The organism is Empedobacter sp. UBA7252 (assembly GCF_002472765.1).
GTDB lineage: Bacteria > Bacteroidota > Bacteroidia > Flavobacteriales > Weeksellaceae > Empedobacter > Empedobacter falsenii_B.
Genome location: NZ_DKSQ01000044.1, coordinates 119,692 through 176,518, shown reverse-complemented (window position 1 = coordinate 176,518; position 56,827 = coordinate 119,692). Strand labels below are relative to the sequence as shown.

Annotated in this window: 60 protein-coding genes, 4 tRNA genes, 1 pseudogene and 1 riboswitch; of the genes and pseudogenes, 36 read left to right on the top strand and 29 right to left on the bottom strand. The window is 31.6% G+C overall.

Going from position 1 to position 56,827, the window contains the following annotated elements; all coding sequences use genetic code 11:
- The first annotated feature begins 7 nt into the window (after positions 1–7).
- Entirely contained in the window at positions 8–379 is a 372-nt protein-coding gene (locus B2X73_RS06345; RefSeq protein ID WP_019976879.1) for a DUF3127 domain-containing protein, read from the top strand.
- A gap of 82 nt (positions 380–461) precedes the next feature.
- Positions 462–1,094 carry a leucyl/phenylalanyl-tRNA--protein transferase gene (gene aat / locus B2X73_RS06340; protein ID WP_286495163.1) on the top strand — a complete coding sequence of 211 codons (633 nt, stop codon included), beginning with the start codon at positions 462–464 and terminating at the stop codon, positions 1,092–1,094.
- A gap of 53 nt (positions 1,095–1,147) precedes the next feature.
- Here the strand turns inward: aat and B2X73_RS06335 are convergent, their stop codons facing one another.
- The 3 genes from B2X73_RS06335 to B2X73_RS06325 all read right to left on the bottom strand — a co-directional run bounded on the left by B2X73_RS06335 (position 1,148) and on the right by B2X73_RS06325 (position 3,434).
- Positions 1,148–1,918: a DUF3108 domain-containing protein gene (locus B2X73_RS06335; RefSeq protein ID WP_286495162.1), complete on the bottom strand. Its 771-nt coding sequence runs from the start codon at positions 1,916–1,918 to the stop codon at positions 1,148–1,150.
- 109 nt (positions 1,919–2,027) lie between these two features.
- Positions 2,028–2,318 carry a NifU family protein gene (locus B2X73_RS06330; protein ID WP_114998704.1) on the bottom strand — a complete coding sequence of 97 codons (291 nt, stop codon included), beginning with the start codon at positions 2,316–2,318 and terminating at the stop codon, positions 2,028–2,030.
- Positions 2,319–2,333: 15 nt separating this feature from the next.
- Positions 2,334–3,434, bottom strand: coding sequence for an Mrp/NBP35 family ATP-binding protein (locus B2X73_RS06325; protein ID WP_114998705.1), 1,101 nt, complete (start codon positions 3,432–3,434; stop codon positions 2,334–2,336).
- A gap of 134 nt (positions 3,435–3,568) precedes the next feature.
- On the opposite strand from B2X73_RS06325, the gene B2X73_RS06320 reads away from it, so the two are divergent.
- Together B2X73_RS06320 and B2X73_RS06315 are read left to right on the top strand one after the other, a co-directional pair.
- Positions 3,569–4,030, top strand: a complete 462-nt coding sequence (locus B2X73_RS06320; protein ID WP_038336414.1) for a DinB family protein — start codon at positions 3,569–3,571, stop codon at positions 4,028–4,030.
- Positions 4,031–4,062: 32 nt separating this feature from the next.
- Positions 4,063–4,560, top strand: coding sequence for a GNAT family N-acetyltransferase (locus B2X73_RS06315; RefSeq protein ID WP_171622578.1), 498 nt, complete (start codon positions 4,063–4,065; stop codon positions 4,558–4,560).
- Positions 4,561–4,610: 50 nt separating this feature from the next.
- Here B2X73_RS06315 and B2X73_RS06310 read toward each other — a convergent pair whose 3' ends face one another.
- Entirely contained in the window at positions 4,611–5,444 is an 834-nt protein-coding gene (locus tag B2X73_RS06310) for an alpha/beta hydrolase (RefSeq protein ID WP_286495160.1), read from the bottom strand.
- Between the two features lie 111 nt (positions 5,445–5,555).
- Positions 5,556–6,128, bottom strand: coding sequence for a nitroreductase family protein (locus tag B2X73_RS06305; protein ID WP_286495159.1), 573 nt, complete (start codon positions 6,126–6,128; stop codon positions 5,556–5,558).
- Positions 6,129–6,200: 72 nt separating this feature from the next.
- Between B2X73_RS06305 and B2X73_RS06300 the strand changes: the two genes are divergently transcribed.
- From B2X73_RS06300 to B2X73_RS06280, 5 genes are all read left to right on the top strand, one after another.
- Complete coding sequence (locus B2X73_RS06300; protein WP_286495158.1) at positions 6,201–6,962, top strand: hypothetical protein; 762 nt, start codon at positions 6,201–6,203, stop codon at positions 6,960–6,962.
- A 15-nt stretch (positions 6,963–6,977) separates the two neighbouring features.
- Positions 6,978–7,937: an aminodeoxychorismate synthase component I gene (locus B2X73_RS06295; protein WP_291096027.1), complete on the top strand. Its 960-nt coding sequence runs from the start codon at positions 6,978–6,980 to the stop codon at positions 7,935–7,937.
- Positions 7,921–8,520, top strand: coding sequence for an aminotransferase class IV (locus tag B2X73_RS06290; protein WP_291096025.1), 600 nt, complete (start codon positions 7,921–7,923; stop codon positions 8,518–8,520). Before B2X73_RS06295 ends, B2X73_RS06290 begins: the two co-directional genes overlap by 17 nt.
- A 58-nt stretch (positions 8,521–8,578) precedes the next feature.
- A riboswitch (SAM riboswitch) is annotated at positions 8,579–8,682 on the top strand.
- A gap of 53 nt (positions 8,683–8,735) precedes the next feature.
- A complete protein-coding gene (locus B2X73_RS06285; protein ID WP_291096023.1) occupies positions 8,736–11,123 on the top strand; it encodes a TonB-dependent receptor plug domain-containing protein in 2,388 nt (795 codons plus the stop codon).
- 69 nt (positions 11,124–11,192) lie between these two features.
- Positions 11,193–12,479: an APC family permease gene (locus B2X73_RS06280; RefSeq protein ID WP_291096021.1), complete on the top strand. Its 1,287-nt coding sequence runs from the start codon at positions 11,193–11,195 to the stop codon at positions 12,477–12,479.
- A gap of 37 nt (positions 12,480–12,516) precedes the next feature.
- Here the strand turns inward: B2X73_RS06280 and B2X73_RS06275 are convergent, their stop codons facing one another.
- From B2X73_RS06275 to B2X73_RS06265, 3 genes are all read right to left on the bottom strand, one after another.
- On the bottom strand, positions 12,517–14,523 hold the full coding sequence (locus B2X73_RS06275; protein ID WP_291096019.1) for a flavohemoglobin expression-modulating QEGLA motif protein: 2,007 nt from the start codon (positions 14,521–14,523) through the stop codon (positions 12,517–12,519).
- Positions 14,520–15,500 carry a glutathione synthase gene (gene gshB / locus B2X73_RS06270; protein WP_291063595.1) on the bottom strand — a complete coding sequence of 327 codons (981 nt, stop codon included), beginning with the start codon at positions 15,498–15,500 and terminating at the stop codon, positions 14,520–14,522. Before gshB ends, B2X73_RS06275 begins: the two co-directional genes overlap by 4 nt.
- A gap of 184 nt (positions 15,501–15,684) precedes the next feature.
- Positions 15,685–16,200 (bottom strand): TlpA family protein disulfide reductase, encoded by a 516-nt coding sequence (locus tag B2X73_RS06265; RefSeq protein ID WP_221855624.1) that lies wholly within the window; start codon positions 16,198–16,200, stop codon positions 15,685–15,687.
- Between the two features lie 112 nt (positions 16,201–16,312).
- Here B2X73_RS06265 and pth point away from each other — a divergent pair, with 112 nt between their 5' ends.
- From pth to B2X73_RS06250, 3 genes are read left to right on the top strand one after another with little or no spacing between them, the layout of a single operon-like run.
- On the top strand, positions 16,313–16,879 hold the full coding sequence (gene pth, locus B2X73_RS06260) for an aminoacyl-tRNA hydrolase (protein WP_038336392.1): 567 nt from the start codon (positions 16,313–16,315) through the stop codon (positions 16,877–16,879).
- The gene (locus B2X73_RS06255; protein ID WP_291053088.1) at positions 16,869–17,282 is read left to right on the top strand and encodes a rhodanese-like domain-containing protein; all 414 of its coding nucleotides are present in this window, start codon (positions 16,869–16,871) and stop codon (positions 17,280–17,282) included. Before pth ends, B2X73_RS06255 begins: the two co-directional genes overlap by 11 nt.
- Positions 17,282–17,512: a DUF3820 family protein gene (locus tag B2X73_RS06250; RefSeq protein ID WP_291096017.1), complete on the top strand. Its 231-nt coding sequence runs from the start codon at positions 17,282–17,284 to the stop codon at positions 17,510–17,512. Before B2X73_RS06255 ends, B2X73_RS06250 begins: the two co-directional genes overlap by 1 nt.
- On the opposite strand, the gene B2X73_RS06245 is transcribed toward B2X73_RS06250, so the two are convergent.
- From B2X73_RS06245 to B2X73_RS06225, 5 genes are all read right to left on the bottom strand, one after another.
- Complete coding sequence (locus B2X73_RS06245) at positions 17,509–17,949, bottom strand: GNAT family N-acetyltransferase (protein WP_286495147.1); 441 nt, start codon at positions 17,947–17,949, stop codon at positions 17,509–17,511. The two genes, B2X73_RS06250 and B2X73_RS06245, sit on opposite strands and share 4 nt — an antisense overlap.
- 541 nt (positions 17,950–18,490) lie before the next feature.
- On the bottom strand, positions 18,491–19,057 hold the full coding sequence (nadD, locus tag B2X73_RS06240; RefSeq protein WP_286495146.1) for a nicotinate (nicotinamide) nucleotide adenylyltransferase: 567 nt from the start codon (positions 19,055–19,057) through the stop codon (positions 18,491–18,493).
- A gap of 75 nt (positions 19,058–19,132) precedes the next feature.
- Positions 19,133–19,717, bottom strand: coding sequence for a Maf family nucleotide pyrophosphatase (locus tag B2X73_RS06235; protein ID WP_038336384.1), 585 nt, complete (start codon positions 19,715–19,717; stop codon positions 19,133–19,135).
- Positions 19,718–19,728: 11 nt separating this feature from the next.
- A complete protein-coding gene (locus B2X73_RS06230) occupies positions 19,729–20,253 on the bottom strand; it encodes a KdsC family phosphatase (RefSeq protein ID WP_114998734.1) in 525 nt (174 codons plus the stop codon).
- Complete coding sequence (locus B2X73_RS06225) at positions 20,250–21,014, bottom strand: Rossmann-like and DUF2520 domain-containing protein (protein WP_291096015.1); 765 nt, start codon at positions 21,012–21,014, stop codon at positions 20,250–20,252. The genes B2X73_RS06230 and B2X73_RS06225 overlap by 4 nt, the downstream gene beginning before the upstream one ends.
- 285 nt (positions 21,015–21,299) lie before the next feature.
- Here B2X73_RS06225 and B2X73_RS06220 point away from each other — a divergent pair, with 285 nt between their 5' ends.
- Positions 21,300–23,699 carry a TonB-dependent receptor gene (locus B2X73_RS06220; RefSeq protein WP_291096013.1) on the top strand — a complete coding sequence of 800 codons (2,400 nt, stop codon included), beginning with the start codon at positions 21,300–21,302 and terminating at the stop codon, positions 23,697–23,699.
- Positions 23,700–23,793: 94 nt separating this feature from the next.
- Here B2X73_RS06220 and B2X73_RS06215 read toward each other — a convergent pair whose 3' ends face one another.
- The 4 genes from B2X73_RS06215 to B2X73_RS06200 form a co-directional block, all read right to left on the bottom strand.
- A complete protein-coding gene (locus B2X73_RS06215) occupies positions 23,794–24,963 on the bottom strand; it encodes a dicarboxylate/amino acid:cation symporter (RefSeq protein ID WP_291096011.1) in 1,170 nt (389 codons plus the stop codon).
- A 115-nt stretch (positions 24,964–25,078) separates the two neighbouring features.
- The gene (locus B2X73_RS06210) at positions 25,079–26,926 is read right to left on the bottom strand and encodes a LysM peptidoglycan-binding domain-containing protein (protein ID WP_291096009.1); all 1,848 of its coding nucleotides are present in this window, start codon (positions 26,924–26,926) and stop codon (positions 25,079–25,081) included.
- Positions 26,927–26,968: 42 nt separating this feature from the next.
- Positions 26,969–28,567: a bacillithiol biosynthesis cysteine-adding enzyme BshC gene (bshC, locus tag B2X73_RS06205; protein ID WP_114998742.1), complete on the bottom strand. Its 1,599-nt coding sequence runs from the start codon at positions 28,565–28,567 to the stop codon at positions 26,969–26,971.
- Positions 28,568–29,422 (bottom strand): glycerophosphodiester phosphodiesterase family protein, encoded by an 855-nt coding sequence (locus tag B2X73_RS06200; RefSeq protein WP_260509597.1) that lies wholly within the window; start codon positions 29,420–29,422, stop codon positions 28,568–28,570. It abuts the gene before it with no gap.
- Between the two features lie 132 nt (positions 29,423–29,554).
- On the opposite strand from B2X73_RS06200, the gene B2X73_RS06195 reads away from it, so the two are divergent.
- Entirely contained in the window at positions 29,555–29,989 is a 435-nt protein-coding gene (locus tag B2X73_RS06195) for a hypothetical protein (RefSeq protein WP_038336372.1), read from the top strand.
- Positions 29,990–30,108: 119 nt separating this feature from the next.
- Positions 30,109–31,083 carry a hypothetical protein gene (locus B2X73_RS06190; protein WP_280035376.1) on the top strand — a complete coding sequence of 325 codons (975 nt, stop codon included), beginning with the start codon at positions 30,109–30,111 and terminating at the stop codon, positions 31,081–31,083.
- Positions 31,084–31,142: 59 nt separating this feature from the next.
- Here B2X73_RS06190 and B2X73_RS06185 read toward each other — a convergent pair whose 3' ends face one another.
- Both B2X73_RS06185 and B2X73_RS06180 read right to left on the bottom strand, forming a co-directional pair.
- Entirely contained in the window at positions 31,143–32,237 is a 1,095-nt protein-coding gene (locus B2X73_RS06185; RefSeq protein WP_286495130.1) for a mannose-1-phosphate guanylyltransferase, read from the bottom strand.
- Between the two features lie 9 nt (positions 32,238–32,246).
- Positions 32,247–32,837 carry a SprT-like domain-containing protein gene (locus B2X73_RS06180; RefSeq protein WP_180905771.1) on the bottom strand — a complete coding sequence of 197 codons (591 nt, stop codon included), beginning with the start codon at positions 32,835–32,837 and terminating at the stop codon, positions 32,247–32,249.
- A gap of 53 nt (positions 32,838–32,890) precedes the next feature.
- Between B2X73_RS06180 and B2X73_RS06175 the strand changes: the two genes are divergently transcribed.
- The 6 genes from B2X73_RS06175 to B2X73_RS06150 all read left to right on the top strand — a co-directional run bounded on the left by B2X73_RS06175 (position 32,891) and on the right by B2X73_RS06150 (position 37,208).
- Positions 32,891–33,637, top strand: a complete 747-nt coding sequence (locus B2X73_RS06175) for an MlaE family ABC transporter permease (protein ID WP_171622564.1) — start codon at positions 32,891–32,893, stop codon at positions 33,635–33,637.
- Positions 33,637–34,404: an ABC transporter ATP-binding protein gene (locus B2X73_RS06170; RefSeq protein ID WP_114998788.1), complete on the top strand. Its 768-nt coding sequence runs from the start codon at positions 33,637–33,639 to the stop codon at positions 34,402–34,404. The genes B2X73_RS06175 and B2X73_RS06170 overlap by 1 nt, the downstream gene beginning before the upstream one ends.
- 24 nt (positions 34,405–34,428) lie before the next feature.
- A complete protein-coding gene (locus B2X73_RS06165; protein ID WP_291063672.1) occupies positions 34,429–35,043 on the top strand; it encodes a porin family protein in 615 nt (204 codons plus the stop codon).
- 74 nt (positions 35,044–35,117) lie between these two features.
- Positions 35,118–35,825 (top strand): tetratricopeptide repeat protein, encoded by a 708-nt coding sequence (locus B2X73_RS06160; protein ID WP_291096006.1) that lies wholly within the window; start codon positions 35,118–35,120, stop codon positions 35,823–35,825.
- A 114-nt stretch (positions 35,826–35,939) separates the two neighbouring features.
- Positions 35,940–36,437: a 6,7-dimethyl-8-ribityllumazine synthase gene (ribH, locus tag B2X73_RS06155; RefSeq protein ID WP_125349547.1), complete on the top strand. Its 498-nt coding sequence runs from the start codon at positions 35,940–35,942 to the stop codon at positions 36,435–36,437.
- Between the two features lie 30 nt (positions 36,438–36,467).
- On the top strand, positions 36,468–37,208 hold the full coding sequence (locus B2X73_RS06150; protein WP_291096004.1) for an acyl-[acyl-carrier-protein] thioesterase: 741 nt from the start codon (positions 36,468–36,470) through the stop codon (positions 37,206–37,208).
- Positions 37,209–37,307: 99 nt separating this feature from the next.
- Here B2X73_RS06150 and B2X73_RS06145 read toward each other — a convergent pair whose 3' ends face one another.
- Positions 37,308–37,772, bottom strand: a complete 465-nt coding sequence (locus B2X73_RS06145; protein ID WP_171622569.1) for a copper resistance protein NlpE — start codon at positions 37,770–37,772, stop codon at positions 37,308–37,310.
- A 100-nt stretch (positions 37,773–37,872) separates the two neighbouring features.
- Positions 37,873–38,289: a nucleoside-diphosphate kinase gene (locus B2X73_RS06140; protein ID WP_038330990.1), complete on the bottom strand. Its 417-nt coding sequence runs from the start codon at positions 38,287–38,289 to the stop codon at positions 37,873–37,875.
- A gap of 174 nt (positions 38,290–38,463) precedes the next feature.
- On the opposite strand from B2X73_RS06140, the gene B2X73_RS06135 reads away from it, so the two are divergent.
- Positions 38,464–38,991, top strand: a complete 528-nt coding sequence (locus B2X73_RS06135; protein ID WP_219033790.1) for a hypothetical protein — start codon at positions 38,464–38,466, stop codon at positions 38,989–38,991.
- Between the two features lie 15 nt (positions 38,992–39,006).
- Here the strand turns inward: B2X73_RS06135 and B2X73_RS06130 are convergent, their stop codons facing one another.
- From B2X73_RS06130 to alaS, 3 genes and pseudogenes are all read right to left on the bottom strand, one after another.
- A complete protein-coding gene (locus tag B2X73_RS06130) occupies positions 39,007–39,402 on the bottom strand; it encodes a DUF805 domain-containing protein (RefSeq protein WP_244958051.1) in 396 nt (131 codons plus the stop codon).
- Positions 39,403–39,482: 80 nt separating this feature from the next.
- Positions 39,483–40,394 (bottom strand): annotated as a pseudogene (locus B2X73_RS06125) (DMT family transporter).
- Positions 40,395–40,497: 103 nt separating this feature from the next.
- A complete protein-coding gene (alaS, locus tag B2X73_RS06120) occupies positions 40,498–43,107 on the bottom strand; it encodes an alanine--tRNA ligase (RefSeq protein ID WP_291047676.1) in 2,610 nt (869 codons plus the stop codon).
- Positions 43,108–43,206: 99 nt separating this feature from the next.
- On the opposite strand from alaS, the gene B2X73_RS06115 reads away from it, so the two are divergent.
- Together B2X73_RS06115 and B2X73_RS06110 are read left to right on the top strand one after the other, a co-directional pair.
- Complete coding sequence (locus tag B2X73_RS06115) at positions 43,207–44,157, top strand: M23 family metallopeptidase (protein ID WP_038330999.1); 951 nt, start codon at positions 43,207–43,209, stop codon at positions 44,155–44,157.
- A gap of 9 nt (positions 44,158–44,166) precedes the next feature.
- Positions 44,167–44,535, top strand: a complete 369-nt coding sequence (locus tag B2X73_RS06110; RefSeq protein ID WP_038331000.1) for a MerR family transcriptional regulator — start codon at positions 44,167–44,169, stop codon at positions 44,533–44,535.
- Between the two features lie 15 nt (positions 44,536–44,550).
- On the opposite strand, the gene B2X73_RS06105 is transcribed toward B2X73_RS06110, so the two are convergent.
- Together B2X73_RS06105 and B2X73_RS06100 are read right to left on the bottom strand one after the other, a co-directional pair.
- Positions 44,551–45,054, bottom strand: coding sequence for a hypothetical protein (locus B2X73_RS06105; RefSeq protein ID WP_038331001.1), 504 nt, complete (start codon positions 45,052–45,054; stop codon positions 44,551–44,553).
- Positions 45,055–45,324: 270 nt separating this feature from the next.
- Positions 45,325–45,849: an NADPH-dependent FMN reductase gene (locus tag B2X73_RS06100; RefSeq protein WP_115001941.1), complete on the bottom strand. Its 525-nt coding sequence runs from the start codon at positions 45,847–45,849 to the stop codon at positions 45,325–45,327.
- A 102-nt stretch (positions 45,850–45,951) separates the two neighbouring features.
- Here B2X73_RS06100 and dnaE point away from each other — a divergent pair, with 102 nt between their 5' ends.
- From dnaE to B2X73_RS06045, 11 genes are all read left to right on the top strand, one after another.
- Positions 45,952–50,352, top strand: coding sequence for a DNA polymerase III subunit alpha (gene dnaE / locus B2X73_RS06095; protein ID WP_291047679.1), 4,401 nt, complete (start codon positions 45,952–45,954; stop codon positions 50,350–50,352).
- 111 nt (positions 50,353–50,463) lie between these two features.
- Positions 50,464–50,781, top strand: coding sequence for a thioredoxin (gene trxA, locus B2X73_RS06090; protein ID WP_038331009.1), 318 nt, complete (start codon positions 50,464–50,466; stop codon positions 50,779–50,781).
- A gap of 127 nt (positions 50,782–50,908) precedes the next feature.
- Positions 50,909–50,982 (top strand) — tRNA-Asp (locus B2X73_RS06085).
- 43 nt (positions 50,983–51,025) lie between these two features.
- A tRNA-Asp gene (locus tag B2X73_RS06080) sits at positions 51,026–51,099 on the top strand.
- A 48-nt stretch (positions 51,100–51,147) separates the two neighbouring features.
- Positions 51,148–51,221 (top strand) — tRNA-Asp (locus tag B2X73_RS06075).
- 57 nt (positions 51,222–51,278) lie between these two features.
- A tRNA-Asp gene (locus B2X73_RS06070) sits at positions 51,279–51,355 on the top strand.
- A gap of 149 nt (positions 51,356–51,504) precedes the next feature.
- On the top strand, positions 51,505–51,912 hold the full coding sequence (locus B2X73_RS06065; protein ID WP_291047681.1) for an NUDIX hydrolase: 408 nt from the start codon (positions 51,505–51,507) through the stop codon (positions 51,910–51,912).
- Positions 51,913–51,990: 78 nt separating this feature from the next.
- The gene (locus tag B2X73_RS06060) at positions 51,991–52,470 is read left to right on the top strand and encodes a DUF2938 domain-containing protein (protein WP_291047682.1); all 480 of its coding nucleotides are present in this window, start codon (positions 51,991–51,993) and stop codon (positions 52,468–52,470) included.
- 72 nt (positions 52,471–52,542) lie between these two features.
- Entirely contained in the window at positions 52,543–52,806 is a 264-nt protein-coding gene (locus B2X73_RS06055) for a hypothetical protein (protein WP_291047683.1), read from the top strand.
- A gap of 77 nt (positions 52,807–52,883) precedes the next feature.
- Complete coding sequence (locus tag B2X73_RS06050) at positions 52,884–53,315, top strand: RNA polymerase sigma factor (RefSeq protein ID WP_409410629.1); 432 nt, start codon at positions 52,884–52,886, stop codon at positions 53,313–53,315.
- The gene (locus B2X73_RS06045; RefSeq protein WP_291047685.1) at positions 53,305–53,895 is read left to right on the top strand and encodes a hypothetical protein; all 591 of its coding nucleotides are present in this window, start codon (positions 53,305–53,307) and stop codon (positions 53,893–53,895) included. The genes B2X73_RS06050 and B2X73_RS06045 overlap by 11 nt, the downstream gene beginning before the upstream one ends.
- An 18-nt stretch (positions 53,896–53,913) precedes the next feature.
- Here the strand turns inward: B2X73_RS06045 and B2X73_RS06040 are convergent, their stop codons facing one another.
- Complete coding sequence (locus B2X73_RS06040; protein WP_291047687.1) at positions 53,914–54,216, bottom strand: PDZ domain-containing protein; 303 nt, start codon at positions 54,214–54,216, stop codon at positions 53,914–53,916.
- A gap of 18 nt (positions 54,217–54,234) precedes the next feature.
- Positions 54,235–55,239 carry an aspartyl protease family protein gene (locus B2X73_RS06035; protein ID WP_291047689.1) on the bottom strand — a complete coding sequence of 335 codons (1,005 nt, stop codon included), beginning with the start codon at positions 55,237–55,239 and terminating at the stop codon, positions 54,235–54,237.
- 158 nt (positions 55,240–55,397) lie between these two features.
- Between B2X73_RS06035 and B2X73_RS06030 the strand changes: the two genes are divergently transcribed.
- The gene (locus B2X73_RS06030; RefSeq protein WP_291047691.1) at positions 55,398–56,024 is read left to right on the top strand and encodes a hypothetical protein; all 627 of its coding nucleotides are present in this window, start codon (positions 55,398–55,400) and stop codon (positions 56,022–56,024) included.
- A 21-nt stretch (positions 56,025–56,045) separates the two neighbouring features.
- Here B2X73_RS06030 and B2X73_RS06025 read toward each other — a convergent pair whose 3' ends face one another.
- Positions 56,046–56,621 (bottom strand): hypothetical protein, encoded by a 576-nt coding sequence (locus tag B2X73_RS06025; protein ID WP_291047693.1) that lies wholly within the window; start codon positions 56,619–56,621, stop codon positions 56,046–56,048.
- Between the last annotated feature and the right edge of the window lie 206 nt (positions 56,622–56,827).

Sequence of the window (56,827 nt, the reverse complement as noted above, 5' to 3'; positions counted from 1 at the left end):
TACAAAAATGGAAATTACAGGAAGAATTAAGAAAGTATTTGAAACTCAAAATATTACTGCAAGTTTCAAGAAAAGAGAATTTGTTGTTACAACGCAAGAACAATATCCACAAGATATTTTAATTGAGCTTACACAAGATAAGACTGATGTGTTGAATGCTTACAAACCTGGTGATGAAGTGAAAGTTTCTATCAATATTCGTGGTCGTGAGTGGATTAATCCAGAAGGAGTAGCAAGATATTTTAATACAATCCAAGCGTGGAGAATTGAGAATATGGCGAATGCAGCTGCACAAGCACCTCAAGGTTACGATAATTTTGCACCAGCGCCTCCAGTAGATACTTTTTCTAATGGAGATGATGATGATTTACCATTCTAAGGAAAAAAACATCAATTAATACTAAACGTGTTCTTTATTGGACACGTTTTTTTAATTTTATATAAATTATACACAAAACGATATGTATTGGTTAAGTTCTGATTTAATCTTTCCTGATTACGATGAAGTGAATAGCGAGGGAATTATAGCTGTTGGAGGAGATCTTTCGCCAGAACGCCTAATTTTGGCTTATCAGAAAGGAATTTTTCCTTGGTTTAATGAAGAAGATCCAATTATTTGGTGGTTTCCACAAGATCGATTTGTTTTATTTCCAGAAAATTTACATGTTTCGAAATCGATGAAGAAAGTTTTTCGAGATCAAATATTTACGTATTCAGAAAATAAAGCGTTTCGAGAAGTGATTACAAATTGTTCGCAAGCGTATAGAAAAGATCAGGACGGAACATGGATTACAAATGATATGATTGAAGCATATTGTACGTTACATGAAATGGGAATTGCTAAAAGTATCGAAGTTTGGCAAAACGACGAATTGGTTGGTGGTTTTTATGGAGTTGATATGGGCGATGTTTTTTGTGGAGAAAGTATGTTTGCGAAAGTGAGCAATGCTTCCAAAGCTGGTTTTATACAATTTGTAGCAAAATATCATAAGAAATATAAGTTGATCGATTGTCAAGTTTATACCGAACATTTAGCGAGTCTGGGTGCAATGGAAATTCCGAGTGATGTTTTTTTGGAATATTTAGAGAAATAAAAAAATCCGACAATATTAATTTTGTCGGATTTTTTAATGATTTACTAATCACTTTACTTTGTAAAATTGATTGGATATTTTAAATTTTTATATTCATTTAGATCTGCATTTAACGATCCAACTAATAAACCCGCTTTTATTTTTAGCGGAACTAAGTTATCATCGTCAGAAATCCACATCGTAACCGATTCTGATTCTTTGAAAACGCGACCAGATTGTACGTAAGGACGAATTTTTATTGCTGCAATTTTTCCGAATTTTGTTTTTAAGGTTTCACGTCCCAAAACTTTTAATCGAAACTTTAATGTTTCGTCACCAAGAAAAATATTTTCGTTCAAATAATTTCCTGTTTTAAGAGTGGAATGATTGGCATTACGTAAGCTGTAAAAAGCAGAAAGTAAATCTTGTGCATCGTACGGAATTGTTTCTGTTGTTACTTTTCCATCTCGTTTATTTTCAACTTTTGCTTTTCTATTGGCGTGATCAAAATAATAGATTTGATGACGTTTGTAACTTCCTTCTACAATATTTCGAACAAATTTTGTCGGTTTCAAATCTGTTTTATCAATATACGATTCGTAATTATCATCTACCTTAAAAAAAGCACGTACCGCACCAGTAGAAGTTCCTTTTCCTACGATGTGATAATGGCTTTTTCCGTTCAATGTAGCTTCTCTTACATCAATTGAAGCAAAACCTGCATTCAATCCAGAATAATGAACTCTAAATTTTAGATTTTCGCCAACTTTGTAGTTGTTTTGAGCATTTAAAGGCAATGCAAATGAAAGGACAATAAAAGTAAAAAATAAAATATATTTTTTCATTTTGAATTTTTGGTTTTGAGGTTAAGATTCAAATTGTTTGCCAAAAATAATAAAACGCCTTTATAAATTGATATAAAGGCGTTTTAATTTATGAGAATCTAATGATATTCTAATTTTCTTCTTTTAAGGAAGATATTTGATCTGCTTCAGTTGAAGTTTCAAAATCTGAAACATTGATAACCGAAACTATTTCTGGAACATATTTTTTGATGGTCATTTCAACACCAGACTTTAAGGTCATTTGGTTGACAGAACATGCTATACATGCACCTGTAAGGCGAACTTTTACAATATTATCTTCTACAGATACTAATTCGATATCGCCTCCATCTGAATTTAAGAATGGTCTAATTTCAGTTAAGGCCTTTTCAACTTCTGAATATTTTTCTTCTGGAGTCATGATCTTTTACTTTTTTTAATTTTTTGCCGAACAACCTGCCATCGTTGTAATACGAACGGCTTCTGTTGGAGGCAAAGTATTGTTACGTTCTACTAAACTTTGTACTGCGTTACGTGCAATTTCTTTGTAAACATTAGCTACAACAGTATCTTCTTGCATTGCAGCTGGACGACCAACGTCAGCAGCTTCGCGAATAGATTGTACAATTGGAATTTCGCCTAAGAAAGGAACACCAATTTGTTCTGCTAAGTTCTTTGCACCATTTTGTCCAAAGATATAATATTTGTTGTTAGGTAATTCTTCTGGTGTAAAATACGCCATATTTTCTACAATTCCTAAAACTGGAACATTAATCGCTTCCATTTGGAACATTCCAACTCCTTTTTTTGCATCTGCTAATGCAATATTTTGAGGCGTAGAAACTACAACAGCTCCTGTAATTGGAACTTGTTGAACGATAGATAAATGAATGTCACCTGTTCCTGGAGGTAAGTCGATTAATAAGAAATCTAATTCTCCCCAATGTGCATCACGAATCATTTGATTCAATGCTTTTGCAGCCATCGGTCCTCTCCAAACAATTGCTTGATCTGTATCAGCAAAGAATCCAATTGATAATAATTTAATTCCGTAAGCTTCTACTGGTTTTATTTTCGTTTTTCCATTAACTTCTACAGAATATGGACGAGCATCTTGACAATCGAACATAATTGGCATAGAAGGTCCGTAGATATCAGCATCTAATAAACCTACCTTGAATCCCATGTTTGCTAAACTTATTGCTAAGTTTGATGAAACAGTAGATTTACCAACACCACCTTTACCTGATGCTACAGCGATAATATTTTTAACACCTGGCAATTCAGAACCTTTGATTTCGTTCGGATTTTTTTCTTCAACTTCAACAGAAATGTTAAGTTTAAGATTTGACTCAGGTAAATTTTCTTTAAATGCATTTTTCAACGCAATTTCCAAACGCTTGCGTTCGTGCATTGCAGGCGAAGGAGAAACAATATCCAATATAATATCATTTCCCATCACTTGAGCGTTACGCATCCAATTGCGAATACCTAATTCTTCTAATACTTGATATATTTGATCTCTTGTGTAAGCCATCTTTTAATTTTAATGAGACAAAATTACGAAGAATCAAAGACTTTAAATAATCTAAAAACGTGATTTTAATTGTTTTGCTTTATAATTTGATAAATAGACTTAATTTGATGTATATTTAAACTTTAAATCTGACTATGGAAGAGCATATTATTTATCTGACGAATATAAGAAAACAGATTATTGATGAGCTTGAACAACACTCTCTAAAGCAACTACTTTATATACCTGTTGGCTATAAAAACAATTTGTTTTGGAATGCGGCTCATGTTTTGGCAACTCAGCAATTGATCCATTATTATTTAACCGATAATAGGATGTTGGTCGATATTCAGTTTATTCAGAAGTATAAAAAAGGAACAATCGGAAATACGGAAGTAACGGAAGAAGATGTGACAGAATTGAAGGAAATGTTGGAAAGTACACCAATGCAGATGTTCAAGGATTATCGTTCGGAAAAACTATCGTATTATCGCTCATATAAAACAAGTTTTGGTATGACGTTAGAATCGATTGAAGATGCAATTTTGTACAACAATATTCACGAAGCAATGCATTTGGGCTATATGATGGCGATGAAAAAGAATATTCCTTTTTAAAATCAAACAGAGAATAAAATTTAAAAATTTAGATGTTAACATACAGAGATGCTAAACGAAGCGATTTAGAAAAAATAACAGAAATTTATAATTCTACAATAGCTTCGCGATTAGTAACTGCCGATACCGAACCAGTTTCAGTTGAAAGTAAAGTAAAATGGTTCGAAGAACATTCACCTGAAAAAAGACCACTTTGGGTTGTAGAAAATGAATCGAAAGACATTGTAGGTTGGGTAAGTTTTCAATCTTTTTATGGAAGACCAGCTTATGATGCAACTGTAGAAATTAGCATTTATTTAGATGCTATGCAACGTGGAAAAGGTTTAGGAAAACAAGTGTTGGAATATAGCATTACGAAAGCACCAGAATTTGGAATCAAAACGATTTTAGGTTTTATTTTTTCGCATAATGAACCGAGCTTGAAATTATTCAAGCATTTTGGTTTCGAAGATTGGGGAAATTATCCCAATATTGCAATTTTAGACGGAATAGAAAGAAGTTTAACTATTTTAGGAAAACGAATCGCATAAAAAACCCTCACTTCATTTGAAGTGAGGGTTTTTTATTTATCAGATAAATTTTATTTACCAATACTCCAAATCAATGCTTTTTCTTTAGTTGCTCTGTAAATTGTAGCATGTTCTTCTTTCGGTTCTGGAGAATAATTCCATTGTAGATTTGGAAGTTTTTCTTGCGTCAAAATATTCTTCAAATCATCTGTATAAGGTAAAATATCACTTGCTCCAGATCCTGCAAACCATAACTTTTTTGGAGTTGAAGGAAATTTAGCTAAATCATTTTTTGAATTCAATAACATTTTGTGATCGTTCCACCAAAGTGAAGGATCAATTGCAATATAATAATCAAACATTTCTGGTTGTTTCAGAAAAGTTTCCATGATAAATAATCCAGCCAACGATTCGCCAATAATTCCTTTATTATTTTTAGTGCGATACTTTTTCGTGATTTCAGGAAATAACTCATCCTTGACAAAGCTTCTAAATTGATTAGAACCTCCCACAACATCGGCTATTTTTTTATCTTCTTCATTTTCAGTTGGTGGACTCAAATCTTTGCGACGTTGTATATTTTCTATTCCAACCAAAATAACTGGTTTTATTTTTTTCGAAGTAATCAAACTATCTAATGTGTTTGCAATATGTGGAAAATCTTCTTTTGTTCCGCCATCAGGCATATACAAAACGGATAACGAATCCTGAGAAGTCGAATATTCTTTTGGAACCCAAACATTAATAACTCGTTTTTCATTTAGAATTTTAGAATCAATTGTAAATGTTTCGTGTTTCGGGATTGGATCGTTGTAAACAGGCAGATTAGAGTTTTTGCAAGATGTAAAAAAACTAATAGAGATTACAACTAATAAGTAGTTAAAAATAGATTTCATGTATTTCATATTAAAGTATTTAGTCAAATATACAAAAATCATAAAGAGTTGATTTTCTATTTAATAAAAAAGACCACTAAAAAATTAGTAGTCTTTTTCAAATTATTTTCTAAAGAGTTTTTAATACTCTAAAAATCTCACTTTATTTTCGATTGGTTGACGAACAGCTTCTGGAGAATCTCCTTCAATTTTTCCCATATAGAAAACACCAACACATTTTTCGCCTTCTTCCATAGTTGTAAACTCATCAACATTGGCGATAATGTTTGCTGGAGAAGACCAATATGCACCAATCTTTAGCGCACTTGCCATTAACCACATATTCTGAACAGCCATAGAAGTTGCAGCTAATTCTTCCCATTCAGGATTTTTTTCTGTGTTGATAAAATTGATTAATACAATTTTATTCGACTTATCACATTTCTCAATTAATGCATTTATTTTTCTGTCGCTCAATTGATCTGTTGGCGTTCCTTGCACATAAACACGCTTTACGTATTCGCGGAAACGGTCTTTTGCAGGTCCTTCTAAAACAACAAAACGCCAAGGTTCTGTTTTTTTATGAGATGGCGCCCAATTTGCTGCCTCAAAAATTTGATTCAATTCTTCGCGCGTAATTTCTTCTTGATTGTATTGCGGAGGAAATATAGAGCGTCTATTTTTTATGATTGATAATAAATCGTTTGCATTCATGTTGTAACAATTATTAATTTTATTCTACTAATCAAGCAAATTTACATTAATTTCAATTAAACCAACGTTAAGATGAAAACATTAGATTACAACAAAATTGAGTATTACAAAAACAATAAATTCCAATTTGATATCGGAAAATATTTCAATCAATCATTAGAACTTTTCCAAAATAATTGGCAGCCATTTGTTATTTATGCTCTTGTTGCAGCTATTGTTTATATGTTTACTTCCTTCACTATAATCGGATTGCTTTTTGTGATGTATCCACTTATAATGGGATTTATGATTGGAGCAGAACGTGCCGAAAACAAAATGTCATTAGAACTAGGTGACTTTTTTGGAGGTTTCAAAAATATAGGAAGCTATTTCCTTTTAACACTTATCGTAATGGGAGTTGCAATAGTTGTAATGTTACCATACATTATTTTTTCTTTTTTACCACTTATGTTTAATGATCCCGAAAATGTAAACTCAGCATTAATGATTGGTTCATCGCTTTTTGGTATGTTATACATCTTAGTGGCGACAGTATTTTTATTGTTCTTACAAGCGTGTATTTATCTGGCTCCGTATCTTATTCATTATGGAAATATGAGCGCTATTGACGCAATGAAAACTTCTTATGCAATCGTAAAAAAGAATTTTTGGTGGATGATTCTAATAGCTATTGTTGTTAGTCTGGTTGCTTCAATAGGAGCTATTGCTTGTTATGTGGGTGTGTTAGCAACTTATCCAATTGGCTATATGATGGTTTATTTTATGTTAAAAGATATGATTTTGACAGATGATGAAAAAACAGAAATTGATCTACTTGGTACAAACCAAGAATAATATTAATTTTATCGAATGTTAGCAAAGCATTCGATTTTTACGAAAATGAATGAATTGGGAGCTGCAAAAGTTCCCTTTTTTTTTATGATCGATTTTTTGAAAGAAAATGGAGAAGTAATTCCGTTAAATGAATTACCTGATGAGATAAAATTTGAAGTAGATTCAACAAAAAAAGAATCTTTTCAGAAAGATTTTAAATTCAATAAATTCCCGATTTCCTTTGACGAATATTTGCCAAAATTCAATTATGTTCACGATAATATTTTGTTTGGAAATTCATATTTAACGAATTTAACGCTTCCAACAAAAATTGAAACTGATTTGTCTTTGAATGATATTTTTCAGTTTTCTGAAACAAAATATAAATTGAAATATAAAGACGAATTTGTTTGTTTTTCTCCCGAACGTTTTGTGAAAATTGAAGCTCAAAAAATCTTTTCAAATCCAATGAAAGGAACCATTGATGCCTCGATTCTAAATGCGAAGCAACTTATTTTGAATGATGAAAAAGAAGCTGCCGAACATGCTACAATTGTCGATTTAATTAGAAATGATTTGAGTCTTGTTTCAGAAAATGTTGAGGTAACAAATTATCGCTACATGGATGAGGTGAAGACAAATGATGCAACACTTTTGCAAGTAAGTTCTGAGATAAAAGGTGATTTGAATGATGATTATTACCAAAACTTAGGAACGATTTTCGATAAACTTTTACCTGCTGGTTCTATTTGCGGTGCGCCCAAAATTAAAACTGTCGAAATTATTTTAGAAGCCGAGAAGTATCATCGAAATTTTTATACAGGAGTTTTTGGTGTTTTTGATGGCGAAAATCTTGATAGTGCTGTGATGATTCGTTTCATCGAAAATAATCAAGGTGAATTGTTTTTCAAGAGTGGAGGAGGAATAACAGCAAAAAGTAAGGCAAAAGCAGAGTACGAAGAATTAATACAAAAAGTATATGTTCCAATTTATTGAATCGATTTGTTGTGTAAACAAACAACTTCGAAATTTAGAATTTCATCAAGCGAGATTTGATCGAACAAGAAATGATAATTTTACTGAAATCAATCCGATTTTATTAGACGAAATTATTAAGTTTCCAACAGATTTAACGGTTGAAAAATATAAAGTTAGAATTGTATATGATCGAGAAATTCAATCGGTAGAATTTCAACCGTATCAAATCAAACCAATTGAAAGTATTCAACTTTTTGAGATCGAAAATAAAATTGATTATTCCTACAAATATTTAGATCGTTGGTTTTTTGATGAGTATTTAAAAGAATCGAAAACAGATGATTTGGTCTTGGTAAAATCAAATTATATTACAGATTGTATTTATTCGAATATTGTTTTTTTTGACGGTTCTCAATGGATCACGCCACGAACTTTTCTATTGAAAGGAACAATGCGAGAAGTTTTGTTACAATCAAGCGAGATCATTCAGAAAAATATAAAAGTTTCAGATTTAGTTAATTTTAAATCATTCAAACGAATCAATGCGATGATGAATTTAGACGAAAGCCAAGAATTGGATATTTCGTTGTTAATTCAATAACTCTATAAAATTGATAGAGTATTAATTGCATTTTCATTTTTTAACATTACCTTTGCATAACTTATCAAGAAAGGTGGAGGGATTGGCCCTGTGAAACCTTAGCAACCAGATGACTTATAATCTAAGGTGCTAAATCCAACCTATTAGAGGGAAAGATGAGTAAAAGTATTTCACTTTAATCTGTTGGTTTCTTGAAAGTTTTATGAAAATTAAAAATGAAAAGAAACAAATTTTTACTTGCTTCATTCGCATTTATTTGCGCAGCTACACTTTTCGCTCAAGAAGTTGAAAAGGAGGAAACAAACCTTAACGAAGTTATTTTAATTGGTGGTCGTACATCAGAAAGAACGGTGGTTAATTCGTCTGTTCCTGTCGATATTATTGATGTTGAGAAATTAAAAACGTCTTCTCCTCAATTGAGTGTGAATGATATTTTGAATGTGGTTATTCCTTCTTTTAATTCTGTTCGTCAATCATCTGCAGATGGAACGGAGCATATCGATCCTGTAACATTGCGTGGAATGGGACCAGATCAGGTTTTGGTTTTGATTAATGGAAAACGTCGTCACACAACTTCCTTAGTGAATTATCAAAATACAGTAGGAAATGGTTCTGTTGGAACAGATTTAGGCGCAATTCCGATTTCTGCAATTGATAAAATTGAAGTTTTACGTGATGGTGCGGCTGCGCAATATGGTTCTGATGCGATTTCGGGAGTTGTAAATATTGTTTTGAAATCTAAACCAGGTGGAGACGCTTCTTTGACGTATGGTCAGACCTCTCGAAATGATGGAGAAACGTATAATTTTAACGGAAGTTATGCAACGAAATTAGGACAATCAGGCTCAATTGTTTTTTCGGCAGTTGTAAGTGAGCGTAAGAAAACAAATCGTTCAAAAGATCATAATTTAGATATTTTTGGAGATAATTTTGCATACGATTTTGCAGATGATCCAGATGCAGCAAGAGCTGCAGATGACGCTAAAATTGCTTCTTTAGGACTTACGAGAAAAGATTTTAGATTTCAAATTGGAGATGCGGCAATCAAAAATCAACAATTTTTTATAAATGCTGAAACGGCGATTAATGATCGATTAGATTTTTATTCATTTGGAGGCGTTTCGTTGCGCCAAGGTAATGGATTTGGTTTTAGAAGATTACCAAGCGAATTGTCGGAAGATGCGTTAAAAATTTATCCAAATGGTTTTCAAGCAACGTTAAAATCTAATATAAATGATTATTCAAATTCGACAGGATTGCGTTATTCATATGATGGATGGAAAGTTGACTTGAGCAATACTTTTGGTTTAAATTCATTCAAATATGATTTAGAAAATTCAATTAATCAATCTTTGGGCTTAAATTCTCCAACCGATTTTTACGCAGGGAAACATCAATTTTTGCAAAATACAGTCAATTTAGATTTTTCAAAACGAATCAACCAAAATGTTAGTTTAGCGTTTGGTGGAGAATATCGTTTTGAACAATATAAAATAGAAGCTGGAGATGAAGCTTCTTACGCAGGTTCTGGATCTGAATCTTTTGTAGGATTTTCTCAATTAAATGCTGTAAAAGGTGATCGTCACTCAGTTGCGGTTTATGTAGATGGAGAATTGAAATTTGGAGATTTTATGGCTGATTTAGCTGGACGATTTGAAAATTACTCAGATTTTGGAAGTACAGTCAACGGAAAATTAGCGATGCGATATGAATACGCAAAAGGATATTCGGTTCGTGGAGCGATTTCGACAGGATTTAGAGCACCTTCTTTACAACAAAAATATTTCAGTAATTCGTATACCGATTTATTCTTGAATGATAATGGAGATCAAGTTTTGGTTACAAAAGGAATTATCCAAAATGAGTCTGAATTGTCGAGAGAAATTGGTTTGGATAAATTGAAAGAAGAAAAATCAATCAATGCAAGTTTAGGTTTAACATTTCGTCCGACTTCAAAATTATTCATCACATTGGATGGATATTTTATAAAAGTTGATGACCGAATTGTCTTAACTTCTGATATCACAGATCCTGCTTTAGAAAAATATAATGTAGCGACAGCGCGTATTTTTACGAATGCAATTGATACAGAAACCAAAGGTTTGGATTTAGTGATTTCCTATGATACACGTTTAGGTCGAGGAAAATTGAATGCAAGTTTATCAGGAAATATCAATGAAACAAAGATTGTCGGTTATCATTTTCCAACAGCTTTAACAATTCCAACGGAAGAATTTTTTGGCTCTGATCAAGTCAATATTATCGAATCATTAAGTCCAAAAACAAAAGTAACTTTAGGATTGAATTATGCAATTTCTGGATTCAATTTTATGGTGCGTAACACGTATTTCGGAAAAGTGACAAAAGATGGATATCCTTGGGGAAGTATCCAAGAACACACGGGAAAAGTGGTGACGGATGCTTCGATTGGTTATGATATTACAAAGAATTTCAACTTTACAATTGGTGCAAATAATTTGTTTGATGTTTTCCCAGACAAGCAAGTTTACGAGAATTCTTATTATGGAGTTTTTCCGTATGCGCCAGTGCAAATGGGGATGACAGGAGCGTATTATTTTGCGCGTGCAAGTTTTAAATTTTAATCAATAATAAAATATTCTAAGTGTCAATTTTAATGTAAATTCAAACATTCAATTGGCACTTTTTTGTGTATGGCACATTCAAAAATTGGTTGGAAAACCGCAGCAGCATTAGTGATTTCGAATATGATCGGAACAGGTGTTTTTACCAGTTTGGGTTATCAAATTTCTGATCTAAAAAATACAACTTCTATCTTATTATTGTGGGCAATAGGAGGATTGTTAGCGTTGATTGGCGCATTTATTTATTCGGAGTTAGCTTCAAAATTTAAACAATCAGGAGGAGATTATATTTACTTATCTCGCACATTTCATCCTGTTTTTGGTTATTTATCAAGTTGGATTTCTTTATTCGTTGGTTTCTCAGCGCCGATTTCTTTAGCGGCTTTGGCAATGGGAAAATACTTGAATGTTTTCGGGTTTGATTTAGGAAAAGAATTTGCAATAGCCATGATTTTGATTGTTGCCGTTTTTCAATCATTCAGTCTAAATTTGAGTAGTAAATTTCAGAATATTTTTACTATTCTAAAAGTTGTATTTATTGTTGTTTTAATTGTTTTAGGTTTTTATTTTGCTCCAGCAGTTGAGCCAAATGCGGTAGTTTTTGATTCGACTTGGAAAAATGAATTGTTACTTCCTGCATTTGCGACGTCTTTGGTTTATGTTACTTTTGCTTATACAGGTTGGAATTCGGCTTCATACATCGTAGAAGAAATTGAGCAACCAAAACAAAACTTACCAAAAGCACTATTTATAGGCGTTATTTTTGTCACGATTTCTTATGTTTTGCTAAATTATGTTTTCTTGAAACATGCATCAGCAGGAACTTTGGCTGGACAAGAAAATGTTGCAAATATTTCGTTCGGTAATCTGCTTGGAAATAATGGAAAATGGGTGAGTTGCTTTATTGCTTTACAATTAATTGCGACGATTAGCGGTTATTTGTGGATTGGTTCTCGTTTGACGCAAGCCACAGCGCGCGAAAATAAATTGTGGAATTTTATGGCGAAAGAGAACAAAAATAGAATTCCAGTTCGTGCAATTTGGGTGCATACAGCAATTAGTATTTTGCTAATTTTTTCAGGAGATTTTGAAGTGATTTTTACCTATACATCGTTTGTTTTACAAATATTAGCAACATTAGCAGTTTGTACAGCTTTCTTTATCAAACAAGATCAATTAACTATTATCAAAAGTAAATTCTTTTATATCTTGCCTGCTATATTTTTAGCATTTAGTTTATATATCTGTTATTTCGTTTTGATGCAAAAACCAAAAGAAAGTTTATTTGGTTTAGGTATTATTGCATTAGGAATTGTATTATTCTATTTTGATAAAAGAATTGAGAAAGAGAATTAATCACAAAACCACTCAAATTTGAGTGGGTTTTTATTTTTTAATCTTTTATTCCGTTAAAAATATATTGTAAAATAGGGTTGATTTCTGGATTTTCAAGATGTTTTTTGAAAATTTTGGTATGATATTTTGGTTTATTAATCATTTTACGTTCAACTAATTCGTCAATTGTATCAATGTATTCAACTGAAGTTTTTCCAATCAATAAATTATCCAAAGAACGTCCTTGATCGACATAATTCAAAATTGTTTTCAAACCTTTCAAGTAAAGTGCATCTTTTGTAAAACCACCACCACGATAAACGCGAGTTGTCAGATAAAATGCATCTTCTGGTTGCATTTTGTATTCTTCCATCAAGGTCATAAATGTTTCGTTGAATGATTTTCCATTTGTCAACATATGAACTGCCATAACGCGTAAACCAAGTTCTCTTAGTCGGCTATGATTAATAGAATCAGAATAATATTCACTTAAAATCGCTAAACCTTCTTGCGTTAATGTATTTACAGGTAAACCAATACTAAAGATTTTTAATGGTTGATCCAACGCATTCATGGTTGTCACCATGTGAACTCCAATTTCGTGCTCAATTAAACCATTTGTAAAACGTTTGTCAAACTTAACGCCACGTTTAATCACAACTTTTCTCTTGCTATTGATTACAAGTGCTTTTGATGCGATATCATCCGAAACTTCGATGTCAAATTTGAAACCATAATCATTCGTAGCATTTCTAAAAAGATTAACCACTTCTTCCTCTGTATAATTTCCTTGTTTATCCATTCTAAATTCAGGACAATAAAGGATAAAGTTCGCGTTTTCGATATCTTTTTTGGATGGTTCGCCAAAGTAACGCAACGAATTGTATAAAAATTTATCCGTACCAAGATTGGCTAATAAATCGACCTTATCAAAATAAGCGTTAATCGTGTTAACATACATATTTTGAATACTAATATCATTGATTTTTTCGACTTTAATATTCGATAATTTTCGTTTAAATTCGAATGGATCAATGTTAAGCGGATTGTATTTAAATTGTGGTTCGTATGTATATTTTGAAGCTAAAAATTTCTTCTTTTCAAATTCTAAATTGATCGGATTGATAACACTTAACAATTCAAAATTCTGAACCAATTGGCACAATTGTTTATCAATTTTAACCAAGTCAGATTCTAATTCATTGTGCAAAATATTTACTTGCTTAGAACCTACTTTGTACGTTGTTTCCGTTTTTACAAACTCATAAGCGTGGTTAAGAATCGCTGATTTAAAACCTTCTTTAATTTGGTTAATAATTTCTGGAAAAGATTCTCCTGTTAATTCATCACAATAAATTTTTGAAACTTCTGTCGCTAAAACCAACGTATTTTTGAATCGATTTGTAACAAATTCTAACAAATAACCGCGTCCATAAAATACATCGTTAATCGCTGAATAATTGTGAATATTTTCTAACTCAATATTCGCCAATTCATCGCGCCAACTTTCTACATAGTTTCCGTAACGTTCGTTGTCAATTCGCTCCGCACCAATGTTGAAGACAGGAACCGGACGATCCCAACGTTTCCAATTGTACGAATGAATATCATAAACCAAACATGACTTAAATTTAGTTTCAAGCTTGTTGATTAAAGCTTCTAAAACTTCATAAAAAGCGTGATGTTTTGCAATACTTTTTTGTTTTTGAGAAACCGACAAAGGCTCTTTCCAAACCTGTTTTCCCCAAGCTTCTTCGTACACAGCAGTTTCTGGACCACGATTTAGATCGTATTCAAATCGAGAATCACAACCTTGAATTAAGATTGGAAAAGTTTCTACAAACTCAGCAGTATGCGGATCTTCCTCGTACCAACGTTCATAATTGCTTAATAAACATTTTTCGCGAATATCTTCGCGCATTTGTCCACCATCATGAATGGCAGCACAAACGTAAGGAATGTATTCGTCGATTTTTATTTTGAATGATTCGTCTTCTGCATAAGCTTCAAATACAATTTCGTTCTCAATATTCTCTAAAATTTGCTGTATACTTATGGATTTCATGCTTTAAATTCTTTATATTTCTCCAATAACATCGACACGATTTGTTTCTGAATTTCGTTGTTATTGTTTACATTATTGTGAGGAACAATTCCTCCAGGACTTACTACATTTAGCTCAACCATTTTTCCGTTAATCAAATCGATACCACAAAAATAAATTCCATCTTCATTTAATTGTTTTCCTATTTTACGGCACAATTCTAACTCATGTTCACTCATTTCGTGTCTAATCGCAGAACCACCAGCCGAAATATTAGAACGATGATCGCCTTCTGCAGGAACACGCATAATTGCACCAATCGGTTCACCATTAATCACAATGGCGCGAACATCACCTTTTTCTGCACCTTCTATATAATTTTGACAAATAATAGGCTGAGAATATCCGGTATGATTGATATAAAAATCGCAAATCGAGCTTAAGTTACCAATATTTTTTCGTTCGAAAAGTATAACACCTTTACCACCCATTCCGTCTAAAGGTTTGATGATAAATTTCTCGAAATTATTTTCTTCTACAAACGATTTTATCAAATCAATATCTTTTGTAATAAGTGTTTGAGGAACAATTGTTTCTAGACCATCATCAAAAGAAGCGGCGTATATTTTATTATTTGCTTTACGTAATCCCGAAATTTTATTCACGAAGAAAACTTTATCTTCGATTAATTCTAACATATTCAACAAAAGCGGATCAATTGGTGGATCGGCTCTCATAAAAATTATGTCAAATTCGGTCAAATCTTTTATACTACTTTCAAATTTCATGGTGTGATAAAATTCAACACAATCATTTGTTTCTGTAGTTATCATCTTTTTGCAGTTTCCTACAACTTTGCCTTTGGCAATAGAGATATCTTTTTTTGTTAAATAGGATACTTCAAATCCACGATCTACGCATTCTTTAATAATTCGCATAGTGGTGTCTTTTCCTGGTTCAACCTTGTCCCAAGGATACATTACGAAGCATATTTTCATATAAATAAAAAGGGTATTAAAATCAATGCAATAATAACTAAAAGTTTGATACAAAAAATGATCTATAAAAAATTATAGAATATTTATTTTTATTCTATGAAAGATATTGATTTCTAATGATTAATAAAAGAAAATGGTGATTGATTTTTTAATTTCAATCACCATTTGGTTGGTAAACTATAAACTATTTATTTCTTAAACGATCAATTGTTTCTTGAACTTTAGGATCATCAGCTTTTACGCTGTAATAATCTGCAATTTTTCCATTTTGATCAAGAACCAAATATCTTGGTATCCAATTTAAATCAATCCCTGTGCCAAAATTGCCTTTCCAGTTGTTTCCTAAGTAAAAGTGTTGACCTTCAATCTGATATTTTTTAATACCATTTTTCCAAGCTTCCTCATTCTTGTCCATTGAAAGGTAAACAAAGGTTACGTCAGGATTTTTTTCGTGCAAAGATTTCAAAGCTGGCATGTTTTTGATACAATCTCCACACCAAGTTGCCCATAAATCCAACAAGACAATTTTTCCTTTATAGTTCGAAAAAACTTTTTCGATGGTTGCCGAATTTCCTTCTAAATCAACTACGCTATCTTGCAAAGCTGTTGCGGGAAATTCAGTTTTCATCACTGACGGAATTTTTTGCGAAAATGCATTAATTCCGACAAATAATATTAAAACGCTAATTATTTTTCTCATGATAAATTTTTATCGATTTCATGTATTTACAAAATCTATACCAATTCAGTAGACTTTAAAGCAAAGGTAAATATTTATTTCTAATCATTGCAAAAAGATGTAATTTTGTTTCATGCAAAAATATCTGATTATTGGGCTTGGTAATATTGGTGCTCAATACGAAAATACTCGTCATAATATTGGTTTCAAGGTTGTTGAAGAAGTTGCTAAAAAAGTTGATGCTAAATTTTCACCATCAAATTTTGGTGAAGTAGCACAGTTTAAATATAAAGCGCGTCCAGTTACGTTGTTAAAACCAAATACATACATGAATTTGAGTGGAGATGCGGTTCGTTTTTGGATGAAAAAAGAAAATATTTCGTTAGAAAATATTTTTGTCATTACAGATGATTTGAACTTGCCTTTCGGAACAATTCGTATGCGTGGAAAAGGTAGCGATGGTGGACACAATGGTTTGAAGGATATTCAAAATAAAGTTGGCGGACAAAATTATGCGCGATTACGCTTTGGTGTAGGAAATGAGTTTTCGGAAGGTAAACAAGTGGATTATGTGTTAGGCGATTGGTCGGCAGAAGAAAATGAAAAAATGAATGAACGATTGAATTTGGCTGCTGATGCAGTTTTGTCGTTTATTTTTCAAGGATTAGGTAATACAATGAATCAATATAATGGTAAATAAAATTTTAGGAGTTGCAATGATTGCAGGAACACTTTTTTTAGGTTCTTGTGCAAGCAATTCGTCAAGTTTAGAAGGAAAAGAAGCGAAAATAGAAGAAATAACTTCGACATTAGATAATGTAAATGAAATTAATTTCAAGAGTAAAAAGAATGTTTTGTTAGACGTTCGTACACCTAAAGAGTTTGCTGAAGGTCATGTTCCTGGAGCGGTAAATATAGACGTGAAAAATCCAAATTTCGAAGAAGAAATTCAGAAATTAGATACAAAAAAGAATTATTTCATTTATTGCAAATCTGGTGTTAGAGCAAAATTAGCAACAGAAAAAATGCAAGAAAAAGGTTTCAAAAATGCCAAGAATTTCAAAGATGGAATGTCAACGTACAAAGGAACTGTAACAAAATAATGGAAGGATTTCGTCCCGAAATATTAAAAGAAATTGTCACAACTAAAATGCCTTTCGGTAAATACGAAGGGCGATTGTTGTGCGATTTACCTGTTTCTTATTTGGAATGGTTTGTTGATAAAGGTGGTTTTCCGAAAGGGAAATTAGGAATTCTTTTATCCACTGTTTATGAAATAAAATTAAATGGTTTAGAAGATATTATCTACGAATTGAAACGTCAATTTGGTTAAACTTCCCATTCATAAAAATTTGCATCATCACGCAATTGAAATCCAGCACTTGGATATAATGAATTTCCAATATCATTCGTAACACTTGTTTCTAACAACATTGCACAAGCATCTGTTTTGCGACACAGATTTTTTGCTTCTTCTATCAATTCTCTTGAAAAACCTTGTCCGCGAAATTCTGGTGAAACAAATAAATCATTCAAAATCCAGAAACGTTTCATTCGAGTAGATGAAAATGAAGGAAATAATTGTACGAAACCAACTGCTTTTTCGTCTTTGTTATAAGCTAAAAAGATAACCGATTCGTCATTTACAATTCTTGCTTCTAGAAATTTTTCCGCTGCTTTTACATCAGATTCCTTATCATAAAATTGACGATACGCATCAAATAAATGAACTAATTCTTCTAAATTATTTATAGTAGCTTGTTTTGTCATGGTGTTGAATTAAATTATTGTTGGAGTCAAAAATTATTGCATTTATTTTGAAGACTTTTTTATTTCCAAAATCAAAAATATAGAAGTAAGATCCCATCTCAGCACTAATAAAAGAATCTTGTAAAGATTGCAAATATTCAATATTCCCATTTAAATAATTTTCTAATATGAAGTCAAATTCTTTGAAATTTGTTAATTCAATATTAGAAGTTTCAAATTTTTTTCGATTATATTTTTCTGTTTTAATGTATGTTTTTTCTTTTGTTGAATAATTATAGGTAAGACTTTTAAATCCATTTACCTTTTTTTTAACTACATTATTATAAAATGAACGAATATAAATTATATTTTGATATTTACTTGATGCGTTTTTTTCAAATGAATTTGTATTGAGTTTATAAAAATTATAATATAATTTATCTTGAGTTTGACAAGATGATAAAAATATGAGTAATAAAATCGAAATGAATTTAGACATATAGTTTTATACCAAATTACTAAAATTAATCCAAATCATAATCTTCAAATTTCCAAATTAAAATCATCCATACAAATTACTTCCATCCAAATATTCCCAAACTTTTGGAGGTAACATAGGTTTTATATTTTTTTCATCTTTTATTGCATTTCGAATAAATGTAGAAGAAATTTCCATCAAAGGCGCTTCAACCATTTCTACATTATCCAAATTTTCTTTTTGCGAATAACCAGGACGCGGATAAACATACAATTGATAATCGCGCATTAAAATCTCAGCGTTTTTCCATTTCGAAATTCCATCCAAATTATCAGAACCCATAATCAACGCAAAGTCATGCTCAGGAAATTTTTCGTTCAGATGAATTAAGGTATCAATCGTGTAAGAAGGTTTCGGTAACGTAAATTCGATGTTAGAAGCACGAAGATTAGGATAATCTTTAATCGCTAATTCTACCATTTCTAATCGATCATATTCATTTGCTAAAGAACTTTTTTTCTTCAATGGATTTTGAGGCGAAACCACAAACCAAACCTGATCTAAATCGGTGAATTGTTGAAAATGATTGGCAATAATTAAATGTCCGACATGAATAGGATTGAATGATCCAAAATATAAACCGACCTTCATAAAATTGATTTTTTAGAAAAACAAAAATACGATAATTGTAGAATAAAAAAATCCAGCCGGAGCTGGATTATATGTTTAGAATTTTACTAATTCTTTATATAGTTTGTGCGTTGGAAGTCCCATTACATTGAAATAACTTCCATTCATATTCTCCACACCAATGTAACCAATCCATTCCTGAACTCCATAAGCGCCCGCTTTATCGAAAGGTTTGTAATTATCAATGTAGAAATAAATTTCTTCATCTGTTAAATCTGCGAAAGTAACTTGCGTTTCGTCTGAAAAAGTAACTTCTTTTTCTAAAGAACGAATTGTAACTGATGTATAAACAGAATGTGTTTTTCCGCTTAATTTTTTAATCATTTCGTACGCTTCTTCTCTATTCGAAGCTTTTTCTAACGAATCATCATCCACCCAAACAGTTGTATCCGACGTAATAATCAAATCATTTGGTTGAATATCTGTATAAGCTTTTGCTTTTTTAGCGGAAAGATATTCGGTGATTTGTTCTTTCTTGAATTCGTTGCGATCAAATGTTTCGTCAATATCCAATGAAATTGTCGAAAATTGCAATCCTAATCCAGCTAAAAGTTCTTTTCTTCTTGGCGATTGTGATGCCAAAATGATATTGGTATCTTTTAGTTTTTCTGTTAATAACATTTCAAATTCTTTTATACAGAAGCAATTTCTTCTGCATTATACCACTTGTTTTGAACTTTCAAAATTTGTTCTAATAAATCGCGAACGCAACCTTTCCCTCCATTTTCTGGCGAAATATATTCTGAAGCTTTGCGTACATCCATACAAGCATCGTTAGGACAAGCTGATAATCCAACTAAATTCATCACAGCTAAATCTGGATAATCATCGCCCATATAAGCAATTTCATCAGGATCTAATCCATAAGAAAAAAGTAAATCTTCGAAAGCTTCTACTTTATCACGTTTGTTTACATAAATATCAGTTAAGCCTAAATATTTTAAACGATTTACAACAGCTTCATCTCTTCCGCCTGTAATCACCGCAATACGAATTCCTTGTTTGATGGCTAATTGCATCGCATAACCATCACGCGTATTCATTGTTCTCACCATTTCGCCAGTTGGTAATAAAATTAAATTTCCATCTGTCAAAACTCCATCTACATCTAAAATAACGGTTTTAATGTTATTTAGTTTTTCTTTATAACTTATCATTTTTCGTAAACTCGTTTGATTGAATCTGTCAATATTTGGTAAATCTGTAATAATCTCGAATCATCTTGTAAGGCCTCTAAATGACGATCAATAATGACTTGATCTCCGCGTTTTGCTGGTCCAGTTTGTGCATCTTTTGGATTCATTTCAATTACTTTGTTGGCAGTTTCTTGGATTAGCGGCAACAAAACATCGAACGGTACATTATTCTGTTCGCATATATTTCCAGCGATGTAATATAAATGATTCACAAAATTATTTGCCCAAACACCTGTCATATGTACTTGCATTCTGCTCGCAAAATTTAATTCATGAACTTCATTGGAAATACGATTTCCTAAATCGTTCAATGTTTTTAAATCTTCAGGATTTTCGGCTTCGATAAAAAATGGAATATTATCATAACGCATCGTTCTTTCTTTCGAGAAAGTTTGCAACGGATAAAAAACACCTTTACGATAATCTCCTTTCAACACAGACATTGGCGACGAACCTGATGTATGCACGACTAATACATCATCGTATGGGATATAATGCGAAAATTCTTCAATACCAGAATCCGCACTTGCGATAATGTAAACATCTGCTTTCTCAATTTCAGATATTTTATCAGTGTACGAAATTCTATTTGCTTCGCCTATTTCTCTGGCATGCTCTAATGTTCTATTGAATATTTGTCGAACATTGCAAGTGTTTTCGATTAATGCACGAGTTAAATGAAATGCAACATTACCTGCGCCTAATATGACAATTGAACTCAATGTTTTAGCAATTTTTGAATTAATATTAATTGAATGATAAAAGTAAGTTTTTCAGTTGAGGAAATAAAATTTTAAAAAAAATTATAATTGTTGTAACAATTTTTTAATTCTTGCGTCTTATTAGGAAAATGTTATCGTTCAATGTGTTTACGTATTTATCGCTCACGTTATAAATATTTTCCATTTTCTGTAACAGAATAAATTTAAAAACGTCTAATTAGGTAAAAGTTCGGATCATTATAACTTTGTATTATGTAAAACATATTACTATGCAAAATATCAACTATGAAATTAAATAAAATTACTTTAGCTATTCTTTTCTCCGTTTGTTCTATTTACGGATTTGCGCAGGAGCATCATCCTGTGAAGGGAAAGATTGAAAATGCAAAAAATGAAGCTGTAGCTATGGCTGCAATTCAGATTTTTAAAGCTGATTCAAAAGAATTATTTGATGAAGTTTATGCTAATGAAGATGGAACATTTGAAATTCCAGATTTAGAAGACGGAAATTATCGTTTGGTAATTACAGAATTTGGCTACCAACAATCTGTGACAATAGCAGAAGTAAAAGGAGGTGAATTAAATTTAGGAAATATTGTTTTACAAGCTTCATCTACTGAGACAGTAGAATTAAAAGGTGCTTTTGTACGTGCAGAAGTTTCGCAATATCGCAACGAAATTGACAAACGTGTTGTAGAAGTAGGAAATGATTTAGTGTCTGCTGGAGCGAACGCAGCTGCTGTTCTTAATAACATTCCGTCTGTTAATGTGGATCAACAAACAGGTGAGTTATCTCTAAGAGGAAACGAAAATGTAAAAATTTATATCGACGGTAAACCTTCTTCTTTATCAGCTTCGGAAGTATTAAAACAAATTCCTTCTAATCAAATAAAAAGTGTAGAAATTATAACCAATCCTTCTGCAAAATATGAAGCAGACGGGAAATCTGGAATCATTAATATTGTCATGATAAAAGGTCAGAAAAAAGGATATAATGTTACGTTAAATACAGGTTATGAACAAGGTAAAAAAAGTCGTTTCAATAATTCATTAACTGCAAATGTAAATATAGGTTCATTTAACTTTTTTGGAAATTATAGCTACAACAAACGTCCAAGCGAATTTCATGGATACTTAGATAATTATGATTCTAAACGTTGGCAAGCGATCGATATTTTGAATAAAGATGAAAGTCAAGCAGCTAAATTCGGATTTGACTGGTTTATTGATGATAAAACAGCTTTAACAGTTTATACCAATCAATGGTTTGGAAAAGGACATGGTGAAATTGGTTCGGACATTATAAAAACAGATGTCAATACTCTTCACCCAAATAATTCTGATTTTCATGTAGATTGGAAAAGTCAAGACTATAGTTTAAACTTTAAACGTGATTTCGATAAAAAAGACCACAACATTGTTTTAGATGCATTTTTCTCTCAAGCGACAAATACGGATTGGCGAAATATGCACAATACTTATCCTGAAACAGAAAATTATTACGAAGATCGTGATTCTAAAACGGATAATGTTCGTGTTAATTTAGATTATACAAATCAAATAAAAGATGGCGGAAAAATAGAAGCAGGATTGCAATTTCGTCGCGAAAAAAATAACAATACGTTGCTAACTGATAGACGAATTGATATCGAAAACAGCTTAATTGACCCTAGTACAGATTTTGATTTCACGAGAGATTTCCTTTCTGCATATGTAAATTATGGTCAAAAATTCGGGAAATTTGGTATGCAATTAGGATTACGAGCAGAACAATATAAAGACAAAGGAAATTATTTTTACAATCAAGAAACGAAGAATATTGATAAAGATAAATTAGATTTCTTTCCATCTGCATTCTTAACATACGATGTATCAGAAAAAGGACAAGTTTCGTTGAATTATAGCCGTCGAATAGATCGTCCAGGAATCAGACAATTATCTCCAGTAGCAGAATGGTCAACTCCATTAATGTCAAGCATTGGAAATCCAGAATTAAAACCTGAATACACAGATAATTTTGAAGTTGGGTATTTACAACGAATTGGTAAAAATTCTATTTCGGCTAATGTATTTTACAGACATGTACAAGATAATATTTTCCGTAGTGTATTGGTTGATGATACAAATTCAGAAAAATTCATCCAATTATATGAAAACTACGATAAAGTAAATGCATATGGTTTCGAATTAGCGTTTAATCTTGTTCCAAGAAAATGGTGGTCATCAAATATTAGTGGAGATTTTACACACAATACAATGGTTGTTGCCAGAATGGATGAATTTAAAAATCCATACACAGCAGAAATAGACGCTAATCGTTTGACAGCTCGTATGAACAACACATTCAAAGTAACGAAATCAATTAGTTTACAACATTTCTTTATGTACTCAGGTAAATACCGTTTTGTACAAGGAGAAATGCAAGATATGTGGCGTATGGATTTAGGTGCACGTTACACATTTATGGGTGGTAAAGCTGCTTTAAGTGCTCGTGTAAGTGATATTTTCAGAACATTTTACGGACGTTTAGAAATGTACGATCCTGCAAGAGGTTACGGCAATTTCCGTTGGGAAGCTCAAACATTAAATATTGGTTTTACGTATAATTTCGGTGGAAAAGTGCGTTCTCGTGCAGAAGCTCAGAGAAATAAAACAGAAAATCAAGGTGGTGGAGTAGGGTTCTAATCAACAAGTACATTCCTCATTTATATATTTTTATAACTAAAAAAGCGTTCTAAATTAATTTTAGAACGCTTCTTTTATATCATTAATAGTTTATTTATTGAACTTCTTTCTTAAATAACTTATTTAAGGTTACGGCAATTGCACCGTCTCCCGTTACATTACCTGCAGTACCAAAGCTGTCCATTGCAATATAAAGTGCAATCATTAATGCTTGATTTTCTGCATCAAATCCTAACATCGAAGCGATAATTCCTATTGCTGCCATAATTGCTCCACCAGGTACTCCAGGCGCTGCGACCATTGCGACACCAAGCATCATCATAAATCCAAAAAATTGAATAAAATCGATTTCCATTCCTTGAATTAGCATTAATGCTATACAACAACAAACGATTTTTAACATCGAACCAGATAAATGAATTGTCGCACACAACGGCACTGCGAAATTGGCAATTTCGTCGCGAACTCCAATTTTCTTTACTTGCGCAATTGTTACAGGAATTGTAGCCGCAGAAGATTGTGTTCCTAAGGCTGTGAAATACGCTGGTAACATCAATTTCAACATAGTGAAAGGATTCTTTTTTGCGATAATTCCGGCAATTGTAAATTGAAGCACTAACAAGAAAACATGTAGCACGAAAATTACACCAATTATTTTCAAAAATACATTCATAATTGTTACCACTTGCCCTGAATATGACATGTTCAAGAAGATTCCGAAAATGAATATTGGTAATAATGGAATGATTAAATTTTGAATTAAATACGTAATAATTGATTCGAAATCATCTGCAAATTTCCCAAAAGTTGAATCTTTTAATCGTGATAATCCGATTCCGAAAAGAAATGAAAAAACTAAACCTGGCATTACACCAAATAATGGAGGAAATTCTATCGAAAAGTACGGTGCAAATTCTTTTGCTTTTTCGGCTAAATTAATTTGACCAGTTTGATGTTCTAATAAACTTGGAAATACAGACATACTTACAGAATAGCCTAATAATCCTGAAAAAATAGTTGATCCGTAAGCGATTAAAACAGTTGCTAATAATAATTTTCCGGCTGTTTGTCCTAATCTTCCAATCGATGGAATGATTAATCCGACAATAATCAATGGAATTAAAAAGTTAAGTAATTCGCTAAAAAAATCATTGAAAGTCATAAAAATACGACCAACAGCTTCTGGGATAATTCCACCGAGTACAATTCCGAGTACAATGGCTAGAATAACTTTTACGAGTAAATTGTCTTTAAGTTTGTGCATAGTCAAATTTAGAAAAAATCCGTTCAATTCAAGGTTTTAATTCTAAATGTTGATAAAAAGAAAAAAGCGATACTAAAATTTAGCATCGCTTTTTGGTATATAATTTTTGATAAAATTATTTTTTAGGTAAACGTACAATTCGGCTCGCATCGTTCGTATAAGCTTTACTTCCGCTTATTTTTTTGTAAGCAAATTTTGACGCCAAACGTGTGTTTTCTGTCGTAATATTGTTGGTAACATCACCTTTATTATTCATTCTGTCCACAATATCATACGTTACATCGTAACCTAATTGCTCGTAACGCGTCGGAAATTCACAATAAACTTCTTTGAAATCTTTGATCACACTTTGCACTTCCGTATCTCTTGTATTGATTAAACGCGCAGTACTAAACACAAAACCAAATTCGCGGAATGCATCGATATTTTTTGCATTATCTGCGTTATAAACATCATAAACCGAAACCGATTTTATTCCGTAAGCTTTGATATTGTCTTTGTTAAATGTTTTTAATTTATCTAAATATTGTTTTCCTAAATTATCATCATCACCAACTAAAACCGTAATAATTGGCGTATAATAATCTTCGCCGTTCACTTTATCGTGTGGTTGAACAATTTTTGCAGCACTATCTACAATGACAACATTTGCTTTCAATTGTTTTTCCAATTGCTTTTTCGTGTAATTTGCTAACTCTTGATCGTCACGATTTGTCAACAAATAAACTTGTTCTCCACCAAAGTTTTTCCCAATTTCTTCGATAATTTGATCTGCGATTACTTCATCTTTTGGATTAGAAATCAATAAATCATTGAAAGAATTTAACGAATCGTCATTTGCATAAGGCGAAATCACCGCGATACCAGAATTGCTGAAGAAATTCGCTACTTCCGTAACATCAGACGTGTTTAAAGGTCCTATAACAGCATCCGTTTTACTAAAATCTGTTGTTGATAAAATATCTTGTAAGTTTCCGCTTTTCGTATCGATCACTTTTACATTTACATTTTTACCTTTTTTTGCTAAACGAGTCAACGCCAATTTAGCTCCAGTAAAAAATTGCATCGCTTGTGAATTTTTCAATTGCGGATTATTTGCAACATCAAAAGGTAGCATAATCGCAACATTAATTTCGTTGTCGTTCGCACGTTTCAGCTTTCCTGCAGTTCCGTATTTGATGATTTTAGCATTTTTTTGCAATGGAATTTTAAGTGTCATTCCAGCTTTTAAACCATTGATTAAATCAGGATTTAAACGTAATAATTCATCTAAATTTGTGTTGTATTTTTCTAAAATTCCGTAAGCCGAATCTCCATTCTGGACAACATAATTAATCGTATTTTCTTCAATCACAACAGAACCAGATTTTTTAGGAATTGTAATCACCATTCCTTCTTTTACACCTGTTTGTAAAGCTGGATTTTCTGCATATAAATCGTCAACACTTACATTATATTGTTTTGCTAAAGTGTATAAAGTTTCTCCTTTTTTGATTAAATGTGTTCCTTTTGGAACAGAAAAAACTTTGTTTGTTACATCTTTTGGAAGCTTGATAACATCACCAACTTCTAAACCTCTTTCTTTGATTTGAGGGTTTAATGAGTTCAATGTTTCCTCCGAAATTTTATATTTTTTTGTCAAATTGTAAACCGTTTCTTTCGGCTCAATTGTAATATATTGATAATTATCGTCTGAAGTATTTACGTTTGACGGAGGCGTTTGTGTATTGGTTTCAGTTGGTTTGGTTGTCGTAGTTCCTTTACCTGGAATCACAATCAAATCACCTGGATGAATCCCATTTTTTTCAATTTTAGGATTGGCTTTATACAATTCTTCTTGCGAAATACCATATTGTTTTGAAATTCCGTAAACGGTTTCTTTTGCTTGAACTGTATGCGTTTTTTGTTGAGCATAAAGTGCTGATGCACCAACAAATAACAATAAAGCTAATATTTTTTTCATTTAGATGAATTTTCGTGGTTAAATATACAAATTATGTTTTGTTTAGAGTTCCTCTTTCAATGTATTTATGATGAACTCAAATTCAAAAGGTCGAAGACTATCTTCAATAAAATCAATGAAATACTGAATATTAATGTAATCAAAATCAGCAAAATTTTTCACACGTTCTTGCAAACCATTTTGTTGAGAAAGATCATTTAATAATTGCTCGATTCTCTTCAATAAATCTTCATTTTTTTTCACTTCTGCATGCACCAAACGTTGTTTTATTTTCTCAAAACCTTTCAATTGTTTTGTACGCTGCGCTTGTATCATATCGGCAAAAGAAGATTCTGTTAACGAACTCAAATGTTCCAAACGTTCAAAAATGCTTTTTAATTCTTCTTCCAATTCAGGAAGTTTTGGAGCAATTTCTGATGAATTTATCGAACGTTTTTTTGTGATTGCTAAACTATTCGAAAATAAATCTTCGTTTGATAGATCTAATTTTTGTTGTTTTTCGTATTGTTTTTCAGTTCGGATTAACAATGAATTTCTCAAAACTAAAAGTGGAAAATCAACTTCAAATTGATTGAACATTTCTTTCAGTTGTAACCAATAAGCCATTTCGCCACCGCCGCCAACATAGGCAACATTTGGTAAAATTGTTTCTTGGTACAATGGTCTCAAAATCACATTTGGGCTAAATTTATCTGGATTTTGATGTAAATCGGCAATAATTTCTTCTTTCGAAAATTTGATTGAAGTGTTATTGACAAAATACGTTCCATTTTGTTCAACAATACGTTCGCGCGAATTATTTTGATTGATATAAAACAAATTTATCTCACGAGGATTCACTTGAATAGAATACCCCAATTGTTCTAATTTCTCATTTTGAGGTATTACTTTTTTGAACGATATTGACTGAATTAATTCTTCTTCAAAAGTTGGAATCATCAATTTTTTCAATTCTTTATCATCTCCATCAATCATCAACAATCCAAGATCTTTGAATAATAAATGAACCAATTTTCGTGTTGCGTCTGTCAAATTATCATTCGATAAATAAGATGCTTCAATCAAATTTTGCAATTCAGTTTTCTTTTTTCCATTTGGAATTAATGACAAAAATGAATCAAAAACTTTTTGTAAACCGTTTGTTGATAAACGACCAACTGGTCCACCAAATTCTTTTTCCCAATGAATAATTCGATCTCCAAATTTGAAATGATTAATTTCTTCGAAATCGTGATCTTCTGTCGCCATCCAAAACATCGGAACAAAATTGATTTCACTTTGTTCATTATTCAATTCTTCGCATGCTTTGATAACTTGCAAAATTTTATAAAAAAAGAAAATTGGACCTGTAAATAAATTTAATTGATGTCCAGTCGTAATTGTTACTGTATTCTTTTCTCTTAATTTTTGTAGATTATTTTGTTGCTTTTCCGATAAATCTAAATGACCTAATTGTTTCGAAATTTGTTCAACAAGAATTGCTCTATTTTTATAATGTCCAAGCTTATTTTTCGCTTGTTTTATATAGTTTTCTTTGGTTGGAAATAGGTTGTAGAAGTTTTTCAAATCCTCGTCTTGATTGATATAATTTAGCATCAATTTTGAAAAATAATTTGAATCCTTAAGTGATATTGTTTCCATTTAATTTTTATTAATCGTTTGATGTACATCCATTGCTCTGTCTGTTGCAAAAATGTCGACACCATCTTTTTCTAAATCGCGGTAAAGTTGTCCATTTCTCGCCGAAACACTTTTGTCTAAGTTTCCTAACGTCCCAAAAATGACCAAAATATCCTTGTCATGAATTTTGTTTAAAAATGATTTGTCATTGCGTCGAGTTCCTGTAAAGGCAACCATTTTGTCAGTCGGAATTCCGCTGTTCATCATTTCATTAAATTCGCGTTCGTTTCGCATCGAAACAGACAATAGCATATCTGGCGCAAGTTGATGCAACTTTTTCGCTTGACCAACTGTATACGTCACCAAAACAACCTGTTTTTGCATGTTTACATGTTCTATTGTCTTCACAATATCACGATAATCAACACCTTTTTTGATGTCAACCATAAAATAAATCGGTTTACTTTTCCCCCAATTTAGCGCTTCTGCAAAAGTCGGAATTTTGTATGACGTTTGTTGTCCAAAATCATCTACCAAAAAGTATTCCTTAATGGTTTTTAAGTCAACTTGATTGACATCTTGTCGCCCTGTGCTTGTTCGTTGCAACGAATTATCGTGCATTAAAATAAGTTGATTATCCTTTGTTTCGGCAACATCAATCTCAAAAATTTGTATTCCTTTTTGATAAAGATGTTCAAAAGTTTCGACACAATTTTCGGGAAAACCATGTATTCCACTTCCTCCACGATGCGCGCTGACAAAATTTTTGTTTTTGGTCGAATATTTGAAGGATATTTCTTCGGATGAAGTATTTTGATGTGTTTTGGATTGATTTTTCTTCGGATTACAACTAAAAATAGTCAGTAAACTGAACATTAAAATTCTGAAATAATATCGTTTAAAATAGCTGAAATTCATATTTTTAAATAAAAAATTAAATTAATTCATTCTAAAATTACGAATGAAGCTGTAAATTTAAACTGAAAATAATCAACAAAATAAATTATTATGGGACTTAGAACTTTTTTGAAAAGAATTTTAGGAAAAACGGAAACCGCGATTGATGTTGCGGGAGATAAATTTGACGATGTTTCGGCAACTGTGAAAAAAGCAGGAACATTGATTGCAGATGATGCATCGGATTTTGCGCGTAAAACAATCAATAATATAAAAGATGCTTCTGGTGATCTGAAAGAACAATCGAAAGAAGCCGCTAGAGATTTTAAAGAAAGATCGAAGCAAGATTATAACGAAGTAAAAGATATTGCGGAAAAGCAAATGAAAGAAACAAGTGCTTTTGTGAAAGAGAAAGTTTCGGATTTGAAAGAAACTTTTAAAGAAGAAAAAACAGAATTGGAAGAAAAAGCTGATGAGTTAAAAACAAAAGCCGAAAATAAATTAGACGAAGCTTCTGAAGATATTAAAAAAGAGACAAACGATTAAAAAGTCTTTATTTATCAAGTTTTATTACAATTTATAAATGTTAAATTTAACATTAGTTATTGATTATTATAAAATTGGTTTAATTTTTGATTCAATAATTTTTCCTCGAAATAATTAAAATGACTGAATACAAAGATCTCGAGCCCTCTACAAACCCTAAACATAAAAATGAATTCGTAAAGAATATTATTATTGCTGTTTTAGCAGTATCCTTGTTATTAGCTATTGGGTATATTGTATATTCTAAAGAAGCAAATGCAAAATCTTCGATAGAAATGCAAAGTGATATCAATGATTTGGAACGATCTAGAGAAATTCTGAAACAAGAATTACGTATAATTAGATCAGATTTTGATGATGCTAAAACTCGTGTTGTAAAAAAAGATTCTTCTTTAAGTTATCAAGATCGATTGATTTTGGAGAAACAAAAAGAGATTCAATCAATCTTAAATAAAGAAGGAATTACAAGTGGAGAATTGCAACGTGCTAAACGTTTGATAACCTCTTTACAAGCAGATATTAAAGTTTATAAAGAAGAAATTGTTCGCTTGAAAGACGAAAATAAAAAGCTGACAAACAAGAATACAGAGTTAACTTCGGAAAATTCTCATTTGAATGAGCAGAAAAAAACTGTTGAATCAAATTTGAGTACTGAAAAAGAAAATCATCAGAATTTAATCAAAGAAACAAATTCTACTTTATCGATTTCAAATTATACGATTAAAGGTTTGCGAGTAAAATCAAGCGGAAAAGAAGTGGAAACAACGCGAGCAAGAAGAATTGATAAGGTTAGAGTATCCTTTGATTTGGATAAAAACTTGAATGCGACTTCAGAAACCAAAGAATTGTATGTATCTATTTATAAACCAAGCGGCGAGATAGGAAAATTTAAAGGGGCTGATGCTGGTGAAACAACTTTACGTTCTGGATCTTCTGTAGAATATTCTGATCGTGTAAAAGTTAATTACAATAATATGTCTGGTTCAAGAGTTAATTTTGACTGGGTTGATTATGATTTTCCAAAAGGTGAATATAAAATTGATATTTACCAAAATGGATACAAAGTTGGTCAAAATGTGATTACACTTCGATAAAGATTAAAATTATAAATACATAAAAAAAACTCTTCAAGATTCTTGAAGAGTTTTTTTTATTAACAATATTTTTCTCCGTTTTTCTGTAATTTTAAATCGCTCACATAAGTTTTTATAAACTGTACATTGCTTCGAGGACAAATGAGTAATCCTTTCTCCGAATTAATAACCACATAACTGTCTAATCCATCAATAATAATAGCTTTATCTTGCGTAGAATAAATAAAATTATTTTTGGCGTTGTAACCAGAAAAATGTTTACATAATAATGTATTGTGATTTTCGTCCTGATCTTCACCTGTATATTTATACTTTTCGTTGATTGCAGACCAAGTTCCAATATCACTCCAGCCAAAAGTTGTTGGAATGACATAAACATTATCCGCTTGTTCTAAAATTCCTTTGTTGATAGAAGTTACGTCTAACGTTGTGTAAATAGGTTTTAAAGTTTCTGTATTTTGTAAAGAACGATCAAGATCAAAATATTTTTTTAAAGTTTCTTTCATCGAAGGTAAATGTTGTTGAAAAGCTTTTACAATACTATCTACAGACCAAACAAGGATTCCTGTATTCCAAATAAATTCACCACTCGTTATAAAAGATTCAGCAAATTCTAAATCAGGTTTATCGATATAAGATTTTACTTTTTTTATAGGTGTTGTATTTTCGATGAACTGAATATAACTGTAATTAACATCTGGACGCGTTGGAGCTACTCCCAAAGTAATCAATCGATCGTTGTCAGCATCCTCGAAAGCAAGATTTACTTTTTCTACAAATTCATCTTCATCAAAAATAAAATGATCTGAAGGAGAAATAATCAATTTTGCATTTGGATTAACTTGTTGGATTGTCATTGCGGCCAATAAATTACAAGCTGCGGTATTCATGACTCTTGGTTCGATGATAAAATTTTTATCCTCAAAATCTGGTAATTGTTCTTTTACAATCTCTTTATAATCTTGAATAGTTACAATGAAAATATTTTCTTGCGGAACGATTTTTTTAAGGCGATTATACGTTAATTGAATAAAAGTTTTTCCTATTCCTAATAAATCATGAAATTGTTTTGGTTTCTTAATTGTACTCAAAGGCCATAATCTCACTCCTGTACCACTGGCAAGGATAACAGCGTAGTTATCTTTATTATTCATGATTGTCTTTTAAAGTTTATTTACAGTTGCAGTTGCGTTTATCAAATATTTTTTCTTGGTTTTCAACTCTAAACAAAGATACCTTAATTTTCGTTTAGATTCTTTTTTAAAGATTCTTTTTCCAATCGAAAATATTGTGCCATCCTCCAAATCTTCAAGATAAATTTGAGCAGGATTTTTATCATCTATAATATATTTTGAGATATTAATATCCGCTCCTAAACTTGCCTTTGGATGTTTGGCATGATGAAGAATATACGGTTGCAATTCTTCGGGATAAATGTGAAGAGATTCTAATAATAAATGCCCAAAAATGGTTTTCCATTCTTTTCCATGCGGATTTATTTTACGAGAATCAAACTGAACAAAAGTTTTGAGATGCGCCACTTCATGTGTAAAAACAAAAAAGAAAGCATACTGATTTAAGTCGCCATTCACTGTAATTTGATGACGATTATTTTCGACTAATTTGCGATAATCTCCCAATTTAGTTTCACGTCTTCTTGTAATTTTTAACGTTATAAAATGATTTTCTAACCACTTTTTTACATACAAGTCTGCATTATGAGGGAGATAAGAAGTTAAATGTTCTAAATTCACATTGTGCAAGATAAATAAAAAGCCTTTCCAATAAAAATATTAATTTTGTCGTAATGAAACTAATCGAAAATTTAGGGTCATACTTTATGCTTATGGGTAAAGTATTTAGCAAACCTCAAAAATTGAGCGTTTTCTGGAAATTGACCGTTAGAGAAATATATGATTTAGGTGTCAACTCTTTAGGGATTGTAACCTTTATCTCAACATTTATGGGTGCAGTTGTAGCAATACAAATGGCACAAAACTTTCAAGGAGCTTCTATTCCTGTTCCAGATGCCTACATTGGTTATGCAACCAAAGTGGTTTTGGTATTAGAGTTTGCTCCAACCATTATGTCGCTAATTTTAGTTGGTAAAGTAGGTTCGTACATCGCTTCGAGTATTGGAACCATGCGTGTTACCGAACAAATTGATGCGTTAGATGTTATGGGAATCAATTCTGCAAACTTCTTGATTTTACCAAAAATTATCGCCTGTGTATTTTTCAATCCTTTATTGGTTATGATTTCTATTGGATTTGGATTATTAGGAGGTTACTACATTGGTGTTTTTACAAAACTATGGTCAGCGGCCGATTTTATTACAGGTTTACAAATGAATATGGCAACAAAATTGTTTGTCTATACATTCCTTAAAACAATGGTATTCGCGTTTGTTATCGCAACAATTCCGGCATATTATGGTTATAAAGTAAAAGGAGGTTCGTTAGAAGTTGGTCGTTCTGCAACAACAGCTGTTGTATGGACATCAGTAGCAATTATTGTGATCAATTTAATATTAACACAAACAATTTTGAGCTAATGATTGAAGTAAAAGATATCAGAAAATCATTTGATGCAGTAGAAGTACTGAAAGGTTTTTCTGTCACTTTCGAGAAAGGAAAAGTTAGTTTAATTATTGGTCAAAGTGGTTCTGGAAAAACAGTTTTCTTGAAAAATTTGATTGGATTATTAACACCAACTTCAGGTCAAATTTTGTACGAAGGAGATAATATGATCGAGTTTGATTACAAAGAAAAACAACGTTTACGTTCAGAAATTGGAGTAGTTTTCCAAGGTTCGGCTTTGTATGATACGATGAATATTGTAGAAAATGTAAAATTTCCATTGCAAATGTTTTCGGATATGTCAAATGCTGATGCCGAAAAACGTGCGCGTGAAGTATTAGATCGTGTAGAAATAGCTCGTACAGCACTTAAAAAATATCCGTCAGAAATATCTGGAGGAATGCAAAAACGTGTGGCGATTGCGCGCGCGATTGTAAATAATCCAAAATATTTATTTGCTGATGAACCAAACTCTGGTCTTGACCCGAAAACGGCGTTAGTTATTGACCAATTAATTTATGATATCACAAAAGAATACAACACAACAACCGTTGTAAATACACACGATATGAACTCGGTAATGGAAATTGGAGATCATATTGTTTTCCTAAAAAATGGTTTCTTGGAATGGGAAGGGACAAAAGAGGAGATTTTGGTGGCTGATAATCCAAATGTAATTGATTTTGTATATTCGTCGAATCTTTTCAAGAAACTAAGAGAAGCCTTATTAAAAGAACAATAATAAATCAATAAAAATAAAAATTCTATGAAAAAGTTAATTTTAACTGCAATTGTAGGTTTAGCTGCAAATTTTGCAACAGCACAAAATATCGATTTTGGTATCAAAGGTGGAGCTGTTTTCAATACAGATAAAGGAAAAGTTTGGCAAGATGCTGGAAATATTTTCAAGAGAGATGGAAAAGCTTCTGCTGGATTTCAAGCGGGTGCTTTAGCGCGTGTCTCTTTAGCAGGAATTTATATTCAGCCAGAGTTATTGTATACGCAATTCAAAAATGAATATAATGTATTAGATAAAAATGATAAACCTCAAGATATTGGTATTACAAAGAAACGTTTAGATATTCCTGTAAATGTTGGAAAAAGATTTCTAGGAATCGGACACGTTCAAGCAGGACCAGTTTTCTCATACTATTTTGATGATAAATTATCTGTAAAAGATTTTACAACTGCAAAACAAGATGAATTTAATGTCGGAATGCAAATTGGTGCAGGTGTAGAAGTTTCTAAATTATTATTCGATTTACGTTACGAATTTGGTTTAGGAAAAGTTGGATCTGACATTTTGAACGGATCAAATGGACAATATAGAACAGAAAATCGTCCGCAAATGTTGAACTTATCAGTAGCATATTTATTCTAAAAGGTTGTTTGTAAATAAATTTATTGGATATATTTGTTCCAAATTGTATTTTTGCAACCTCGTAAATTATTAAAATGGCAAAAAATAATAAAAAAGAAGAATTCGCTACAGAGCAATTCGTAGAAAAATTAGATAGAACAGCTTTCAACGTAGAGTTTTTTGTTGAAAAATATGCTAAAGCAATTGGTATTGGTTTAGGAGTAATTATTGTAGCTGTTTTAGGTTATTTTGCTTACTTAAAATTAGTCGTAGAACCTAAATCAGAAGACGCTTTCAAAGAAATGGTTCAAGCAGAACGTCTTTTTGATCAAGATTCTATTAACGTTGCTCTTAATGGTAGCGCAGGAAGTTTCCAAGGTTTACAACAAATTGTTGATGAATATGGAAATACTGATGCTGGTAATTTAGCACGTTTCAAAGCGGCAAGTTCTTATTATAAATTAGGAGATTACGCATCTGCGATAAAATTATTAGAAGATTTTGACACAGATGACAATGTAATGTTGGCGCAAAAATATGGTATGTTAGGAAATGCATTAGTTGCTTCTAACAAATTAGAAGAAGGTTTACCTTACTATGTAAAAGCTGCTGAAGCGACAGAAGTTGAAACATTACAATCGACTTACTATACAAAAGCGGGTGAAATTGCGATGGAATTAGGTAAAAATGCTGATGCTTTAAAATATTTTCAAGCTTTAGAGGATAAATATCCAAATGCAAATAATGGTGAAACTGCGAAGTTTATTGAGCGTTTAAAATACGCTTCTGAAACTGCGAAATAATTCACTTCAAAAGATAATTACAAGCCGAACAAATTGTTCGGCTTTTTTTATTGATTCAAATCAAAGTTTATCCTAAATCATTTTTGTAATTTTACCATTCAAATTTTAAACAAAATGGCAACAGAAAATAAAAATTTATCTCAATATAATAAAGCAGAATTACCAAATGTAGCGGGCTCTAAGTTTGCAATCATTACATCTGAATGGAATAATCATATCACATTTAATTTGCGAGATGGAGCAAAAGATACATTGATTGATTTGGGCGCAAATCCTGATGATGTTACTTTATATGAAGTTCCTGGTAGTTTTGAGTTGATTTATGGAGCTGATAAAGTTGCGCAAACTCATCCAGATTTGGACGGAATTATCGTTGTTGGATGTGTGATTCGTGGAGCAACAGCGCATTTTGATTATGTTTGTCAAGGTGTGACGCAAGGTGTAAAAGATTTGAATATCAAACACAATATGCCAATTATTTTTTGTGTTTTAACAGACGAAAATGAACAGCAATCAATTGATCGTTCTGGTGGAAAACATGGAAATAAAGGAGTTGAAGCTGGTGTAGCTGCGGTTATGATGGCGGATATGAAAAAGAAATTAGGAAAATAATTTTAGAATGATAGATTCAAAACTTTATCGATGCCAATAGCAGAAGATTTTAAATCAATTTATACGAAAAATTGGGAGATTTACTTTTCTCAATGTGATCCGACAGGTAAGATGAAATTGTCTGAAATGGCAAATCTTTTTCAATTAACTGCTTCAGAACACGCGATAAAAGGAGGTTTAGGTTTCTTTGATTTACAAGAATTTAATCAATCTTGGGTAATGAATCGACTTCGAATTGAGATTGATGAATTACCTTCTTGGACAGATTTTGTTGACGTGAAAACATGGATTGAAGTTTTGAAAGGTGCAAAATCTATTCGTGATTTTACAATCGAGAAAAATGGAAAAAAATTAATTGGAGCTTCAAGTTTGTGGGCGGTTTTCAATACAGAAAAACGTCGTCCTGATATTCTTCAAATTGATTCATCTCACATTGAACGTTTTCCAAATCTGAAACCAACTGAAATTGAGAATTCGATTTTGAACATTGATTTTGAACCAACGGAAGTTGTTCAATATAAAGTTCAATTCTCTGATTTGGATATCGTAAAACACGCAAATAATACCAAATATTTGGATTGGTGTTTGAATACTATTGATCCTGAAATCATATTAAAACATCGTATCAAAGCGATTGATATGAATTTCTTGAAAGAATTAAGTTTACATGACAAAATAGAAATTCAGAAATTAGAAACTGAACATTTAATTCAGTTTAAAATTGTTAATCAAGAAAAAGTAAACTTCGTTTGTCGATTGGAGTTGAGGTAAAGTTATTTGAAGAAATGTCATTCTGAATGTAGCATTAGCGCAATGAAAAATCTAAAATTATTACAATAAAAAAAGGTTTCATATCGAAACCTTTTTTATCTATTTTTCTTTTGTCAAAACAAATTTAGCAGAATCGGCCGACTCTATTTTCTTCTGATTTTTATTTAACTGAGTAATTTTTCCTTCTTCAACCAAAAAAGCATTCGGAACATTGGCAATTTCAGGAAAAACAATTGTATTTCCATCTTCTTTAAACTGAAAAGTTCCAGTTGTCATAATAGCCATTTTATCTAACCCCAAACGTTTTGTAGAATAGACATATCCTTTGTTTGGTAATAATTTTATTTCCATTTCAATCTCTTTGCAATCTTTCTCGTAACAAGGCAAAATTCCTTTGTATGTTCCTTCAAATTGAATAGAATTTTCTGCTGAAACATTTCCGATTTCAATTTCAACTTTATATTCTTTAGAATTTTCTTCGTCTTTTACTTTTTCTACTTTAGTTTTACAACTTGACACAACAAAAGCTGCGATTGTAAATGTGGCTAAAATTATTTTTTTCATTTTTTAGAATTTGATTTAAAGGTAAGTAAATTTTGAGCCAAAAAAAATCCTTCCGAATATTTTCAGAAGGATTTGTATAATGTTTTGTAATCTTATTCGATTAGAAAATTTCTTTCGCAGCAAAGTGGAAAGCAGCTTCAATAGCAGCATTTTCGTCAGAATCAGAACCGTGAACAGCGTTAGCATCGATAGATTCAGCATATTTAGCACGGATTGTACCTTCTGCAGCCTCAGCTGGGTTAGTAGCACCGATTAAAGTACGGAAATCAGCAACTGCGTTGTCTTTTTCTAAAACTGCAGCAACGATTGGTCCAGAAGTCATGAATTCTACTAAATCCTTGAAGAAAGGACGCTCTGCGTGGATAGCGTAAAATGCTTCAGCATCTTGTTTTGCTAATTGAGTCATTTTAGCCGCTTTAATTTTGAAACCAGCGTCAGTAATGTCTTTTAAAATATCTCCGATGTGTCCTTTTGCAACTGCATCAGGCTTAATCATTGTAAATGTAATGTTTGCCATTTTATTGAATTGTATTTATTACTTATTTTTTGAGGTGCAAAATTACAAAAATGATTCGAATGTTTTTGTTTTATAATTAAAATTTCTTATTTTAATAAAAATAGTTAATTGTTATTCATTTAAGATTGTTTCAATTCGATAATATTTCTTATTTTTAAGAGAAATCTAAAACTTATGAATACAAATGATCTTTCCACATTTCATCATAAAACAAAACTCAAAAAGGTTGGTGATAAATATTTTCTACCTTTCGAAATGTGGAATTATTTAGATTTTGGGCTGATGTTTGCACTTGTTTTATTCTTTATTTATGCATCAAGTGAAATGAATATTGTTTTTATTTCAATGATTTTAATTTTTGGAATCCGAATAATAACGACAATTAAAGACAGATTTTTTGTAGAAATTAAAACATCAAAATCGTTGAGTGAGAATATTAATTTAATCAAAGAATTAGCACAGCGTCAACATAATTTTACGCAATCATTGGACGAAGAAGGTTTGTTTCTTTTTGAATATTCGGAACGAAATATTTTTTACAAATACAATTACCGAAGAAGAGATTATATCGAAACAGTTGTGATTTACTGTGAAGACAATTCGATTTGGGTGAACTCTTTTAATCAACGTTATTTCGGAATTTTTAGACGATATAATCTAAAACAATGGATAAAATTGATCCAATTAAAAAGCGAGAATTAATCTCGCTTTTTAATTTTAATATCTTTCGATTAAATCGTTTCCTATTTCGTTGATAGAATCATCAGTTTCTTTTGGGTTTGGTCCCCATTGATTAGAACCTGGTTGACTATCCATAATAAAAAATATTAATAAAATAAGATTTCCTCCAGGTATAAAAGTTAATAAATAGAACCATCCACTTTTTCCTGTGTCATGCAATCTTCTACTTATTAAAGCTAATCTTGGTATAAGAGTTATAAAAAAAAATAAAACTATTATTCCTCCAATAGTATATGAAACTATGTCTGATATATTTATAAATTTAAATAAACAAATGAAAGATATTATAAAAAATATAGTATTAATTAAAGTTGTATACCAAAATTCGCTTCTGCGGGCTCTTCCCGAGAAATTGGCGTAATTGTCAAACATTACTCGTTTGTATATTTCAATCATAGATTAAGTTGTTAAATTATGTTAAAAATATTAAAATAAATTTTATTACGCAACTCTTAATCTGCTTTTAAACGTTTAGTTTTGAACATTTCTGGCTTATAGTTAATAATAAAAACACCAAGAATAATTAGAATAGTAGCGACAATAAACTTTGATGAAATCTGCTCGTCAAGAACTAACCAACCCAAAATAATTGCAATAATCGTATTGAAATAAGAAAGAATAGAAACTTGTATAGGGGAAATTTTGGTCAATGCATAATGAAAAGAGAAAAACGTAATCACAGAACCAAAAACAGCTAAATAAAGCATGGCAGAAATACTTTTTGTACTCCAATTCTCGAAATTATAATTTTTAGTAAAAGCGAATGCAAAAATAATTTGAACAATTCCAGCAAATATAAATTGGTAAAAAAGATTGAGAGAAATATTTTTAGATTGAATATTCATTTTCTTGGTGAAAATAGTTCCTGTTGCCCAACCTGTAATCGCACAAAAAAGTAAAATAATTCCGGTTCTATATTCTGGATTTGCTAATTCTTTAATTCCATCCCAAAAAATAAATATTACGCCGCAAAAACAAAGTAAAACACCTAATAATCCGCGGTAACTAAATTTTTGTAAACCAATAAAAATACTTCCTGAAAAGACTAAAATAGGAGAGGTTGCGCTGATTAATGCAGCTAAACTACTCGATAAATTTTCTTCGGCAACAGTAGTTAATCCATTTGCAGCGATTAACATCAAACTTGAAAATATAAGTTGATAAGACAAATTTTTCCAGCCAATCTATTTTAATTCCTTTTTAGATAGTAAAATAATTAGCATAATTAGTCCTGCCAAAAATTGACGAATTTCAACAACAAACCAACCAGGAATAGTTTCTACAGCTATACGAATTCCGAGGAAAGTTGTTCCCCAAACAATTGCAACTATACTAACGGCAATCAATAATTTGATCTCTTTCAAGATAAAAAAGTTAAAAGTGTTAATTCTAAAATAGAATTATAAAAATAAAAAAAAAGCGACTTGATAAACCAAGTCGCTTTTAAAGTATTATAATAGAGATTTATTATTTAACAAAATCCTCTGCTTGTTTTAGTGCAGCATCTAATCCAGAAACCTCTTTACCACCTGCTGTAGCTAAGAAAGCTTGTCCACCTCCGCCGCCATTGATGTGCTTCGCGATTTCTTTTACAATTTGTCCTGCGTTATAACCTTTTTCATCTACAAGGTTTTTTGCGATAGAAATTGTAATCGATGGTTTTACGGCATCATTCGTACCAACAACGATAAATGCATTTTCGATTTCTTTTGTTAAATCAATTGCATTTTGTTTTGCGGCATTTGTATCTAAATTCGTTTTAACCGCTAAGAAATTAACACCATTAATCTCTTTAATCGCAGCTTTCCAAGTCGCTTTCTCAGCAGCAGCTTGTTGCGCAACAAAAGACTCTAATTGCTTTTTCAATTCTGCATTTTCATCTAATAAATGTTGAACCGCTTTTACCGCATCATTTTTCGTTTTAAGTGCAGCTAAAACATCATTGTAATTTTTCTCAGCATCTTTGTATGCTTCGATTGCTTTGTTTGATGTAATTGCTTCGATACGACGAATACCAGCAGCAGTAGAAGATTCAGATAAAATTCTGAACAAACGAATATCTGCTGTGTTTTTTACGTGCGTACCACCACATAATTCGATTGAAGATCCGAAACGAATGACACGAACTTTATCACCATATTTTTCACCAAATAGAGCCATAGCTCCATCAGCAATAGCTTCGTTGATATCACAATCTCTTTTTTCGATTAATGGTAAAGCTTCTGCAATTTTATCGTTTACTTTTTGCTCAACAATAGCCAATTCTTCATCTGTCATTTTAGAGAAATGAGAAAAGTCAAAACGTAAATAATCGTCTCCAACATACGAACCTTTTTGTTCTACGTGCGTTCCTAAAACTTCGCGTAAAGCTTCGTGCATTAAGTGTGTTGCAGAGTGATTTTTAGTTGTCTCATTACGTTTTTCTGTGTCAACTTTCGCATTGAATGTAGCGTTTACATTTTCTGGTAAAGTTTCAACGAAATGAATTACTAAGTTATTTTCTTTTTTCGTGTCAACAACTTCAATTGTTTCATTCAAAGTAGAAATTGATCCTGTATCACCAATTTGTCCTCCAGATTCTGCATAGAATGGCGTTTGATTGAATACTAATTGGAAAAATTCTCCTTTTTTATTTTTTACTTTTCTGTAACGTGTAATTTTTACTTCAGCTTCTGTGTTATCATAAGCGATAGAGGTTTCGTTTCCTTTATCATCTAAAATAACCCAGTCATCCGTTAATAAAGCAGTTGCTTTTTTCGAACGTTCTTTTTGTTTCGCCATTTCAGCTTCAAAACCAGCTTCGTCAATTGTGAAACCGTGATCTTCTGCTACAATACGAGATAAATCTGCAGGGAAACCAAACGTGTCATATAATTCGAAAATCACATCACCAGGAACAATTTTAGAATCTCCTAATTGCTCAATGATTTGATTTAATCGATTTAATCCTTGTTCAATTGTACGTAAGAAAGATGCTTCTTCTTCACGAATAACGCCAGTTACAATTGTTTCTTGTTTTACTAATTCTGGGAAGAAATCGCCCATTTCAGCTTTCAAGATTGGATATAATTTATAGATAAAAGGCTCTTTAAGACCTAAGAAACGATATCCGTAAGAAATAGCACGACGTAAAATACGACGAATTACATATCCAGCTCCTGTGTTTGATGGTAATTGTCCGTCTGCAATTGCAAAAGAAACTGCACGTAAATGGTCAACTACAACACGAATCGCGATATCTGTTTTTTCTGCTGCGCCATATTTTACACCAGAAATTTCTTCTAATTTTTGAATTGTTGGTTGAAAAACATCTGTATCATAATTTGATGATTTTCCTTGTAAAACCATTGCTAAACGCTCAAATCCCATTCCTGTATCGATGTGTCGCGCTGGTAAAGATTCTAAAGAACCATCAGCTTTACGTTGGTATTGCATAAATACCAAGTTCCAAATTTCGATAACTTGTGGATGATCCATATTAACCAATGTTTTACCATCAACAGCTAAACGATCAGCTTCTGGACGAATATCAACATGAATTTCAGAACATGGTCCACATGGTCCGATATCACCCATTTCCCAGAAATTATCTTTTTTATTTCCGTAAAGAATTCTGTCTTCAGCAATATGTTGTTTCCAAAGTTCTAATGCTTCTTCATCTAATGATGTTCCGTCACCTTTATCACCTTCAAAAACTGTTACATAAATTTGATCTTTAGAGATTCCGTATTTTTCTGTTAGTAATTCCCACGCCCAAGCGATTGCTTCTTTTTTGAAATAATCACCAAAAGACCAGTTTCCTAACATTTCGAACATCGTGTGGTGGTAAGTATCTTTTCCTACATCATCCAAATCATTATGTTTACCAGAAACACGAAGACATTTTTGTGTATCCGCGATACGATTACTTTTTGGAGTTCCGTTTCCTAAAAAATATTCTTTGAATTGTGCCATCCCCGAATTATTGAACATTAATGTCGGATCGTCTTTCAAAACAATCGGCGCAGAGTCTACTATTAAGTGGCCTTTTGTCTCAAAAAAATGCAGAAATTCTTTTCTTATATCTTTGGATTTCATTTAATTAAATTATTTTTATCATTTGATTAACAAGTTTACTCGTACAATATTCGTTACTTTGCAAACGTTTTACAAAGATAATAAAAGGTTGGTTAAGTAATGGAAAATAAAAACTATAAGTATAATTCTGTGAAATTTTTAATGAGTTGGGCGAAGAAAAGAGTCCAAAAAACTCCTAAAACAGCATTATACGTATTACTATTTTTATGTCTATCGACAATATCTGCTGGAATGATTGGTTATCATTTTAATGATTCTGAATACGCATCGAGAGCAGGGAAATTCAAAGACGACAAAAGCAAATTATTGGCTGAGTTGGAAAGAATGGAAAATGAAAATCAGCAATTACATAAAAAATTCAAAGAAGTTGAAGAGGCTTTGACAGAAATCGAAGAAAAAGATCGCAATATTTATCGTACAATTTATGATATGCGTGTCAATGAAAATATCGATTCTGTAAACAAAGAAATTGATAATTATACAGCAGAAGATATCGAAAAATTGATTGATAAAATCGAAATTGAATCAAAATCGTTGGACGAAGTATTTCGTTCTGCTGGTGTAAAAGATGCCAATTTATCATCAATGCCAGTTCTAAAACCTGTTGCAGATAAATATGTAAGTAGATTAGCTTCTGGTTATGGATCTCGTTTTCACCCAATTTTGAAAGTGAATAAAATGCACAAAGGTTTAGATTTTGCAGCTTCTACAGGAACACCAATTTATGCAACTGGAGATGGTTCTGTAAAAGTTTCTGAATTTAATTCGGGTTACGGAAATATGGTGGTCTTGAAACACGGAAATGGTTACGAAAGTTTGTATGCTCACATGTCTCGTGCGAAAGTTCGTAGTGGACAAAAAGTGAAAAGAGGCGATGTAATTGGTTATGTTGGGACGACTGGATTGTCGACAGGAGCGCATTTGCATTACGAAATTCACAAGAATGGAGAACCTGTAGATCCAATTATGTATTTCTACAATGATGTAGATCCAGACGATTTCATTAAAATTTATCAAAACTCTAAAAAATTGTCATTATCTTTGGATTAAACGCTGATAATGAACGTAGACCTGCCTGATAAACTATATTACTCGATTGGCGAAGTCGCCAAAGCCTTTGATGTAAATGCATCGTTGATTCGATTTTGGGAGAAAGAATTTGAAATTATTCAACCCAAAAAGAACAAAAAAGGAAATCGATTATTTACCAAAAATGATATTGATTGTTTCAAGAATATCTATTATTTGGTAAAAATAAAAGGCTATACGTTAGAAGGTGCAAAACAAGCGATTGGTAAAAAAGGAATTGCGACAACAACAGATGAAATAGATGTTGTGAAGCGATTAGAAAATATAAAAGATGAACTCATCAAACTTAAAATGAGTTTTGAGTCGGAAGAAATTTTAGAAAAAGATGAACTGAATTAAGTTCATCTTTTTTGGTTATAAAACTTTTGTTTCAATAAATTTAAAGCCAATTGCAAGTATAAAACTTATAATGATTAGAATCCAGTTTGGTTTTAGTTTAGTTTTTAATTCAAATAGTTTCGAAAAAATTTCAATCACTCTTTCTTTGTCAATAATTAAGATAACAAAGACTAAAACTTGATAAAAAATAGAAGAATTTAGCGCAACAATTTCATAGAAATAATCTTGTAGAATAATATTGATTAAAATTGTAGTTAATAACAAGCATGCAAAAATTCTTGTCCTTCTAAAAAGTAATGTGATTGCACCAATCACTTCAAAAATTCCGATGATTATTGGATACCCTTTGGTAAAACTATAAAAATTCCACATCAATCGATGACCTTCAGAAAGATGATTATTAATGCTGTTATCCATATTTGTGAATTGAGTAGGTTTTACAATTCCATACACAAACATTGATATTGAAACCGTAAATATTGCTGACCAATAAAGTATATAGATTAGTTTTTGTTTCATTTATTTTTTAAAATTATTTAGAATAATCATTACAATTTTTATAATTAATACAATAATAGTGATTGGAAGTAAGAAGAGTAAAATGGAGTATAAACTCCAAAAATCATTTAAAATTTTAAAATATTGTAAAAAAAATAAGCTAATCAAGTAAAGCCAGAATAAAAAAACTAAAATGAGAAGGTTATTTATTTTGAATATTTTTCGTTCAACGAAATAAAAAGTCAAAATAATCAAAAGTGGTATTGCAATAGTATAAACGTAAAACATATTTTAGGTTAATAGTTGGTTATAAGCTACGATGAACTCTTCCAATTGTTGTAAAGTTACTTTATCAATAATTTTTCCTTCCGAATTTACTTTTCCTTTAACACCTTGAATGAGTAAAGTTGTTTCATTATTGAAGTTTGTCATCAACGTTTTCATTATCAATTGCAATTCTTCATGTCCTTTTTCTCCATTTGCAGACGCAGTGATAATTCCTAAAGGTTTTCCATCAAAAATAGTTGTAGAAACGCACCATTCTAATACATTTTTTAATCCACTCGGAATACTAAAAATATATTCGGGCGTACAAATAATTATTCCATCAGCTTTTTCTATTTCAGTTCTAAAACCAAGTATTTCTTGCGGCGTATTTTCGATAGAACGTTCTGGATCAAAATGAGGAAGAGTTTTTAATTCATCAAAAACAGTACATTTGAAATATTGAGATGTAGAAGAAATAAAATTTTCTATGATTTTTTGATTAGATGAATTTTCGCTTGTGCTTCCATTAATGATGAAAATATTTTTCATTTTCGTTGATTTGAACATCTAAAATAGATAATTATTCTTAACTTATCTTAAGAAAATCTTCTGCTAAGATTTCGTAAATTTACAGATTCAAACGAAAACTCAATGTACTTAATATACGATACAGAGACAACTGGTCTTCCGAAAGATTGGAATGCGCCGATTTCTGACTCCGACAACTGGCCGCGTTGTATACAAATCGCTTGGCAATTGCACGATGAAATGGGGCAAATTATTGAACATCAAGATTATTTGGTGCGTCCAGATGGTTTTGATATTCCGTATGATTCTGAACGTATTCACGGAATTTCAACTGATTTAGCAACCGAAAAAGGTGTTCCATTAAAAGAAGTTTTAGATAAATTCAACGAAGCTTTAGGTAAAGCTAAATTTATTGTTGGACAAAATTTAGGTTTCGATATTAACATTATGGGAGCCGAATTTTATCGTCTGAATTATGAAAATAATTTAGCCGAAAAACCTGTTTTGGATACCTGTACCGAGGTGACTGCTGAGTTATTGAAACTTCCTGGAGGTCGTGGAGGTCGTTACAAATTACCAACGTTAACGGAATTGCATCAATATCTTTTTGGTGTTCCGTTTGGCGAAGCGCATAACGCAACTGCCGATGTGGAGGCAACTACGCGTTGTTTTTTCGAGTTGATTCGTAAAGGTATTTTTACAAAAAACGAGTTAGAAGTTGAAGATGAATATTTTGTTCGATTTAATGCAATTAATGAAACAAATATTCAGCCAGTTGGACTAAATCACGTAAATCTTAAAAAAGCTTCACAAGAAATTGCGAAAATTAAAGCCAAAGAAGATGGAGGAGATGAGGTTATTGATATTTCGGAAGAAGTTTTAGCACAATTCGAGAAAGCAAAATTTGCACATTTACATAATCACACACAATTTTCAATTCTTCAATCGACTATTTCTGTAAACGATTTGGTGAGTGCTGCGGCAAAAAATAAAATGACTGCAGTTGCAATTACCGATCATGGAAATATGATGGGAGCTTTTCATTTTAATGCAGAAGTACAAAATCATAATAAAGCTGCAAAAGTAAAGAATGAAGAGTTAATTGCTGACGGAGCAGAACCAACGGAAGTTATCTTAAAACCTATTATTGGTTCCGAATTCTTTGTTTGTGAAAATCATTTAGACAAAACAAAAAAGGATAATGGCTATCAAATTGTAATTTTTGCAAAGAACAAAAATGGTTATCATCATTTAGCAAAAATGGCATCGAAGGCTTATACTGATGGGTTTTACTACGTGCCTCGAATTGATAAAGCGATTATTGAAGAATATAAAGAAGATTTAATTGTTTTGTCTGGAAACTTACAAGGTGAAGTTCCAAACAAAATTTTGAATCTTGGTGAAAAGCAAGCCGAAGAAGCTTTACTTTGGTGGAAAGAGCAGTTTGGTGATGATTTTTACATCGAATTGATGCGCCACGGACAAGAAGATGAAGATCGTGTTAATCAGACTTTGCTTGCGTTTGCGCGTAAACACAATGTAAAAGTTGTTGCGACAAATAATACGTATTATATCAATCAAGACGATTCGAATGCACACGATATTTTGTTGTGTGTGCGCGATGCAGAAAAACAATCAACGCCAATTGGTCGTGGTCGTGGATTCCGTTTTGGTTTGCCAAATCAAGAATATTATTTTAAGTCGGAAGCAGAAATGAAACAATTGTTTCAAGACATTCCCGAAGCAATTATTAATATTCAAGAAATTGTTGATAAAATAGAAGAATACACGCTTTATCGAGATGTATTACTTCCAAAATTTGATATTCCCGAAGAATTTCATCACGCAGAAGATGATGAAGATGGAGGGAAAAGAGGTGAGAATGCTTATTTAAAACATTTAACCTACGAAGGTGCAAAAATTCGTTATCCAGAATTGACAGACGAAATTAAAGAACGTTTGGATTTCGAATTAGCCACAATTGAAAAAACAGGTTATCCTGGTTATTTCTTGATTGTACAAGATTTTATTGCTGCGGCGCGTAAAATGGGCGTATCGGTTGGTCCAGGTCGTGGTTCGGCGGCAGGATCAGCAGTTGCTTATTGTTTATGGATTACCAATTTAGATCCAATTCAGTACGATTTACTTTTTGAGCGATTCCTAAATCCTGATCGTGTATCTATGCCCGATATCGATATCGACTTTGATGACGAAGGTCGATCGTTGGTAATGGATTATGTGATTGATAAATATGGAGCAAATCAAGTAGCGCAAATCATCACTTATGGTACAATGGCGGCGAAATCTTCGATTAAAGATACGGCGCGTGTATTGGATTTACCATTGTTTGATGCGAACCGTGTTGCAGGTTTGATTCCGAATATGAAGTTATCTAAAATCTTCAATTTAGATGAAGCTGCATTAAAAGGAGCCTTAAAACCAGAAGAGTTTGATGCTGTAAGCGAATTAAAACGTTTATCGAATGGAGACGATTTAGCTGCGGAAACTATTCAGCAAGCAAAAATCTTAGAAGGTTCTGTTCGTAACACGGGAATTCACGCGTGTGGGGTAATTATTACGCCAGATGATATTACGAATTTCGTACCTGTAACAACAGCTAAAGATTCAGATTTATATGTAACGCAGTTTGATAACTCGGTTGCAGAAAGTGCCGGATTATTGAAGATGGACTTTTTGGGGTTGAAAACCTTAACCTTGATTAAAGATACCATCAAATTAGTAAAAGCGAGAACAGGAATCGAAATCAATCCGGATGAAATTCCGATTGACGACGAAAAAACATATGAGCTTTTCCAGCGTGGCGAAACGGTTGGGGTTTTCCAATACGAGTCACCCGGAATGCAAAAATACATGAAGGATTTACGTCCGACAGTTTTCGCGGATTTAATTGCCATGAATGCCCTTTATCGTCCTGGGCCTATCGAATATATTCCGTCGTTTGTTCGCCGTAAAAATGGTGAAGAACCAATTCAGTACGATTTGGATGCGATGGAAGAATATTTATCAGAAACCTACGGAATTACGGTTTATCAGGAGCAAGTAATGTTGCTTTCGCAAAAATTAGCAGGTTTCTCGAAAGGTGATGCCGACGTTTTGCGTAAAGCAATGGGGAAAAAGCAAAAAGCTGTCTTGGATAAAATGAAACCAAAATTTGTTGCGCAAGCTTCAGAAAAAGGGCATGATCCTAAGATTTTAGAAAAAGTTTGGACAGACTGGGAAGCCTTTGCATCCTATGCCTTCAATAAATCGCACTCGACGTGTTATGCATGGGTAGCGTATCAAACAGCTTATCTGAAAGCACATTATCCAGCAGAATATATGGCGGCTGTTCTTTCAAATAATATGAATGATATCAAGCAAGTGACCTTCTTTATGGAAGAGTGTAAGCGAATGGGATTGGCGGTTCTTGGACCAGATATCAACGAATCCATTACAAAATTTAATGTAAACGAAAATTACGAGATTCGTTTTGGAATGGGAGCTGTAAAAGGTGTTGGGCAAGCCGCAGTAAACTCGATAATTTCTGAACGTGAAGCAAATGGTCCGTTCAAAGATATATACGACTTTGTTAAACGTGTCGAATTGCGAACAGTGAACAAAAAAACAATCGAAAACTTAGTTTTAGCTGGAGGTTTTGATTCGTTTGAATTTCATCGTGGACGTTATTTTTATATCGAAAATACGACAACTAATTTGGAAAAACTAATCAAATACGGAGCAAATTTTCAAGAGCAAAAAAACTCTGCTCAAACCTCTTTATTTGGCGATTTTGGTGGTGATTCTGTTGTAGAAGATGTGGTTCCGATGTTGCCAGATTGTGAGAAATGGAATATGTTACAACGTTTGTCGAAAGAGAAAGAAGTTGTTGGAATTTATATTTCTTCGCATCCTTTGGATGATTTCAAACATGAGTTGAAAATGGCTTCAAATTGTAGTATTTCTGATATCAATGCGAATGAAGATAATTTTGTCAACAAAGAAGTTTCAATTTGTGGAATGATGTCAAATATTCAACATAGAATTGCCAAAAATGGAAACGAATTTGGTATTTTTACGTTTAGTGATTACACCGATTCGATGGATATCATGGTTTTTGGTAGCGATTATATGAAATATAGACACTTTATGCAGGAAAATATGTTCTTGAATTTGAAATTGAATATCTCGAAAAAAGAATTCAAAGACAAAGAAGGAAATGTAACGCAAGGTCGTGTGTATAAAAACATCACAAATATTTTGTTGTTGAATGAAATTGTTGAAAAACAAGCCGAAAAAATGACGGTGAAGATTGAAGTTCCAGAATTTTCGGAAGAAACATTTAGCAAATTATCAGATATTATGTTCAAATATCAAGGAGATAAATTATTAAAAATTCAATTAATTGATCCAAAAGATTATTTGAATAATTTAGATTTACCAGCAAGTAAAATCAAAATTAACATTTGTCGAGATTTGTTGAAAGAATTAGATGAATTGCAGGAAATTACATTCAAACTGAATTAATTATTCGTTTCATCTATTGAATAATTGATAGATAATATGAACGAAATTTTTCAAGAATAAAATTTTATGTAGATTTGTAAACTTAAGATTAGATAAAAAAAATATAAGATTATGGCATTAGAAGTAACAGACGCATCATTTGCATCAGATATTATAGAGTCAGGAAAACCAGCAATGGTTGATTTTTGGGCTGTTTGGTGTGGTCCTTGTAGAATGGTTGGTCCAGTTGTGGAAGAGCTTGCTACAGAATATCAAGGAAAAGCAGTTATTGGTAAAGTTGATGTAGACACAAACCAAGAAGTTGCAGCAAAATATGGAATTCGCAACATTCCTACAATTTTATTCTTCAAAGACGGAGAAGTAGTAGACAAAGTTGTTGGAGTTGTTCCAAAAGAGCAATTAGTAGAAAAATTAAACGCGATTTTATAATAAATTAAATCGCTGATTTTGAAATAAAAGAATCTCGGATGCAAAATTTCCGAGATTTTTTTTGAAAAAAGTTTAGGTTTTATCAGAAAACCGCCTATATTTGCAATCCGAAATCGATACAGATTTTGATCCGGTAGTTCAGTTGGTTAGAATACTTGCCTGTCACGCAAGTGGTCGCGGGTTCGAGTCCCGTCCGGATCGCAAAAAGTTCGTTCTTTTACACAATATATTTTTTATAATTTCTGATCCGGTAGTTCAGTTGGTTAGAATACTTGCCTGTCACGCAAGTGGTCGCGGGTTCGAGTCCCGTCCGGATCGCAATTTTTTATAAAAATTCATAAAAAATATATCAATTTATAATTTTCTGATCCGGTAGTTCAGTTGGTTAGAATACTTGCCTGTCACGCAAGTGGTCGCGGGTTCGAGTCCCGTCCGGATCGCATCTATTTCTTTTTCTATTTTAGTGCGATCGAAAATTATAAATAAAAAAACAGACTGATCCGGTAGTTCAGTTGGTTAGAATACTTGCCTGTCACGCAAGTGGTCGCGGGTTCGAGTCCCGTCCGGATCGCCAACTTTTATAAGCTTCACTTATTGTGAGGCTTTTTTTTGCTCCAAACTTTTTATTTTTGCATAACGCATAACGCATAACGCATAACGCATAACGCATAACGCATAACGCATAACGCATAACGCATAACGCATAACGCATAACGCATAACAATGAATCATATTTATTTGGTGAACGCCTTGGTTACAGATGAAACGGGTAGAATGTTAGCTGTCCGAAAAAAGAAATCGAAATTTTTTCAGATGGTTGGTGGAAAACGAGAACAAGATGAAGAATTATTAACCACACTTCGACGCGAATTTTTAGAAGAGATTAATGTTGATATTCTACAGCACGATGTTTCATTTTTAGGGCAACACACTTCTATTGCCGTTAATGAAGTTAATACCGAAGTTTATGCAAATGTATTTCATGTTAAATTAAAATCATTAGAAACGCTTAAAATCGCTTCTGAGATAGAAGAAATGGCGTGGATAACGAAAGAAAACTACAAAGAATTTCAATTGGCTCATTTATTAGAAGAATTCAGTTTACCGATTTGGTTAGAAATGAAATTTTAAGGAAATATTTTGAAATATATTAATGCGATTAAGTTGCATTAATTAAGAAATAATCTATCTTTATTAAAAAAATAAACGATGGAGATAATTATAAAAACAATATTGGTTGGCGTTGGTGCAACAATTGTGATGGATATTTGGGCTTTTATTTTGAAATTATTCAATATTAAATCTTTGGATTATAGATTTGTAGGACGTTGGATTGGACATTTTGCAAATGGAAAGTTTACACATGATAAAATATTTGATTCAAAACCAATTCAAAATGAAATTTTTATCGGTTGGTTGGCGCATTACTTAATCGGAATTACATTTTCTATTTTATTAGTCGTGATTTTTGGGGTAGAATGGTTAAATCATCCGACCGTTTTTCCCGCTTTATTTGTAGGATTGTTTACAATTGTAGCACCTTTTTTTATTATGCAACCAGCATTTGGGCTCGGACTTGCATCTTCCAAACTTCCATCGCCAAATGTAATGCGTTTTCGCAGTTTACTCACACATTTTATTTTCGGTTTTGGCTTATACATTTCTGCATTAATTCTTTCTCTATTCTAAATATTTTTCAAAAAAGTTTGTAACGTTTTTATTTTTTTTCTACTTACTAGTAAACACTAAAATAATTAAACGATGAAATCTATTTGGGAAGCAACAGTTGAAAATAATGTTATCAGAATCGAGAATAATTGGTTTTCTGGCGAAAAACTTTTTGTAAATGACAAATTACAAGATTATCAAATTAACTATTTTTCTGCGCCAATTTTAACGGGGCATTTGAAAAATTCTAAAGATGAAAAGTTAAATATCAAAGTAAATATTTTGCAAGAATTTTTCGGAGTCAATTGTATTTTATTTATCGATGATGAACAAGTTGCGTTGAAAAAAATAAAGTAACGATTTTGGAAGCTAAACAAACTCTTTTTTTAGAATTAATCGATCAGCACAAAGGGATTTTACACAAAATCGCTATGATGTATATGGATAATTCTGAAGATCAAAATGATTTGATACAAGAGATTGTTTTGCAGTTATGGAAATCTTTTGATCGTTTCGAAGGTAAGTCTCAATTTTCGACATGGATGTACCGCGTTTCGTTGAATACGGCGTTAACTTATTTTAGAAAAGAAAAGAGAAAAGCAGATCGTCATACTTTTTTAGAAAATATTGATCAAGTAGATGAGGTGGATTCTGGTGAAAAAGAAACGCAACTCGAATTGTTTTACAAAGCAGTTCATGAATTAAATAAAGTAGAGAAAGCATTGATTTTTCTGTTTTTGGAAGGGCAAAATCACAAGGAAATTAGTATCAACTTGGGAATTTCGGAAGTAAATGCACGTGTGAAATTGAACAGAACGAAAGAAAAAATACAAATCATCATAAAAAAATACGGTTATGAATTTTGATGAATTACAAAAACAATGGGACAATCAATCTTCAGATGAAGTGAAAATTGATCCAAATCTTGAACTTAATCAAGAAGCAAATACCATTATTGATAAAGTAAGAAAAACATTGAAACAAGAATTTTATTTTCAATCATTAGGATTATTGTTTTTATATGCTTTTCCTTTCTTATTTGATGCAAATACGCCAACAATTTGGTGGACATTGTTGTGTATTTCGTTGTCTTTTTTGGTACCGTTTATTTATATTTTCAAGTTTTATAAACGATCTTATCATTTGGAATATAATTCGCTAAAGAACATCAATTGGTTTTATTATAATTACAAATCTGCGATTGATATTTACAGTATTTATTCGTACTTGATTTCTATTTTAGTGTTGATGGTTATTGGTATTTCGTATATCCAGCATCCAAACTCGTTGCAATTTGAATACAAATTTCAGTTTTATCTTTATATTTTTCTTACACTATTTTTCTATGTTTTAATTTGCGTTTTATTATTAAAATGGTGGATTTCTACTTATTATAAAAAGAATCTGGTAGAATTAGAAAATATATTACATCAATTAGAAGAGTAACCAAAAGTTACTCTTTTTTTAATATGGAATATCAAGTACAAACTTAAATTTCATTGGAACATTATTTCGGAGAATTTCTACAGAAATTTGCTGAAATTCATTTTTAATCATGAATTTTTCGATATCATTTAAACTCATTTTATTCACTTGTTTTCCATCCAATTTTGTAAGTATATCATTTGCTTTCAAACCTACTAAATCTGCATTCGATTTTTTACGAACCGCTTCTATTTTATAAACAGGTTTCATTTCAAATTGGTAATTCATCTTTTGTGTTGTAGTACCATTGTCTTTATCAACATCGTTTGTGTTGAATGTCATTCTAACCGATGTTTTTTTTCACTCAAATTGATCGTGAATTATCGTTAATCCGCTTCTATTGTAGTGGAAAGCATCTTTGAAATTTCGATTCGGTTTATAATAAAACAACTGATTTTTATAATCTAAAATAATTGTAAATCTTCTCAAAATTTCATTGCCGATAGAACCTTTTCGATTATTTTTTAAGTTAAGATATTGGATCGATTCGATGTCTGGAATAGCAATTAAAGGTTGATTAAGTTTATATTTATCTAAGTTTACGGCATCTATAACTCCACGTTTGCCATTAATAGAACCATTAAAACCTTTGCCCAATTCATCCGAAAATACATGTTGTAAAGGTGCTAAATTCTCAATTTGATTTTCGAAAAGCCACAAACCATCACTATTTCCAATGTCTATCAACATTTTTTGATTTGTGTAAGTTGTTTGATGCGTAAAATCAACAGTTGTAAAAGGTTTTATTTCTGGACTTATTTCTAATGGATTTGATTGAAATTTCTTTAATTTTTTAACTTCAAGAATAGATTTATAAATGGTGATTTTTCTTTTTGCATAATCTACTTGAATTGGATAGTTTTTAAAAAATTCAGAACCAATTATTCCATGAACATCAATTCCTAACCGAGAAAAGAGGTTGAAATTCTCGTCTTGTATCACGATAATATCCATATTGTTTGAAGAATAATTTTGACCTAAAACGATTTGATTTTTTGATGAAAAAAATCCTTTTGTATCAGCATTATCTTTTCCTAGACCTTTTAAATTAATTTGGCGAAGATTGTTTTTGTTGATTGTTTTGTCATATTGGCTGAATAAAATAGTTTCTTTAAGTCCAGAATCTACAATGAAATTCATTTGATGACCATTAAATGTAATTGGAACAACAACTAAATTCTTGATAAATTGAAATGAGATAGTTTCTTTATTTACATTTTCAGACAAAGAAAGTTCCTTTTTTTGTGCATGAATTTGTAAAAAAGTAAACACAAAAATTATTGAAAGTAATAATCTAATTTTCATTCAAATTTCAGTTTTTATTAAAATTATGCAAAAAAATGATGTGATAATAAAATTATTCTTAATATCCAAATTGAAACTTTAACATGTTATTGTGTAACCTTTATGAATTTTGAACATCTATATTTTATAAAATTGATAAATGATTTTAAAACCAATAGATGACAAAAATTTACTTCTTTTTTTTATGTTTTATAACGTTTGCAAATGCGCAAGATTATAAAAAAGATACGATAGAATTACACGAAACGATTTTGTATGATAAAAGCAAATTTCGCTTGAAACGTGTTGGTCCAGAAACAAAATCTAAAAGTATTTGCCTTCAATTTTCTACAATAAAAGATAGTGTAAAATGGAATAAACCGATCATAGAAAGTTTTATTCAGGTGAATGCTCCTAAGAAAGATTTTATTGTAAAAGCGATTAATTTTAATTTTTCATATCCTCCAAAAGAAGAAAGTTTTAAATTAAATTTAAAACTATATAAATCGTCTAAAAATACTCCTGTTGATAATGTATTTTTTGAAAAGAATAATATTGAGATTTCTCCAAGTGATATTGTAAATCAATCGTACAAACTTGATTTAACCGATGATAATATTAGTTATAATGATGAATTTTATATAAGTGTTTTGATAACAAAAAGATTGGTTGATGAATTTGTTTGTTTAAGTGGTGTTATTTTGTCGAATGGATTTACAAGAAACTTAACGACAAATGGAGGTTTTGAGAAAAATCCTTTGGGAGCAAAACCATCTGTAAACGCTGATTTATTGATAAAAAGATAAAAGAGCTTTTCAGCTCTTTTATTATCGTGGTGTTCCCCACCCCCAAGGTGCTGGCGGAGTTTCAATTTCTTTTGTCAAGTCAAAATAGACATGGAATGGTGTTTTAGAACCAGCTTTTTGCAAATTGTAACTAAACGTTTTATCATCTAAGGTAATCCACCAAATATTTGTCGAAGCATAATCTATTAACGTTGCAGTTTCTTGATCGGCAGGAAACATCTGAAAATCTTTGAAACCATAATTTGTATTTGTTCCTCCATAAAATGTAATTGTTTCCGAAGTTCCATTTTTGTAACGATGATCGTGTTTTAGCGTGATGATTCCATCTTTTTTAGTCAAAATCCACGTTCTCGAATAATTATCACCAACATTGAACGGAATTTTAATTTCGTTTGTAGAACAACTTTTTACATGCATGGTTAATTTTTTACCTGCAAAATCATCGCGCGTAATATGTTCGGGCAATTTGCCTTCGTAAGCTTTACCGCAATGTTTTTCGAGATTTTTCCAGAATATTTCTGAAGGTTTTTCAGTTTGTGCAAAAAGTGAAGAAAAACCAATTAAAACGAATCCAAGTTGTAAACATTTTTTAATCATAATCAGTAATAAAATTATTCAATAATATTTTAAAGATAATCTTTTTAGAATTAATTGTTGAGCTTAATTTTCTATGCATAAAAAAGCCCTCGCTTGTTCAGGGCGAGGGCATATAGTTAAGTGTGTTATTTCTTCAAATAAAAATCTAAATTAAAATTAATTAATATCTATAATATTCTGGTTTATATGGTCCTTCAACCGTTACA

Bases quoted from the DNA above. Each gene is read 5' to 3' on its own strand.
- B2X73_RS06150 (WP_291096004.1), top strand. From the start codon at position 36,468: ATGCCAATAGCAGAAGATTTTAAATCAATTTATACGAAAAATTGGGAG.
- B2X73_RS06245 (WP_286495147.1), bottom strand. From the start codon at position 17,949: ATGACAAAACAAGCTACTATAAATAATTTAGAAGAATTAGTTCATTTA.
- B2X73_RS06195 (WP_038336372.1), top strand. From the start codon at position 29,555: ATGGGACTTAGAACTTTTTTGAAAAGAATTTTAGGAAAAACGGAAACC.
- B2X73_RS06115 (WP_038330999.1), top strand. From the start codon at position 43,207: ATGGAAAATAAAAACTATAAGTATAATTCTGTGAAATTTTTAATGAGT.
- ribH (WP_125349547.1), top strand. From the start codon at position 35,940: ATGGCAACAGAAAATAAAAATTTATCTCAATATAATAAAGCAGAATTA.
- trxA (WP_038331009.1), top strand. From the start codon at position 50,464: ATGGCATTAGAAGTAACAGACGCATCATTTGCATCAGATATTATAGAG.
- aat (WP_286495163.1), top strand. From the start codon at position 462: ATGTATTGGTTAAGTTCTGATTTAATCTTTCCTGATTACGATGAAGTG.
- B2X73_RS06265 (WP_221855624.1), bottom strand. From the start codon at position 16,200: ATGAGAAAAATAATTAGCGTTTTAATATTATTTGTCGGAATTAATGCA.
- B2X73_RS06305 (WP_286495159.1), bottom strand. From the start codon at position 6,128: ATGAATGCAAACGATTTATTATCAATCATAAAAAATAGACGCTCTATA.
- B2X73_RS06295 (WP_291096027.1), top strand. From the start codon at position 6,978: ATGTTAGCAAAGCATTCGATTTTTACGAAAATGAATGAATTGGGAGCT.
- pth (WP_038336392.1), top strand. From the start codon at position 16,313: ATGCAAAAATATCTGATTATTGGGCTTGGTAATATTGGTGCTCAATAC.
- B2X73_RS06145 (WP_171622569.1), bottom strand. From the start codon at position 37,772: ATGAAAAAAATAATTTTAGCCACATTTACAATCGCAGCTTTTGTTGTG.
- B2X73_RS06055 (WP_291047683.1), top strand. From the start codon at position 52,543: ATGAAATCTATTTGGGAAGCAACAGTTGAAAATAATGTTATCAGAATC.
- B2X73_RS06330 (WP_114998704.1), bottom strand. From the start codon at position 2,318: ATGACTCCAGAAGAAAAATATTCAGAAGTTGAAAAGGCCTTAACTGAA.
- B2X73_RS06165 (WP_291063672.1), top strand. From the start codon at position 34,429: ATGAAAAAGTTAATTTTAACTGCAATTGTAGGTTTAGCTGCAAATTTT.
- B2X73_RS06105 (WP_038331001.1), bottom strand. From the start codon at position 45,054: ATGAAACAAAAACTAATCTATATACTTTATTGGTCAGCAATATTTACG.
- B2X73_RS06185 (WP_286495130.1), bottom strand. From the start codon at position 32,237: ATGAATAATAAAGATAACTACGCTGTTATCCTTGCCAGTGGTACAGGA.
- B2X73_RS06250 (WP_291096017.1), top strand. From the start codon at position 17,282: ATGGAAGGATTTCGTCCCGAAATATTAAAAGAAATTGTCACAACTAAA.
- B2X73_RS06290 (WP_291096025.1), top strand. From the start codon at position 7,921: ATGTTCCAATTTATTGAATCGATTTGTTGTGTAAACAAACAACTTCGA.
- B2X73_RS06025 (WP_291047693.1), bottom strand. From the start codon at position 56,621: ATGATTAAAAAATGTTTACAACTTGGATTCGTTTTAATTGGTTTTTCT.
- B2X73_RS06255 (WP_291053088.1), top strand. From the start codon at position 16,869: ATGGTAAATAAAATTTTAGGAGTTGCAATGATTGCAGGAACACTTTTT.
- B2X73_RS06035 (WP_291047689.1), bottom strand. From the start codon at position 55,239: ATGAAAATTAGATTATTACTTTCAATAATTTTTGTGTTTACTTTTTTA.
- B2X73_RS06060 (WP_291047682.1), top strand. From the start codon at position 51,991: ATGGAGATAATTATAAAAACAATATTGGTTGGCGTTGGTGCAACAATT.
- B2X73_RS06200 (WP_260509597.1), bottom strand. From the start codon at position 29,422: ATGTTCAGTTTACTGACTATTTTTAGTTGTAATCCGAAGAAAAATCAA.
- B2X73_RS06315 (WP_171622578.1), top strand. From the start codon at position 4,063: ATGTTAACATACAGAGATGCTAAACGAAGCGATTTAGAAAAAATAACA.
- B2X73_RS06325 (WP_114998705.1), bottom strand. From the start codon at position 3,434: ATGGCTTACACAAGAGATCAAATATATCAAGTATTAGAAGAATTAGGT.
- bshC (WP_114998742.1), bottom strand. From the start codon at position 28,567: ATGGAAACAATATCACTTAAGGATTCAAATTATTTTTCAAAATTGATG.
- B2X73_RS06050 (WP_409410629.1), top strand. From the start codon at position 52,884: ATGTATATGGATAATTCTGAAGATCAAAATGATTTGATACAAGAGATT.
- B2X73_RS06175 (WP_171622564.1), top strand. From the start codon at position 32,891: ATGAAACTAATCGAAAATTTAGGGTCATACTTTATGCTTATGGGTAAA.
- B2X73_RS06235 (WP_038336384.1), bottom strand. From the start codon at position 19,717: ATGTTATTAACAGAAAAACTAAAAGATACCAATATCATTTTGGCATCA.
- B2X73_RS06040 (WP_291047687.1), bottom strand. From the start codon at position 54,216: ATGACATTCAACACAAACGATGTTGATAAAGACAATGGTACTACAACA.
- B2X73_RS06275 (WP_291096019.1), bottom strand. From the start codon at position 14,523: ATGAAATCCATAAGTATACAGCAAATTTTAGAGAATATTGAGAACGAA.
- B2X73_RS06135 (WP_219033790.1), top strand. From the start codon at position 38,464: ATGAATACAAATGATCTTTCCACATTTCATCATAAAACAAAACTCAAA.
- B2X73_RS06220 (WP_291096013.1), top strand. From the start codon at position 21,300: ATGAAATTAAATAAAATTACTTTAGCTATTCTTTTCTCCGTTTGTTCT.
- nadD (WP_286495146.1), bottom strand. From the start codon at position 19,057: ATGAAGGTCGGTTTATATTTTGGATCATTCAATCCTATTCATGTCGGA.
- B2X73_RS06215 (WP_291096011.1), bottom strand. From the start codon at position 24,963: ATGCACAAACTTAAAGACAATTTACTCGTAAAAGTTATTCTAGCCATT.
- B2X73_RS06345 (WP_019976879.1), top strand. From the start codon at position 8: ATGGAAATTACAGGAAGAATTAAGAAAGTATTTGAAACTCAAAATATT.
- B2X73_RS06110 (WP_038331000.1), top strand. From the start codon at position 44,167: ATGAACGTAGACCTGCCTGATAAACTATATTACTCGATTGGCGAAGTC.
- gshB (WP_291063595.1), bottom strand. From the start codon at position 15,500: ATGAAAATATGCTTCGTAATGTATCCTTGGGACAAGGTTGAACCAGGA.
- B2X73_RS06045 (WP_291047685.1), top strand. From the start codon at position 53,305: ATGAATTTTGATGAATTACAAAAACAATGGGACAATCAATCTTCAGAT.
- B2X73_RS06300 (WP_286495158.1), top strand. From the start codon at position 6,201: ATGAAAACATTAGATTACAACAAAATTGAGTATTACAAAAACAATAAA.
- B2X73_RS06100 (WP_115001941.1), bottom strand. From the start codon at position 45,849: ATGAAAAATATTTTCATCATTAATGGAAGCACAAGCGAAAATTCATCT.
- B2X73_RS06140 (WP_038330990.1), bottom strand. From the start codon at position 38,289: ATGGCAAACATTACATTTACAATGATTAAGCCTGATGCAGTTGCAAAA.
- B2X73_RS06065 (WP_291047681.1), top strand. From the start codon at position 51,505: ATGAATCATATTTATTTGGTGAACGCCTTGGTTACAGATGAAACGGGT.
- dnaE (WP_291047679.1), top strand. From the start codon at position 45,952: ATGTACTTAATATACGATACAGAGACAACTGGTCTTCCGAAAGATTGG.
- B2X73_RS06285 (WP_291096023.1), top strand. From the start codon at position 8,736: ATGAAAAGAAACAAATTTTTACTTGCTTCATTCGCATTTATTTGCGCA.
- B2X73_RS06210 (WP_291096009.1), bottom strand. From the start codon at position 26,926: ATGAAAAAAATATTAGCTTTATTGTTATTTGTTGGTGCATCAGCACTT.
- B2X73_RS06160 (WP_291096006.1), top strand. From the start codon at position 35,118: ATGGCAAAAAATAATAAAAAAGAAGAATTCGCTACAGAGCAATTCGTA.
- B2X73_RS06030 (WP_291047691.1), top strand. From the start codon at position 55,398: ATGACAAAAATTTACTTCTTTTTTTTATGTTTTATAACGTTTGCAAAT.
- B2X73_RS06280 (WP_291096021.1), top strand. From the start codon at position 11,193: ATGGCACATTCAAAAATTGGTTGGAAAACCGCAGCAGCATTAGTGATT.
- B2X73_RS06335 (WP_286495162.1), bottom strand. From the start codon at position 1,918: ATGAAAAAATATATTTTATTTTTTACTTTTATTGTCCTTTCATTTGCA.
- B2X73_RS06190 (WP_280035376.1), top strand. From the start codon at position 30,109: ATGACTGAATACAAAGATCTCGAGCCCTCTACAAACCCTAAACATAAA.
- alaS (WP_291047676.1), bottom strand. From the start codon at position 43,107: ATGAAATCCAAAGATATAAGAAAAGAATTTCTGCATTTTTTTGAGACA.
- B2X73_RS06320 (WP_038336414.1), top strand. From the start codon at position 3,569: ATGGAAGAGCATATTATTTATCTGACGAATATAAGAAAACAGATTATT.
- B2X73_RS06170 (WP_114998788.1), top strand. From the start codon at position 33,637: ATGATTGAAGTAAAAGATATCAGAAAATCATTTGATGCAGTAGAAGTA.
- B2X73_RS06310 (WP_286495160.1), bottom strand. From the start codon at position 5,444: ATGAAATACATGAAATCTATTTTTAACTACTTATTAGTTGTAATCTCT.
- B2X73_RS06230 (WP_114998734.1), bottom strand. From the start codon at position 20,253: ATGATAAGTTATAAAGAAAAACTAAATAACATTAAAACCGTTATTTTA.
- B2X73_RS06130 (WP_244958051.1), bottom strand. From the start codon at position 39,402: ATGTTTGACAATTACGCCAATTTCTCGGGAAGAGCCCGCAGAAGCGAA.